A 56,667-nucleotide genomic window follows, 5' to 3' on the forward strand; every position below is an offset into this window, starting at 1 on the left:
ATGCGGATTAATCGCTTATTGCCATCAACCTAAGAAACCCAGCCTTCAGATGGAGTGGCTTTTATCTCAACCTGCTTAACCCGAACTCAGGTTATGTATATTCAAATAGCTGTAGTTGCGATCGCAGTCATCTTAATAGCTGGAGAAAATCTAAAGGCCGTTGCAGATTCGCAATCTTCTACTGAAGATAGCCCTAGTAGTATTGTGGCAACATCGATATTAGAGATAGAGAAAGGATATGCAAAATATGGTGATTATATCGGATTAACTCCAGTAGATAGCCAGTCTGTAGAGTTTTCCCAAATTTCTCAAAGAATTGTCAAAGATATCCAGATTCGTTTTGTTAATAACAAAAATCAATTACTCGATGAAAAAGGTCAGCCGATTAAAGGACGAACTCGAAAAGATTTCATCATTGGTCTGTTGAAACTTAAACCTGGTCAGGTATTCCGTGAAGATTTACTAGCAGCAGATTTACAACGATTGCGGAGATTAGAATCATTTAATGAAGTCAATGTTTATCGACAAGAAGATGCCAATAGCGTTAATCTGATTTATGAAATCAAAGAGCGTCACTTCCCTTCTCTAATTTTCGGAGGCGGTAATAATGACGATGTTGGATTATACGGTCGGGTGGGTTATAAAGATGAAAATATCAGCGGTCTTAACGATAAATTAGATACAACTGTACAAATCAGCGGTAAAGATGTTCAATTTAATGGTCAGTTCATTAGTCGTTATCGTCCTCAAGAACCAAACCGTTTAGGCTACAGTATCAGAGCTTTTCGTACTCGTAATACATCGGGAACTTTCAATGACGATATCAGATTGTCTGGTGGTGACAGAGTACGTGAGGGAAGGTTTGGCGCTTCTGTGGGAGTTTTAAAATCTTTTGATCAGTGGGATGCAGGTATAAGCTTGAATTATACCAGAATTAGCTTACGCGATCGCGAATATAACGTTGCACAGGTCGATAGATTAGGGAGTCCTTTATCTCTTAGCGGTACTGGCATTGATGATTTATACACAGTATTATTTTCTATATCTAGAGATCAACGCGATCGCCGAGAAAATCCAACTCAAGGATCAATTTTCACTCTCAGCACAGAACAAGCAATTCCCATTGGACTAGGTAATATTTATAGCAACCGCCTACGGGGAAATTATATTCAGTATTTACCAGTCAGTTGGATAGGTAATAGTAGACCAACTAACAATCCAGAAATGTTGGCAATTAATTTACAAATTGGTACGATTCTGGGAGACTTTCCACCAGCTGATGCTTTTAATATTGGTGGACTAAATTCTGTCAGGGGTTACGGTTATGGGAAAGTCGCCAGTGGTCGAAGTTATGGTTTAGTTTCTGTGGAATATCGTTTCCCAATTTTTTACTCACTGGGAGGAGTTGTTTTTACTGATTTCGCCTCAGATTTCGGGTCTAGCGGAACCGTGCTAGGAGAACCAGGAGTGCTACGAGATAAACCTGGAAGTGGCTTTGGTTATGGCTTAGGATTGCGCTTCAATTCATCCTTTGGGCTGATTCGAGGTGACTTCGGAATTAGCGATCAAGGAGAACTTAGATTTGAAGTTACTACAGGTCAGCGATTTTAACGGGTGGCAAAAAAGCCTTAAAAAAGTACTGAAGATTGCTGAATAACACACTCAGGGCGATTTCATTCTCAAAAGCTGCTTGAGTGTGTCTAGTCCAAAAGGACATAATCAAGATATTGGAAGTTACTTACACATTTGTAACGTGCGGCGATCGCTAGCAGCGATCGAATTTAACCGATAAAAGTCTTGCAGAGCCAGGGAGTAAGCATAAGAATTTGACTCATCTTCAGCAACCTTGGGCAGTCTATTGCTTGTAGCTACCTGATTCGATTGTTCAGAACTGGCTTCATTTGACGAAGTATTAACCGTCATTGCCAACTCTCCTGATGGGTTGATTGTACCCTGAAAACAATTCAACTCTGATTGGGGCATATACAACGCACCCCTTACCTTGTCCTGCTGCTTTTGAAATATGATATAACCTTGACCAAGCTGGTTTGGTTTTGGGGATTGACCATATAGGTAAATCCCATCTTTTACAGGAAAATTTGTTTTTGGTAAAACTCTGGCGCTTTTTGTAGTTCCCTGATCGCCTGGAACCAATGCTGTGACTATAGGTGCTGTGTTTGTGCCTCCAGAAGCCGCATTAAGTTGACTTCTTTGTTCTCGAACTTTTCTAAGCTGCGACAAAAGAGAGTTTTCGGAGGTTTTGTGAATCTGAGCCGATGAGAATCGAGAATCTGTAAATGATGTTACTTGAGTCTGCTTGGCTATCAAGCCCAAACCGAGAAGCAAGCCTAAGCCCGCGAGGGGAATTCCCCACTTCTGGGGAGATAATAACTGATGAAGGTTGTTAAGCACCCTACTTCTCCTGTTAAAAAACTAACTAAGTTTTCTAGAACTTACTTAAATCATAACCAAGTCTTAATTGTCAAAGACTTTATCCACGACTTATATTACTATTGTCCAAAAAAGAAAACTGTCAAAAACAAAAGTTTTTATCAAAATTTGGTTCTACAATCTTAGATTAACATCAGTTAGAGTCTTTATAACAAAAGGCAGGAGGCAGGGACCAGAAGGCAGGAGTCAGATCGCGCAGCGTGTCGTAGACAAGGCACGAGTAACTCACCTTTAAAAGCATGAGATTAAAGTAAAAAAAATCCCCGTGCGAATTATTTTTAAGGTTGTGGCTGTGGCACTTGAGATTGCTCACCAGCAGCAGGCTGTTGTAAAAAGTAACCAAGTGTTATTTGTTCAGTCGGGGGAGTGTTAAATTGACTGTTTGCGCCAACTGCGTTTTTTGAGCTTTGTTTGCCAAGACTCCATGTAGGTGTAGAAAACAGGCGTCAAATAAAGTGTGAGAAACTGCGAGAACACTAACCCACCAACGACTGCTAAACCAAGGGGACGGCGTGTATCTGCTCCAGCTCCCAAACCAAGGGCAATGGGTAGCGTACCCATGAGTGCTGCCATTGTCGTCATCATAATTGGACGGAACCTCACCAAGCAGGCTTCATAAATAGCATCATAAGGGGTTTTGCCGTTTTGACGGGCAACGATCGCAAAGTCAACCATCATGATCCCGTTTTTCTTCACAATACCAACCAGCAGGATAATGCCCACAAAGGCGTAAATATTCAAGTCAACTTGAAACAGCAACAGGGTCAGTATTGCCCCAAATCCAGCAGAAGGTAAGCTAGAAAGGATTGTTAGTGGGTGAATGAAGTTCTCGTAGAGAATCCCCAGCACGATATAAATCACCAAGATGGCAACCAGCAGTAGCAATCCTAACCCCTGAATTGAAGATTGAAATGCCTGCGCTGAACCTTGGAAAGCTGTACTAATAGTAGGTGGCAGGGTTTGACGGGCGAGTTCCTCAATTTTGCCGGTGACGTTACCGAGTGATACTCCTGGCTTGAGGTTAAAAGAGAAGGTAACAGATGCCAGCTGCCCTTTGTGGTTAATAGTCAGCGGTCCTACATCTTTGCTCAAGGTTGCTATAGCGTTAAGAGGTACAAGCTGTCCACTGGGAGCACGAACTGAGAGTAAATCTAAGGCATTGGCATTTTGTTGATATTTTGGTTCCACGCCCATAATTACTTGATACTGGCTATCAGGGGCGTAGATGGTAGAAACTTGGCGAGTACCATAAGCATTACTCAGAGCAGTTTCGATCTGATTGGCAGTCAAACCTAGAGCCGAAGCGTAGTCGCGGTTGATGTCTACTTTTACTTGGGGATTCTTGATTTGCAAATCGCTGTTGACATCTTGTAAATCTGAGAGCGATCGCAATTTCTCTTCTAAAGCTGGAGCGTACTGGTAAAGTTCCTGAATATTGGGAGTTTGCAAAGTAAATTGATACTGCGCTTTTGTCTGTTGTCCACCGACATTGATGGCTGGGGGATTTTGTAAGAAAACCTTAATTCCAGGCACAGCTGACAACTTCGGTCGGAGTTCTTGCACAACTTCATCAGCACTGAGATGGCGATCGTGGCGGGGCTTGAGTTCGATTAAAATTCGTCCAGCGTTGGCAGAAGCATTTGGCCCGCCAGCCCCGACACTAGAGTTGATAGAATCGACATTCGGATCGCGGTAAGCGATCGCAGCTACTGCCTGTTGATGTTTTACCATCTCATCAAAGGATATATCTTCTGATGCTTGAGTAGTTGCCGTAATTTGTCCGACATCTGCGTTGGGAACAAACCCTTTAGGCACAATTATAAATAAATACACCGTTGCTACAAGAATCGCTCCCGAAATCACCATCGTTGTGCGGTGATACTTGAGTGATTTCTTCAAACTCCAATCGTATCCGCTTAATATCACATTAAAAATGTTTTCTGAAAAGTTGTAGAGACGACGATTGAAATTTTGGATTTTGGATTTTGAATTTTGAATTTTGAATTTTGAATTGATTTCTTCCTCATCTCCCACACTATGGGAAGCTAAAGCTACATCTCCTTCAGTTTCTTTATTCAATTTTGAATTTTGAATTTTGAATTTTGAATTGATTTCCTCCTCACTCTCTTGCTCATGATGAGGTGGACTCAAGAATCTGGAACACAGCATGGGCGTTAAGCTGAGGGAAATTACACCAGATACCAAGATTGCAACGCTGATAGTAACGGCAAACTCACGGAATAATCGCCCCAGAATGCCTTCCATGAACAGTATCGGGATAAATACTGCTACTAAAGAAATGGTCATAGATAAAATTGTGAAACCAATTTCTTTAGAACCATTTAGGGCTGCTTCCATGCGGCTTTCACCCATTTCCATGTGGCGGACAATGTTCTCCAGCATGACTACAGCATCATCAACCACGAAACCTACTGAAAGGGTCAATGCCATCAGCGATAGGTTATCCAAGGAGAAGCCTAGCAACACCATAACCCCAAAAGTCGCTACGATCGAAAGTGGTACTGCCAAACTGGGAATGACTGTTGCCGAGATATTGCGGAGAAACAGAAAGATTACCAGCACTACCAGAGCGATGGTGAGTAACAGCGTGAATTGTACATCATCCACCGACTCGCGAATTGACTGAGAGCGATCATAGAGAATATCCATGTTCACAGCTGCCGGAATCTGTGTCCGAAAGGTGGGTAGCAGTTTCTTGATTGCATCCACTACTTGAACAGTATTAGTTCCCGGTTGGCGCTGAATTGCCAAAACGATCGCCCGCACACCAGAATTTTGAATTTTAGATTGGGACTTTTCCCCTGCTCCCCTGCTCCCCTGCTTCTCTGCTGCCCTGCTTTCCTTCTTGACAGGAAAATACCAACTTGCAATCTTATCATTTTCCACGCTGTCTAGGACTTGACCTAGTTCCCCTAACTGCACTGGTGCACCGTTTTGATAAGCCACATTTAGAGAGCGATAGCTGGCGGCATCGTTGAGTTGACCGTTTGCTTGAATTGTAGAATTCTGCTGCTTACCGTAAAGTGTCCCAGTAGGCAGATTGACATTTCCGTTAGCGATCGCATCAGCTACTTCATCAATTCCTATTCCTTTTACACTCAGCGATTCGGGATCGAGCTGGATTCGTACCGCATACTTTTGGGAGCCGTAAACCTGCACTTGCGCCACCCCATCCACCATTGACAGGCGTTGTGCCAGCAATGTCTCAGCATACTTGTCTACAGTTGACAGGGGCAGAATAGACGAATTCAGGGAGATATAAAGAACTGGCTGATCTGCCGGATTTACCTTTCGGTAAGACGGCGGATTAGGCATATTCGTGGGCAACTGCCTCGCTGCCTTAGAAATGGCAGACTGCACATCTTGTGCTGCCCCGTCTATATCCCGATTTAGGTCAAATTGCAGCGTAATCTGTGCACTACCTAAAGAACTAGTAGAGTTCATCGAACTCACTCCCGCGATGCTAGAAAACTGCTGCTCTAAGGGGGTTGCAACTGAGGCAGCCATCGTTTCAGGACTAGCTCCGGGCAAATTAGCTGTTACCTGGAGTGTTGGATAATCTACATTGGGTAAGTCACTAACGGGTAGCTGTTGGTAAGCGATCAGCCCAAATATCAAAATGCCAACCATAACTAGAGTCGTCATGATTGGACGCCGGATAAATAGCTCGGAAATGTTCATCTTAGTAGTGAGTCATTTGTCATTTGTCATTGGTCATTGGTCATTTGTAATTTGTCGTTTTTTCCATCACCTCTGCCCCCCTGCCCCTCTGTTTCCTACTTCCGGTTTTACTTGGACTATGGCACCAGGTACGAGGTTGAATTGTCCATCAGTAACTACTTGCTCACCTGGTTTCAAGCCTTGCTTAATTACCGTTTCATTCCCAACGGTGTCGCCGACGGTAATTAAACGCATTTCTGCTATTTTGTCAGGTTTGACTACATACACAAACTGTCCCTGTTGTCCACTCTGTACCGCCTGAGAAGGCACAGTAATAGCATTTGGTTCTTCGCTTAGTTTGAGTACTACATTGACAAACTGCCCCGGAAATAGGCGCTCATCAGCATTGGCAAAAGTACCCTTAAGTTGAATTGTGCCTGTTTGGGTATTGACTCCACTATCAACAAAGGTGAGTTCGCCCCGTACTGGATGCCCTGCATCTTTAGGAGGTAAAGCATCAACTTTTAACTTGCCGTTATTTGCACTGTATTTTTTGATATCTGGGAGCAGTCGCTGGGGAATAGAAAAGTTGACGTAAATCGGGCGAATTTGGCTGATTGTAATTAGCGAATCCTCAGCATTTGCAGCATTTGCCTTGACTAAGTTGCCTTGAGTTAGCTTCAAGCTACCCGTGCGTCCAGCAATTGGTGCGTAGATGGAACTATAAGAAAGCTGAACTTTGGCATTGTCGATCGCAGCTTCATCTGATGCTACTCCTGCCTCAGCATTTTGGACATCTGCTTGGGCTGCCGCTACTGCTGCTTGAGCATTTGCCACACCACCTCGATCTGCGTTCACTGTCGCCTGTTGAGCATCAGCACTGGTTTGATACTGTTCGGCCTGTTCTTTACTAATTGCCCCTTGCTTGAGCAAACTACTATAACGTTGCGCTTGTGCATCTGCATTTGTTGCCTGGGCTTTATCCTTGACTACATTCGCTTTTGCCTGGTTCACTTGAGCGATCGCTTTGAGGACATTTGCCTGTGCTTGTTTCACCTGGGCTAAATCTTTAGCTTTGGCAGCATTAGCTTGCATCAGCGCAGCTTGTAAAGAACGAGAATCAATTTTAAATAACAAGTCTCCTTTTTTAACGTTCTGCCCTTGCTGAAAATAGACACCCGTAAGTTGACCGCCTATCTGAGACTTGACAGATACTGTAGAATATGCCTCCACCGTTCCCGTTGCTGATAGCTGTATTGGAATCGTTTTTTGAGTCGTAGTAGCAACCACCACTGGCACAGCTCGTTTTTTTCCTGCTTCTTTGCCACTTGATTGGGCTTCGGAAGCATTACAGGCACTACACAAGTAGGCTAAACTTAATACAAGTAGCCAGAACCGCCCTCTTTGAAGAATAATGCTCTGAAAACGAGGAACAGTTTCAGCAGCCAAAGACGAAGGCTTTATCGTCTGAACAAGAGCTAAACAGCGCATATCAACAATCTGGGGGAAAGGGGAAGCACAGACACATTACTAGCTTGTCTTTAGACATCGCATTCTCCGCAAAATGGTTGATTGCGATTAATTCTAATTAGATAAGCGCAATATTAGTTAAACTAAACATTAGTGTACTAATAATTTCTTTTTTAGCCTACCCCTTTTGGAAAGAAATTGTCTTTAAACCGTTGCGATCTGTGACTTTATTTATCTTTGATCTATGTGCCTCAGAGCGGAAGCTTACTGACGGCGAAGCAAGCTAATTTTGGTAAACTAATTCCTGCCCTGCGGCATTTTTTTGTTTTTCATAAATAAATTTAGTTGCTCTGGGACCCTTTTGGCTATAAGGAGAATGATTTTCTAAAACCTTCTGCTCCCGTGTCCCTTGCCCCCTGCTCCTCGGTCACTGAGCGTAGCCAAAGTGCTGCTCCCCTGCTTTTTTAACTCTTCCTCTTTTCTTGCCGTTCTTTGAGTTTCAGCATAATTTCAGCGTGCATCTCGCGGGTAATTGGGTAAAAATACGTTAAAATTAAGCCAAAAATCAAACAAACTGTCGGTATGGGCCCAACAGCAACGCGAATAGCAAATAGTGCCGATTCCGGCTGTATCGGTAGTGGACTTCCGGCTACAGATTCTTTGAAACCGGCTACTTGCAAAGCATTTCCTACCAAAAATAGCCCCAAAGCCAAACCAAATTTTTGCAGCAAAACCATGAACCCATAAAAAATGCCTTCTCTGCGTTGTCCGGTTTGGAGTTCATCTAATTCAATCACATCTGGAATCATCGACCAGGGAATTAGATAAGCTGTAGAGACACCAATACCAGCCATGACAGCCATCACATACATCAAAACTATTTGACCAGGCTGTAAGAAAAATAGTCCGGCAGCTGCTATGATCCACAAACTCATTCCCAGAAAATAAACAACTTTTTTTCCGATTTTTTTACTCAGCGCCCCCCAGACAAATAGCATCAATAAAGCAGTTCCTTGGACTGCAATCAGCACTGGGGGTACCTCTGATTCTTTTAGACCCATATAATTGACTACAAAATAGGGAATAATACTGGCTGTAATCTGCACACCTAGCCAAGAACAAAGATATATACCAATGACAAATAAAAAAGGTCGGTTGCTGAAGACAATTTTTAACTGTTCAAAGAAGGGCAGAGATGCAGGTTCTTCAGTTTGGATGCGTTTGGCCTCAAAAGCCAAGATGCGATCGCGGACTCCAAAAACGCACCAATATAATCCTAAAATTGAAATTACAGTACAAACTGCTGCTAAAACAAGATATCGTTGTTGGCGATCGGCAATCAGTGAAAAAACAATTTGCGTTAAAATCAACGACAGAATACTGCCACCAATGGAAAATGTAAAACGGTAGCTGTTAAGACTAGTGCGTTCGTCGTAATCTTGAGTTAGTTCTGGAGTCATCGCTGTATAAGGCAAATTCACAACCGTATAAAAGGACTGAGATAGAATCCCAATCGCTACGTAATACCAGAACAGCGGCCAAATATTCTCACTCTGATTTGCACTAAATTGCGGTACAATCCACTGCAAGAAAAAGAAAACTCCAAAAGGGATTGCTCCATAAAACATCCAGGGAAGACGACGGCCCCAGCGACGAGATTTCGTTTTATCAGTCAGGAACCCCACAAGCGGATCGTTTATGCCATCCCAGATTTTCCCAATCATTAAAATAGTGCCAGCTAAACCCGCAGGGATACCAGCGACACTGGTAAAGAAAATCAGTAGATAAAAGACGGAGATATTTGCAGTAATTGCTGGGCCTAAATCTCCTGCACCGTAAGCCAGTTTTGTTTTTAAGTCGAGTTTTTCACTCTTAGGATCTCGTTGGGCATCGCCATCAGCAGCAGAATCGTTCATAATAACTTGCATTCATACTAAAATAAAAAGTTTGCATAGGCGTAACCCGCACTTCTCTACGAGACACTCTTGCTAGCTTGCTTCCACGTTCGCGTAGCGTGCCGTAGGCAAGCTCAGTGACCATCGTAGACATCGCCTTCAATACTAGCTATCTACAACTCCCGTTAGACTTATGCCAGACCTTTATGTTTCTTGGTCAGATTATCACCAAAAAATTGAACAACTGGCTATTCAGATTTATGAATCCGGTTGGGAATTCAACCAAATAATCTGTCTTGCCAGAGGAGGACTACGAGTTGGAGATATTCTTTCCCGTATATACCAGCAGCCACTGGCAATTTTAGCAACCTCATCTTACAGTGGCACTGGTAAGCAAGAAAGAAATAATTTAATTTTCTCCCGCCACTTGACAATGACTACCGAAAAGTTAGGTTCGCGCATTCTCCTAGTGGATGACTTAGTAGATTCTGGGATCACCCTCCAACAGACTATATCTTGGCTCAAGCAAAATAATAATTCCCCGATTGAGGAAATTCGCACTACTGTTCTTTGGTATAAAGCTTGTTCGGTTATAGCACCTGATTATTATATCGATTACTTGGCTGACAACCCCTGGATTCACCAACCCTTTGAACACTACGAGCAGATGAACATCGCAGAACTTGCGCGTCAGGTAAATAAAGTCACGAGTTAGAAGTGATGAGTGAGAAGTTATTAATTCTTAACTCCTAACTCCCCAAACTTAGGACTCCACCACCCTTTTTGCGTACTGAAATAAGCCACATCTTTATGTTTAGTATCCTTACGGGATTGTGAGTCAGAACATCGCAACATTATCTTACTCTGCCCTTCTTTGATATAACTGTACTCTTCTAGAGGTTTCTTACATACCGGGCAGGGATATGCAGTCATCTTCATGGGAGGCTTTTGTTGATTCTCAGTCTGGACTACTTTAGTTTGTGGTGGCTGCCAAGTTTTGTTAAAGTCGCTCCAAAATAGGACGACATCACAGCCTTTTGTGCATTTGAGGAAATATTTCTTTTTGACCTTACTACTTGGAATTTTGGCGAGAAAATTTTTGCATTCAGAACATCGAGTCTTAGAAGTTTCATATTTCCGTTCGCTGATCACATTAGCTTTACCTGTTGAGGAACTCACAACTACAGTTTTAGCTTTGGAGAGCGCTGGTATAAAGTAATTTTGATTCCAACTAGTTAAATAATGTTGCCAAGAATTCTTTCCTTCAGAAATGGCATCAAGGGCATCTTCCATTTTTGCTGTAAATTCCGCCTCTAGTAAATCAGGCAGTGCTTTGAGCAAAAACGCATCAACTTCTAACCCTAACGCTGTCGGTTGCAGATGGTCTTTTTTCAACTCGACATAGTTTCGTTTTTTTAAGGTAGCAACAGTAGGAGCATAAGTACTTGGGCGACCAATTCCTTTACGTTCCATCAATTGCACTAATTTGGGTTCGCTATAACGAGGTGGTGGTTGCGTTTGCTTCTTTTCATGTCCAGCATTCTCCAGTTTCAATGCTTGTCCCTGTTGTAATGAAGGTAAAACACTATCCTTGCTGAGATTGTTCCAGTAGCGGGCATAACCGTAAAATTCAATCACTTGCCCTCTGGCTGACCACAGTAAAGAACCAGACTGAGTAATCACCAAAGTTTTACGCAATTGAGCAGCACGACACTGAGAGGCAATTGACCGTTTCCAGATCATCACATACAGATTAAACTGATCATCAGGAAGTTCAGAGCGCAATTGAACTGAGGGGCGAAACACATCCGTGGGACGAATCGCTTCATGTGCTTCTTGAGCCGATTTGCTACTGCGATGCTTGGCGACTTGCAGCGGTACATTCGGCGGATCGTTTTGCTCTAACCATTTACGGGCGCTGGCACAAAATTCTGGACTCAGCATTACTGAGTCTGTTCGCATATATGTGATAAGCCCTGCTTCATACAGCTTTTGGGCAACAACCATAGTTTTATCAGGAGTAAACCTCAACTTTGAACCAGCTGCTTGCTGAAGGCTGGAGGTTGTAAATGGTGGAGGTGGCTGGCGACTAACGATTTTTCCTTCAAAATGAATTACCTTATGAGGATGTCGCTGTGCTTCTTCAACTAAACGTGTAGCCTCTGCTTCAGAAAGAACACGTTTAGATTCCGGTGTTTCTGGACTATTACCTACCTTCGCATCATCATGAGTTTCTGTTTCTTGTTCTGCTGTATCTTTTGCAGAATCGACCGTACCTTTGTAAAAAGCTCGAAATCCTTCAGCATAATCTACCCAGACACTCCAGTAATCTTGGGGTACAAAAGTCAGAATTTCGTTTTCTCGCTGACAAATCAGGTGCAAAGTCGCGCTTTGGACTCTACCAACACTCTTAGCGCCGTTATTTAATGCCCAAACTAAAGGACTACCTTTATAACCTACCAACTTATCTAGGCAATCTCGGCACAACCCAGCACCGATTAAGTTTTGGTCTAGCTTTCTAGGATTAGCGATCGCACTCTGCACCGCCGATGCTGTAATCTCAGTATAAATTACTCGTTTCGGTTCCCTTAAACCCAGCGTTTCTTTCAGATGCCAAGCGATCGTCTCGCCTTCCCGGTCTGGGTCAGTTGCTAAGACAACTTCATCAACCTGCCTCACCGCAGACTTGAGCTTCTGGATTGTTTCTTTCGCTCGTTGGTCACGCGGGACGTAATTGCACCGAACATTACTACCATCCATGACGAAGCCCAAAGAATCGTCCCCTTCATTGCTGAGTTCTCGGATATGACCACAACTTGCGAGAACTTTCCAATCTGAACCCAGAATTTGACTGAGTTTTTTAACTTTTCCGGGAGACTCGACCACAAGCAGGCGTTTGATCATAGCAACTGCATTCTTGATTCTGAGCAATAAACTGGCAATTGCTTTTGAGCGATGGCTGCGCCAACGCCAAAGGCGATCGCCTATTCTCGTTATATGGATTTTCTAAAATACTGTACCAAAAAGCTTGGGAAATTGCTCAAATCAGTTTAGAGGTAAATCATTTCAGCGCAATGACCACGCCATTAGATAGCGGCAATGAATTCATTAACTGTAAGTCCAGCAGTACGGATGAGACTACGTAATGTTCCTTTTGCCACCTCGCGATGATCTGGAACAGATAAGGTTACTGTTTCGCCTTTCTTAACCAGGATAATGTGACTAGCACTTTGACGTGCAAACTCCCAACCAAACGATTCAAACACATGGACGACTTCACGTCCACTTAGAACCGGAAGGGCAGATGCCATGATTAAGCTGTAACCTCTACTTGATCAGTTTCCACAGTGAGCGGTAAACCAAGTTCAGCACGAACTTGAAGACAAGCTGCGATCGCGTCTTTGATATTTTCCAGGGCTTCTTCTCTTGACTGACCTTGACTAACACAACCAGGTATACTGGGGCACTCGACAATCCAAACCCCATCTTCATCACGATCAAGTATTACATTGAACTTCATACACTGTTTTTAGCAAAATAGTTGTAGTTATTTATTATTGTAACCTGCAAACATTTAACCAAAAAATTAGCCAACCCGTCATACCTTGTTGGCAAAATAGAAGGTGCTCGTACTATAACTTGTTCTAGCAATATAAAAAACTTTGGACAATCTTTTCGGCGGATTCTCCATTTAAGAAAGCTTAAGCTTTTATGGCAGCCTAATCAATAGTTGTGTGAAAGCAGTTGTCTTTTATCTTAAACAATACAATTTAAACTTAATTTTTCATTACAGTCTCTCTACATCTTTGTCAAATACTTATAACTTATGATTTACTATGTAGTAATATACTAATTATTAATGAAAATGGAATAGTAATAATAGAACATATTAGATGCCATAAAGCTATTCTGAAAAGTATCAACTTTATTGATGTAATTTCTGAGTTAATAATTATTTGGTTTGCTATATCTAAATCTTCTTTTCTATATGGTATTTGTACTTGATTATCAAAATATAACCTATTCATTGAGTTTAGCAAAGTATCAGGTTGATATTTCTTAAGATCGTTGAAAAAATAAAAATTATCAGTATCTTTTAGTATAAATTTAGATTTTTTAGATGGTTTTGATTTTAACCAAACAAAATGCTCAATATCAATTTTAGGAAGAAAAGATAAAAAACAAATTAATAAGCTAATAAATAATAGAGACACTACAATTATTAATCCTATGTAAATTGACATTGATATATTTGCAGTAGTTTTAATATATGTACTAACAATAGTAATTATAATACCAGATAAACTAAGAATAATTACATTTTTAGCTTCTGCAAATTTTAGCCAATTATTTACTAGTTCAAAAATTGAAATAAGCTTTGATGTAAACATAAAGATTTATCCTAAAAAATAAGCCTAATTTTCAGTGTCTAGCTTTACTAAATTTGAGCAAAAAGACTTACCATGTCTTTCACACCAATTACTACCAAGACTGTAAGCATTATCAAAGTCAAATCTACTGTCTTTAGATACATCTTCCTTTTTCCAAAGCTCCACCTTAACACCATTTGGACATCCACAAGAATATATAGCCTGCTCATCTTTGAGATTATAGAAAAATCTATCTGATACCCAAAGCCTATTATTTGTAGATAAACTAGCTAGTTTTGCTGCCATATTTATGGGTTTTCCAGCCCAGACCTCATTCTGCCTATCTGTCCTATTTTGATAACTCTTCAAACCAAATCTACGAACTAAGACAGTTTTCTGATCAATTCCAAAATGACCGCCAACATTCTGTTCAGTTAGTTTTTGAACTTTAGGCGTAAAATGTTCATAAACAAATGTTTTAAATGATACAGTTGCAGCAAGTGCTGTATAAGATTGGCTCTTGTTGAATAGGCTAAAAACTCCGTCTCCTTTAATATCAATATATGCAGCTCCAAATTGATGAAAAATTCTGATAGCTGTTTCTGTGAAAAATCGATACGCTTTTGCTGTTGTTTTGTCATGTAGTCCGGCACTAAGTTTTGTAGATCCTTCCATATCTACAAAGCAGCAGATGACATCTGGAATCTTTAACCAAGTTGTAGGATTCTGAATCGGTATTTGAGGTGTGTCTGGAATCTGATTTTGGTTAGTAATAGATACTGATTGATTAAAATATCCTAATTCTGTTTCAATTATTTGCTCAATAGCAAGCGGCAACTTCCCTTCTGTCCTAGAATCTTCTCTAAGAAAGAGAGCATTTTTTGGATTATCAAATACACTGTCAAATAAGCTCATAAAATACTCAAAAAGTCGCAATTGTCTGTCTCACAAGGTTGTCTACCTGTGAAATTCAAGTTAAAGTTCTGTATAAATTAGCATTGCTATGGAAGATTTGCCTTGGTGTAATAATACATCTGTAGTGTGGATTACCGAACTTAAAGAGATAGTTACACAAAATGTAGCGTTTGATTTGACTTTGCACTTCCTGTTTCTCTACCAGGTTGACTTACAGCAGTAATTAGTGAGAACTAATATTATCCGCGCCAAGCGATTTTCATAGAGACGGTTTGCGATGTCTACGACGGGCTACACCTACACATTACAAAGTTAAGTTAATCTGCTGGCTAGCATTGTTACTGGGCATGAAGAGTAAAAAACCCGGCTTCTCATCAAAACCGGGTTTTTAAGTAATTGTTAATTTATTTCTGAGCAGTACAACAGGGCAATAAAGGCTTGTTTACAATTTCTTTTATCCCTACTGAATTCAACAAATCTTCCCAATATTTCTCAACTTCGGGATCATTAGGACGCTGGCGGCGTAAATTAGCTAAAGTTCTTAGAGAATCCTCCCAAAATCCAGCGGTTGCAAATAAAACTGCCCGATCTAAGTCTGTGTTTGGTTGATTTAGCTGAAGAGACAAGTTTTCATCTTGCGATCGCACAATTGTACCTTCTACATAAGAGTCTTTATCGCGATTATTAGGATCGCAAATCATCGAAAAAGTCCAATTATATTCTTTACCGATTTGTAGAGATGGCTGATCAACAGGTACATTTACGCTAACAATACCATTTTGCCCAACAGGTTTGAAAGTTCCCTTATATAATGGGTCAATGCTATCACCATCCTGCAAAACAAATTCTAGTGCTTGCACTGTTGTAGAGGTTTGAGGAACGTAGAAAAAGAATGTGGGACGTTCTGCTGTGGTTCGTTGAGCTTCTTTATCTGTTGGTGTCAGGGGAATAAGGTATTGTCCAGTTTGAAAGCAACTTCCCCGCGTTCCTGCCGACCTTACTCTACCAGGTCTACCTGGGACAAAGGCAATACGATTTCTATTGCTACCGCGTTGAATATAACCAGTGACATTTCTAATTGCAACAGTAGCATACCTATCTCCAGGACGTAGCCGCTCTGCTTGCTGAAAATTCAATAAAGCTTTTCTATAGTTTCTCCGTTTGGTTTCATTATAACCAAGCTGCATATATTGGGTATAAGCAGATTTTGCTTGTGCCAGTTGGTAAACTGACTCTATTGCCAAAACCTGAGTAATGCTTACAGGCTCGAAGGGCAGAAATGCTAAAGCAGCAAGCAAATAACTTGCCCAAAATCTATATTTCATGATGTTTATGTTTACTTGTAGTACATTGTTTGGCTATATATAATACAATAGCTTAAGCGTTTACAGTAACAAGACTTTATGTATGCTACTTTCTGGTAAGGCTGAGGTAGTATTGTAGTTTTTTTACAACAAAATTCCCAACTTTTTTAATAAGTCGGGAATCTTAACCTTTGGATTTTCAATAGTCTAAAGTTGATAGACTATTAGCTTTTGCCTATTCCTTACTATTCCTTAATAGACATCTGGTGAAATTAAAGATGCGTTATCCAGAACCGTTGTAGAGAAGTAGCACTGCTACGTCTCTACATTATTTTTCACTCATATTTTTAATGAGGTACAGCCAATTGTTCATCGGCTACCTGAACATGATCGTCAACAATTTTGCGGAATACATCACCTTCAATTGTTTCCTGTTCTGCTAGCAAATCTACTAAACGCTCCAAAACTACACGGTTTTCTTCCAACAGTTCTTTGGCCTTAATGTAGGAATTGCTAACAATTTCGCGCACTTGTGAATCAATTTTGGCAGCAATTTCCTCAGAATAGTCTGATTTATTCATCCAGTCGCGCCCTAAAAATACCTCTCCACTCTGATTTTCTAAGGACAATGGGCCTAATTCTGACATCCCAAAGCGCGTTACCATCTGCCGCGCCATCCCTGTGACGTGTTGCAAGTCATTACTTGCACCTGTGGTCACTTCTGGCTTACCAAAAACGATTTCCTCGGCAGCGCGACCACCCAAAGTAGCAGTAATCCGGGATTTGAGTTGAGAACGCGAAATTAATCCCTGTTCTTCGTTAGGAGTAAACCAAGTTAATCCTAGTGCTTGTCCCCGTGGAATTAATGTAACTTTCTGTACAGGGTCATGGTCTTTGAGCAATGTACCTACTAAAGCGTGTCCAACTTCATGATAGGCAATCAAGCGCTTGCTCTTGCTGTCTACTAAGGCGGTACCTTCCATACCTGCAACAACTCGATCTACAGCAGCATCAATTTCTAAAAGGGTGACAGCTTCTTTGCGTCTCCTGGCGGTGAGAATGGCGGCTTCGTTGAGTAAGTTGGCTAAGTCTGCGCCAGTAAAACCAGGAGTGCGGCGAGCGATCGCTTCTAATGATACGCTAGAATCAATTTTCTTATTTCGCGCGTGGACTTTCAAAATTTCCAGTCGCCCTTTAAGATCGGGTGGGTCGACCATCACTTGTCTGTCAAAACGTCCCGGTCTGAGCAATGCTGTATCTAAAACATCTGGGCGGTTCGTGGCTGCAATAATAATTATGCCTGTGTTACCTTCAAAACCATCCATTTCGGTGAGCAGTTGGTTGAGGGTTTGTTCGCGCTCGTCGTTACCACCACCAATCCCAGCACCTCTTTGTCTACCTACTGCGTCAATTTCATCGATAAATATTAAACAAGGGGCATTATCTTTGGCTTTCTTGAAGAGGTCGCGCACGCGAGATGCACCCACGCCTACGAACATTTCCACAAATTCCGAACCGGAAATACTAAAGAATGGTACACCAGCTTCACCCGCGATCGCTTTTGCTAGTAAAGTTTTACCAGTACCAGGGGGGCCGATTAACAGCACACCTTTGGGAATACGTGCGCCTACAGCAGTAAATCTTTCCGGCTGTTTCAAGAAAGTCACAACTTCTTCAAGTTCTTCTTTAGCTTCTTCAACCCCGGCGACATCTTCAAATTTCACTCCAGTTTTTGCCTCCATTTGGAAGCGAGCTTTGGATTTGCCGAAATTCATTGCTTGGCTAGAAGCATTAGTAGAGCGCCGGAGGAACAATAGCATTAAAGCCCCCAATGGCAAAATCCACATCAAATTGATCAACAGCCCAACAGCCGCTCGACTGTTAGCAGAGGAAACTTCGCCAAAATCAACATTCTTCTCTTTGAGAATGTTGACTAACTCAGTGTTTTGTGACAAAAGTCTTACTTGTTGCGGTGGTGTATTATCTTTTTGCCCCTTGAGATAAACTTTTGCTAGCTGTTCGGTTTCGTCAAGCTCTACTTTCTGGACTTCTCCGGCTTTCACTTTCTCGATCAAGTCACCATAATTTAGGGAGGTGGTTTCTGCTTTTTGTGCCATCACAGGAGTACTTCCGAAAATTCCTGGCAACATAATCAGACTAGCAGCGATGCCTACGGCGGGCTGCGTCAACGCACCAAACCAAGCAACGCGCTTTGAGGACTGCCTTTTTATCAATGCTTTTTTTCCTAAATTTGTCATAATAATTACCCTTTGTCTGCTGGCACAAGTTAAGCGCTGGTTTTATGCCTATTCTTCTATCAAAAATTGTAATAACTGGAAATTACACTTTTCTTATCTAGTCTAACTTCCACACAAAAGCATTCCCAAGTTTCTTCAGGCTATTACATAAAGTTGAGCGAGGGTTATCTAGATTTATGCAGCTGTTAAGACTGGGCATTGGGCACAAGAGGCAGAAGGGAAAAACTTACTCCAACTTCTCCTCTGCTCCCCTGCTCCCCTGCTTCCCCAATTGCCAGTAGATATTAATTTGACACATTCCAGCATAAATCGCTAAGATAAACATAGTCATAACGATTCCGCTTTTTAAGAAATCTGATAATAGTAGCTAGTTAGTAGTTTGTGGGTTAATTATGGTGAAAATTATTGGCATTGGTGGTAGTTTAAGGCCCAATTCTTATACCCAGGTTGCTTTAGAAGTCGCAGCGCAAAGGGTTGAAGCTATAGGTGCAGAGGTAGAAATTCTCGATTTACGGCAGTTGCAGCTACCATTTTGCACTGGTGCAAAGGAGTATCCAGAGTATCCAGATGTTCAGCGGTTGCAAGATACAGTTAGTCAGGCTGATGGGTTAATTTTAGCGACACCTGAGTATCATGGTGGCGTTAGTGGTGTCCTGAAAAATGCCCTGGATTTAATGAGTTTTGAGCAACTGTCTGATAAAGTCACAGGATTAATTAGTGTCTTGGGTGGTCAGTCTAATAGCAACGCCTTAAATGACCTACGGCTAATTGTACGATGGGTACACGGTTGGGTGATTCCCGAACAAATTGCGATCGGACAAGCTTGGGGTGCTTTCAGTCCTGAAGGCAAGCTAGTAGATGAGAAACTTTCTCAAAGATTCGATCAATTTGCTCAGAGTTTAGTTGATAATACTCGCAAGCTGCGGGGTGTAAATTAGTTTATAGGGTGGTCAATGCTTTGCCCACCCTAATAAAAAAACTTTACTTAATGATGATGATGGTGATGATGGTGATCTCCAGCTAGTTGGGGATTAACTGCTAAAACTTCCTCTGACAACAACTGGGCAATATGATCGTTAGCCCATTGCGCCGCCATTGCCAAAAATTCTGGATGGTCATTGACACAAGCCATTTGTACGTAGTTCGTACCAGGATTGTGTTTTTCCAAAGCATGGATGATATGGTGTACATCCAATAGAGTTTCATGATTTTCTGTGGCAAAGCCAATTGGCATAAAGATCACTACTTTTGCACCCAATTGAATCAGGTTATTTGCAGCTTGCTCTGCATTTGGCTGTGTCCAATCAATTAAGGGTGTGTCATGATTGAGCCAACCCACTGAGATTAAGGGATAGCGATTAATCAACTTATCCCGAACTAGATCGTACATTGCTTCACTTTCAGCAATCCCAGAAGTAAAGCCTTTAGCTTTATGAGGACAGCCGTGATTCATTAGCACAATGCCGATTTGAGAAGGTAGATAAGCTGCGGCTAACTCAGCAATTTTCTCTTCAACCAGATGAGCCATTAAATCGATGTAGGCTGGTTCGTTGAAGAAAGAAGGAATGTAGCGCTGTGCTTTAACCCAGTGTTCTTCACCATCAGTCAACTCAACCAGAGCATTGTTAACTTGTTCGATCGCAATACCACTAGTAAAGATAGAATCAACAACCAGCAGTGGGTAAATTAGCAGCTTCTCGAAGCCTTGGTTTTTGATTTCTGCCAAGACTTGATTGGGTAGAAAAGGAGCGCAGAAGTTGAAAGCCTTGAAAACTTGAACCTTATCGCCCCATTTTTCTTGTAAATTCTTCTCGATACCAACCCGTTGCTGTTCAAAGATGGCATTGTGTGGGGAGATAAAATCGTGGTGTGTGTGTCCCCACTCGTGGCGGTCAAATAACGCCAAAAGTTTTGCCAGAGGGGGATAAATCCAGGTTGGTACTGGTGCGAATTTTGCTGTCAGGAGATTTAAAGCCTGTTCGTTATAGTTGGCGAAATCTTCGTAGCTTTCGACTTCGCCGTAGCCCATAAGCAGTACGGCTACACGGTCTTTACCTGATAGATGCTCGTGGGTGTGTTGTACTTTTTCCGGCGTGGCAACCACAATTAGTTCCTCAATATAACCATGAGTGCAGAGAAATATAAAGTCAGGGAATAGTTTGTACATTTCCCCACTAGTAACTTATTATCCCATCCTGGGGGATAGGATAGGTGGGAAAATCAAGATAATACATCAAAAGACATACAAGACTTGCATTTAGGGATAACCCCGATGAACGCTGTTTTTATAGATACGCTCAATGCTCCCTCTTGAGTTAACTTCTTCTGCACTTCAACAGTTTTCTTTTCTAGCCAATATTCCAACTTTGTGACGTTGCAGGGCTATTTGCTGGGGTTGCAAAAAGTGGACTCTATTAATTTTTTCCTCTTGCAATTGGTTATGGCTTTCTTCTAACTTGTTATTTATTTCTTGTAATAGATGAATATAATTATTTGCCCTGGAATTCATGAGCCAGCGTTAACTGAAAGCTTTAGAGTAGGATTGTTAGATTTAATCGGTACTAGCGCGATCGCAGACAATCCCGCAAAAAATATACTGGTTTATCCAGGTAAAGATGTTTTGGTTTTATCAGCATTGCATATCTTGCAGTTTTTGCGCATTAGCGTAGCTCACCGCAGGTATCGCTTAACTGATTCTCTAGAATCACCAATTATATTCATTAGCTTTAGTGCTGGCGTAGTTGGGGCAATAAGAGCAGCACATTTGTGGCAACTCTTGGGTGGTCGTGTGAAAGCGTTTATTGCTATAGATGGATGGGGAGTACCACTACAGGGAAATTTTCCTATTCATCGGATGAGTCATGATTATTTTACCCATTGGAGTTCATGTTTGCTAGGTAGTGGGCAAAATAACTTTTATGCAGAGCCAGCAGTGGATCATTTGTCCATTTGGAAATCTCCTCAAACTGTACAAGGCTGTTGGGTAGATTCGTCCATTGAGATTATTCCACCCAAAGGTCGTCTGACAGCAGCTGAATTTTTGCTTATGCTGTTAAAACGCTATGAAGCAAATTAATCCGGACAATGGAGTAAGTAAACGGGAGTTAAAAGTGAGGAGTTAGGAGTGATGAAGGCAAAAGGTTACAGGTGACAGGAGATAGTCAAGAAAAATTATCCCCCATGCCCCATGCCCCATGCCCTATGCCCCATGCCCCATACCCCATACCCCATACCCCATCTACCTAAAGAAAGTATCTAATGTTTCCAACTGAACCTGCCGCTGTTAATAACGGCTTTGGCGCACTACTAAAAAACCGTGGTTTTATGCTCCTGTGGATTGGGCAACTGCTGTCCCAGTTAGCAGATAAGGTCTTCTTCGTTTTGCTGATTGCTCTGCTGGAGAACTACCCACCGCTTCCAGGATTGGCACGAAACTCGATGTACTCAACCTTGATGCTGTCATTTACAATCCCAGCAATTTTGTTCGGCTCTGCTGGTGGTATCTTTGTTGACCGCTTGCCAAAAAAGCTGATTATGGTTGGCTCAGATATTGTACGGGGAATATTGACGCTGTGTCTTCCCTTATTGCCACGACAGTTCCTGATTTTGTTAATCCTGACTTTTGCCATTTCCACAGTAACGCAGTTTTTTGCACCAGCGGAGCAAGCAGCCATTCCCTTATTGGTGAAGCGAGAGAATTTGTTGGCAGCCAATGCGCTGTTTAGCAGCACGATGATGGGAGCTTTAATTGTTGGCTTTGCAGTAGGAGAGCCGATTTTAAGTTTGGCAAAAAGCTTTATGGGAGAAGAATACGGCCAAGAGTTTGTGGTTGGTGGACTATATATATTATCAGCTGCAATTATGCAGCCAATAAAGTTTAAAGAACCCAAACAACCAAAAGAACATCGGGTATCAAATCACCTTTGGGCTGAATTCACCGAGAGCCTGCGCTATCTCAAGAAAAATCCTTTGATATTGAACGCTATGCTGCAACTGACAACTTTATATTGTGTGTTTGCAGCCTTAACGGTGCTGACAATTCGATTAGCCGAAGAGTTTGGTCTAAAAGAAAAACAGTTTGGCTTTTTCTTGGCAGCAGCAGGGGTGGGTATGGTATTTGGTGCGGCAATTTTAGGTAACTGGGGTGAGAAATTGCATCGCAAGCCCCTACCTTTAATTGGATTTTTGATGATGGCACTAGTTTTAGGGGTGTTCACTTTTACGCACAACTTATTGCTGGCGCTAGGACTCTGTGCATTTTTGGGTGTAGGTGCTGCTTTAATTGGTGTCCCGATGCAAACTTTAATTCAACAGCAAACACCACCTACCATGCACGGTAAAGTATTTGGCTTTCAAAATCATGCTGTCAACATCGCTTTGGCATTACCTCTGGCCATTACTGGGCCCTTAACTGATGCTCTCGGCTTGCGAATTGTGCTGGTAGCAATGAGTGTTGTTGTCGTAGTTGTTGGTGTTTGGGCTTGGCAAAATACCCGCAAAGTCTTGCAAGACGTAATTTAATTAATGTAGGCTAATAATCTAGCTTTATATTTAATATATAAAATTTCTGAAATTTAATTGAACTTTTCAATTAAAATGAAATCTTAACTACAGAATTCAGCATTAATTTTAGCTATAGTCTGAGGTTTGGCCGTGCGTTCACTAAGTGTCTCCGTAGGAGAATCGCTTTCCCAAATTAGTCTCCCACAAACCGAGAATCATAAACAGTCTCGTACTTCTAGCTTGCCAGTCGTACCCAAACGTGCATCTGGCGGTTTTGCTCTACTTGACAGCCTTCATCGCCACGGTGTTGATTATATTTTTGGTTATCCTGGTGGGGCAATTCTACCAATTTACGATGACCTGTATAAGGTGGAAGCAACTGGTGCTATGAAGCACATTCTCGTGAGACACGAGCAAGGCGCAGCCCACGCCGCTGATGGATATGCCCGTGCTACAGGTAAAGTAGGAGTATGCTTTGGCACTTCTGGGCCAGGAGCAACTAACTTGGTGACAGGCATCGCCACAGCCTACATGGATTCAATCCCGATGATTGTGGTTACAGGACAGGTAGCACGTCAGTCAATTGGTACAGATGCGTTTCAGGAAACTGATATTTACGGGATTACCCTACCAATCGTCAAGCACTCTTATGTGGTGCGTGATCCCAAAGATATGGCGCGAATTGTCGCCGAAGCCTTCCATATCGCTAGCACTGGGCGTCCGGGGCCAGTTTTGATTGATGTCCCCAAAGATGTAGCTTTAGAAGAATTTGACTATGTACCTGTAAAACCAGGTTCAGTCAAGTTACGCGGTTATCGTCCCACGCTGAAAGGAAATCCTCGGCAAATTCATGCCGCGATCCAGTTAATTACTGAAAGTCGCCGTCCGCTATTGTATGTAGGTGGTGGTGCGATCGCAGCTGGTGCCCATGAAGAAATCAAACAACTAGCTGAATTATTCGATATCCCTGTCACCACAACCTTAATGGGGATTGGTGCCTTTGACGAACATCATCCCCTCGCTTTGGGAATGTTGGGAATGCACGGCACTGCTTACGCTAACTTCGCCGTTAGTGATTGTGACTTGCTAATTTGCGTCGGCGCTAGATTTGATGATCGCGTTACAGGTAAGTTAGACGAATTCGCCTCCCGCGCCAAAGTAATTCACATCGACATCGATCCGGCAGAAGTCGGCAAAAACCGCATTCCCGAAGTGCCCATCGTCGGCGATGTGCGAAACGTCTTAGTAGACTTGTTGCGTCGCTGCAAAGAAGCAGGGATTAAGGCTACACCGAATCAAAACCAAGAGTGGCTGAATTTAGTTAACCGTTGGCGCGATGAGTATCCTCTGATAGTGCCGCAGCATCCCGACAGCATTTCACCCCAAGAAGTAATTGTAGAAGTCAATAGCCAAGCACCCCACGCTTTCTACACCACAGATGTCGGACAACATCAAATGTGGGCAGCACAATTCCTGAAGAATGGCCCAAGGCGCTGGATTTCTAGCGCTGGTTTGGGAACAATGGGTTTTGGCTTACCTGCGGCAATCGGCGCGAAAGTGGCGTTTCCTGATGAAGAAGTCATCTGTATTAGTGGTGATGCTAGTTTCCAAATGTGTTTGCAGGAACTAGGAACAGCTGCACAGTATGGAATAAATGTCAAGACAATAATTATCAACAACGGCTGGCAAGGGATGGTGCGCCAGTGGCAGCAAGCCTTCTATGGTGAGCGTTACTCATGCTCCGACATGGAAGTAGGGATGCCAGACGTAGAATTATTGGCAAAAGCCTATGGCATTAAGGGCATGATAATCAGTGATCGCAGTCAATTGAAAGATGCGATCGCCGAAATGCTGGCACACAAAGGGCCAGTAATTTTAAATGTCCACGTCACCAGAGATGAAAACTGCTATCCTATGGTAGCCCCTGGTAAGAGCAACGCTCAAATGGTCGGCTTGCAGAAGCAAGCACCGAAAGCGGCAGCCGAGCCAGTGTATTGTAGCCATTGCAATGCTAAGAATGCTCCTACTCACAATTTTTGTGCTGAGTGTGGGACGAAGCTCTAACGCTTTTTGATAATTCAGACTAGAGAGGTAGGGGAGCAAGAAGAAGAGGAGAAAGATGCTGGAATTCTCCCTAATTCCTGCCCCCTTTCCTGTTGCGTAGGCATCGCTTAATCTCCCTGATTAAGTTGAAGTAAAAAGATATCTCCTAAATAGGGCTTGCTGAAAAAGTAATAAAAAGCCAGAGGAGGATCATCTGTGAGAGGTTAAAATAAAGCGCATTTTGTCAATCAGTTAAAATACCCAAAATAGTCTTATTGAAAATGATAATCGTGCGTGGGGGAGGGTAAAAGGAGGCCAGCGACGCTCGCCTCCTTTCCGTGGAATTACTTTAACCTCTCACTGAGGTCTTAGGTCTGATTGTCCATAGAGCATCACCTTTGTACACTTTCTCCGCAAGCCCTAACTACCTTACGATATCCTCACAAAACATCCCTGATAATTACTGGTTTCAAAAATTACTTCGTAAAGGAAGCTAGAGGGAATAAGTTTTTTGTGCATTTATGAAATTAATCCAAATACAAAAACTAGTCGTAATTCCGGTTTTGACTGTATTGAGCTTTGTGTCTACATCAAATAAAGTACTAGCTGACTATTTAAATAGTCAGGGGTCAGGAGGTAATTACCGTTATGAATTGTGGTCTACAGATGATAATAGTAATTACTATTTAAAAATTTGGCTATATGAAGCAAGTCCAACAAGTAGCCCATATAGAACAACTCCAGGATTCGCTTCTACTAGGGAAGCTTTAATTTATTTTGATTGCAATTACGCTGAGAAAAATTTACCAGAATGTTCTCAATGAGAATTTAGAACCTTCTCAACATAATTCGTAATTCGTAATTAAATAATTCAATTACGAATTACAAATTACGAATTAAACTTCAGCTGGTTGATATTCTTGTTGTCTTTCCACAAACGACTGAACACGGGTGCGGTAGTTTCTCATAGTCTCATCTACCCATTCGCGATCATTGCTATTTGCATACAAATGCACCAGTGGTTCGCTGGCATCTGGTAAAACTAACAGCCAACTGTCATCGTAGGGTTGACAAATTTTCACTCCATCAATGAGTTCTAGGTTTTGGGCTGGGTGAGTTTCGACTAAGTAACGCATCAAAGCACCCTTGGCTGTCCACGGGCAACGGACTGTATAAGTTTTGTGAATTACACGAGGCAATTCTGATCGCGCAGCAGCAAGTGATCGCTCCTGGATAGTCAACATCTCAATTATCTTTGCAATGCAGAACATGGCATCAAATCCCGGATGCAGTTGCGGGAAAATAAAACCAGTCTCTCCACTACCTCCAATCACCACATTCGGGTTTTTCTGACAAGCCTCCATTAAAGCTGTAGGGTTGGCTTTAGTGCGAATCACTCTGCCATCATGGCGACGGGCAACTTGTTCAATAGCACTGGAAGCATGAACTGGTACAACTACTGTTCCTCTGGGGTTAGCAGTTAACATCATGTCTACCATCAGTGCTGTTAGCATTTCCCCACGAATTGGGTAGCCTGATTCATCAACTAAAATTAGCTGTTCCCCATTAGCAGATACTTGCACGCCAAAGTTAGCTTTCAATGCCTCTACTACATGACCTAACTGAGTCAGCAATCCTTCGCGCTCGGCTACGGACATCGCCGTTTTATTGACACTGGCATTCAGTACAACTGCATCAGCGCCAAATTTATCTAACATTTGGGGTAAAACTGCCCCTGATACTGCATAAACATAGTCAATCACCACTTTTGCGCGGCTGTTGCGGAGTGTATGAACATGCAACAGTTTCTCAAAAGCAGTACAGTAGCGATCCATGACTTGGCTAGGATAAGACACATCCCCAATTTCATGAATTAGCGCCCGCCGCATATCCTCCTTAAAGTAAGCCCCTTCAATTTTCTTTTCTTGGGCTTTGGAGATATTAATGCCCTTTGCATCCATGAATTCAATCAAAATATAGTCAGGGCGGTCAGGGTGTACCCGGACGTGGATACCACCAGCTACCGACATTGTGGGTATAACTGTACGGGCGATGGGGATAGCTGTAGCATCGAGGTTTTGAATGTCAACACCTACTGACATTAAACCAGCAATCAGCGATCGCGTCACCATCCGAGAAATATTACGCTGGTCGCGGGAAACCGTTACTTTAGAACCAGGTTTTAAAGTAGAACCGTAAGCAGATCCCAATTTCACAGCGAATTCTGGGGTGATGTCGATATTAGCTAATCCTTGGACACCGCGTTGCCCAAATAAATTGCGTTGAGCGATGTTTCCCCAAATCAAGTTAATGTTTAAAACTGCCCCTGACTCAATCTTTTTACTGGGCCAAACACGCACGCCTGGGCTAATTTGGGCTTCTTCTCCCACCGTAGAAAGCGAACCTACAACCGCAGCTTCTAATACTTGAGCGCGGCGATCTACACGAGCGCCACGGCAAATCACACAGGCAGAAAGAGCTGCTTCGTCGCCAATGAATGCCCCATTCCAGACTATGGGACGTTTAAGATTAGCATCAGCGCCAATAGTGACATTATCTCCAATTACGGTTCCTGCCTCAATTTGTACTCTTGCCCCGATACGGCAATTATCACCAATCACTACAGGAGTTTCAATCATAGCCGTATGATCGATGTAAGTATTTTGGCCTACCCATAAATCATGAGAAACTTCTTTGTAGGCATAATCTAGTTGTACTTTTCGATCTAACGCGTCATACTGAGCCTCGCGATAAGCATCTAAGTGACCAACATCACACCAGTAACCTTGAGCAATGTAACCATACATTGGCTCATCTTTTTCTAGTAGTAAGGGGAATAAGTCTTTGGAAAAGTCAGATTCAACGTTTGCTGACAGATATTCCAAAACTTCTGGTTCGAGAATATAAGTACCAGTGTTAACGGTATCAGAAAAAATTTCACTACTAGAGGGTTTTTCTAAAAATCGCCGAATCCGTGTCTCCTCATCGGTAATCACCACTCCAAATTCAATCGGATTGGGAACCCTGGTTAAAATTAAAGTAGCTTTTGACTGTTTTTGTTTGTGATATGCGATCGCTGCTGTCAGGTCAAAATCTGTTATGCTATCACCGCTAATAACTAAAAAAGTTTCATCAAGAAGTTCTGCAATGTTTTTCACACAGCCAGCTGTACCCAAAGGCTGATCTTCTTCGACAGCATAGGTCATCTGGACGCCAAAATCGCTGCCATCTTGAAAATAGTCTCGCAACACATCAGGTAAATAATGCAATGTCGCAATAACTTCTGTAATTTGATGCCGTTTGAGGAGATTGATAATATGTTCGGCAATTGGCCGATTTAAAATCGGTACCATTGGTTTCGGCAGATCGCAAGTCAACGGGCGAAGCCGCGTTCCTGAACCCCCTGCCATCAATACTGCACGCATAAACCCTCCTTATAACTAGTTATAGCTTTCGCCACTTGAAAACGTGTCAGATATCTTTTGTTCTTCTTTCTCTAGTCTGCTATGGATATTGATATTTGAGGAACTTCCACAAGATGCATTACCGCTAGGCAAAAGTCAAAAGTTAAAAGTCAAAAGTCAAAAGTTTTGTACAAGGCTTTTACAGGGCATTGGGAAGATGACTTGGGGACAAGGAAAATTGGGGACAAGGAGAAGGGAAAGACTTGTTGCAAGTTCTAAGTTCTAACTTTTGTCTTTTTGTCCCCTTGCTTTCCTGCTCCCCCAGTCCCCAACTTATTGACAATGATAAAGTTCATATTCGTAGCCGTCTACGGTTGGCAAAGATTGAGTATTAGACATCACACATGTTTTCACAGCTTCTGCTACGGGTGCGTGAAAGTTTACTAGCCACAAGTCAAAAGGTCGTAGTAGTTTTTTTAAAGTATTTTCCAGAGCAATGGTGGAAGCATTCGGATCTCGATCTTGATGAGCAAGGAGAAACAGAGGATTTTGGAGTGAATTTGCAAGTTTAATCTCCCTTGCAACTCCCATCATTTCCCCAGTGTGTACATAAGTTTTGTGGGTGGTAGCAATCAGTACTGGTGTTGGGGATGTTTGTTGAATTAGTTGCACAAACAAGTCAGGACGATAATATTTTTGATAGCCGAGATTGCAAATTACTGTAACTGCACTGAAAAATCCCATTAACCAAATTAATATTACGGCTTTTTTCCCGTTTATTTCCCATTTACCTATGCTTGTTATCCCATTTTTCCCTGGCTCTGTTTCCATCCATTCCTGGGGAGGATGCCAACAAACTGCTAGACTTGCGCCTAGTAAAACAACGATCGCGGGAAAGTAAACAAAGTTATATCTAGCACCCCTGGTGAGGTCAATACCCAAAAAGTACGTAAAGATAAAGAATAAAGCGATCGCACTGATAACTACTCCAGTAAACACCTGAATCATAATCCGGTTTTCTAGGTGCTGTAGTTGAATTTTAATCCCACGCAGCAAAATTGGCACTGCCCAAATAAAGAAAGTCAACATCACCAATCCAGAAGGAATCACAACCAAAGCTTGAGAAGATTCAACTGGTAATAAGGAAATCATTGCAATTAATGTTCCTAAAGCTTGAAAAATTGGGCTTAACCAATCTAGTCCAACGCGCGAACCTCGAATCCACTCGGTCAAACTATCACGATTTTTATTCTCTAACAAGGTTGGTATCCAAATTAAACCTGCCACACAAGTACCTATAGCAACGGCATAGATGCGCTGCCAGGGAGGAGAGAAGAGGAGAGAAAATTTGCTACTATTTTGGAATTGAAGCCAAGCAAGAAAAATCAAAACTACGACTTCTGTGCAAAGGGTGAGAGTGAAAAAATAATGAGTAGCAATACCTAAGGCATTAATTCCTACCCATAAAAGTGTTACCCATATAGGTAAAGGTGTGCGGTTTTGAATATGACGTGTGACAATTACTAAGCAGGTGAGGGAACCAATTACCCATAAGACTGCCAAAGTGTAATGACGCGCTTCTTGTGCTAAAAATACGCCGTAGGGTGATACTGCCATCATCGCAGCAGTCAAGTGTCCTACTAATGGCGAACGAAAAGCTACTCTACCTAATACGTAAACACACGGAATGGAGGCAGCGCCGATTATCGCTGGTAGCAATCGCGCACCAAACAGCGATACTAATCCTCCGTCGCTGGGAAATAATTTCATCCACAGATAAGCCAGCACAAAATACAGTGGTGGATGATTATCTTGTGTAGCTAAGTTATGAATGACATCACCAATAGTCGCCGCTAGGTTTAGTTGCAGTGGTTGTAATAAGATATCAGGTGCGATCGCTCGGTCTAGGGGAACTGATAAAAAAGTATTCCCCAAGCTAAACACCAAGGTGGCAAACTCATCAGTCCAAGGAGGCTTTGCAGTCAAGTTGACTAGGCGCAAGCTGATGCCGACGATCAACCACATTAAGATCGGCAAGAGATGAACCCAGGAAGGAGGAAGGCGAGTCTGCCAATTATGCCAATGCTTGCGTTGTGAGCTGGAGTTTTTATCTGCCAGAGGCAGGAAATGTATAGCAGATGCAGGTAGCAACGAGATAGTTTGTTTGTAAAAATAAAATGCACCTTGGAAAAGAAGAGACATTGCTGGGCCTCACACTCATGGATTTGTAGATTTGACGTTTGAGATTTAAGTTCAGAGTAACTGAAAGTTTAGGTTTTAAAACCCTTCATTTGCATGAAGGGTTAAGAGCATCAGGTCAGAGGAATTATTTTACATAATTCCTGGAACAGTAGATTTACTACTTTACTCATCAGCTTTCCCTGAATATGCTTACCATTTAGCAACTTTTCACCTTGTTCGGTGACGTTAGCTTTGAGTGAGTCGCGGTAGTCAATTAACTCCTTGGTCAGTTCGTTCTAAGGTCGTTTACAGATTGGGATCCCCATACAAATGCACGTCACCAGCTTTTATCTAAACTGTAACTTGTATAGACAAACACTTCAGTTCTCTACTCACTTATTTCACTACTTATGGGACACTGGTAGCCTGAAACACCCTTCATCGGCTTTCAACGGCTATTGCATAAAGTGCTAATTTTCCCGGATTTGGTATTTGTTACTGAGATGAGACACTACGGAAACCGACAACGGAACTGCCCCCAGACAGCTGACATTGTTCGCAGTGGAGTCAGTTGCAACGGCTCCCCCCTCCCCCCTAGTTACGATTCTTACTGGGATGAAATAACCAATGGCGATCGCGAGTCAGCCCATGTTCTGGAACAAGACACAGACTCAAGTCAATTAATCAGTAGTCAAAGGTCGGAAGGAAGAAGTGGAGATTACGATCGCTTCGGGACAGCCGCCGATGGAGATTGAGAGTTTGATTAAATCATGGAGAGTAACTAATGCCTAAACCAAGAAATTTCTTTCATCTGGGCTTGAATGAATTAGAGAATATTGTCAAGTTGACTATTCGTGCCTCATCTGCGGAAATGGCAGTAAAAATCTACGAATTATTGGAATTATCCCTCTTTTGTCACTTTCCGGGAGGGCGATCGCGCTTAAGCCTCATGAGACAATCAATACAAGCTATACTATTAGAAAAAAATGGCTCTTGTATTTGTTCTTAGAAAAGAATCGCGTGATTGCTTGCTATACAACAGCTCTAGAATTTAGAAATGGCAAATGTTTTCCGAGAGTGACAGATGAGGATTATAGGACTCCTATTTGATTTTTGAAAAAGAGTACGAGATAATACAGATGAGTGTAGAAGTGTAAAAGCAGACTATGATAAACCAGCATCTACAAACTGCAACACTAAAGACGGAAGTGGCAAACTCTAGAAAGTACTGCCGTAATTCACTCTCACTTTAAAATACTTTAATTATCAACGCACAGGTTTCAAGATATCGTAAAGTAGATTGTAGCGGTTAAACCCTGCTTCATACAAAGAATTTGCCTGTGGCTGTACTACATTACTATTCTGCGGTAAAATCTTGAGTGCAGTTTCTAAATTGGGGTAAACACCAATCCCCACCATTGCCAAAATAGCTGCTCCGTAAGCAGCTCCTTCTTCGGCTTTGGGAGCAATAAGTTTTGTTTGCAAAACATCTGCCAAAATTCTTAACCAGATGTGAGAACGTGCGCCTCCACCCGTTGCTAAGAGTTGATCGATGGGAGCGATCGCACTGATGACTTCCAACACTGAACGCAAGCTAAATGCAACCCCCTCTAGGACAGCACGAGTTATATCTGCCTGGGTATGGGCTAATGAAAAATTCACCAAAGCACCGCGAGTATCTGGATCGAGGTAAGGACTGCGTTCTCCTGCGAGGTGGGGTAGAAATAGAACACCACGCGCACCAGGCTGCGATCGCTCTGCCATATCCATCAGATCGGTGTAGGATATATGTGGGGCAAATGTATCTCGATACCAACGCAGAGAACCACCAGCCGCCAGCGTTACTCCCAGCAGATGATAGCCACCATCCACATGGCAGAACAAATGTACCCGACCTTCTGGATCGGGAATTGGGCGATTGCACGGTGCAAAGATCACTCCTGATGTCCCAATACTCAAACCACCTCGGTTCATATTGCTTGATGAGATGCCCAAACCAATGGCTGCTGCGGCATTATCACCTCCACCTGCGACCACAGGTAATCCCACAGGTAATCCCACACGGGCGGCTATTTCTGATTTTAGCCGTCCAGTGATCGTGGTAGATTCGATTACCGGAGGAAACAACGCTGGATTGATATCAAGAGCATGGAGAATATCTGTATCCCATTGCCGATTCGTCAGATTCAGACAGCCGACACCAGAAGCGTCAGATGGTTCCGTTACTGCTTCGCCTGTTAATACATATCCCAGATAATCTTTGGGCAAAAGAATCTGCCATAACCGAGTGTATGTTTGTGGTTCTTCAGTCCGCAACCATAGAAGCTTCGGTAGTTGAAACCCTGTGATTGCCGGATTTCCAGTGCGCTGGATCAACTCGTGACGGGGAATAGCAGCTTCAATCTCAACAACAGCTTTACCTGTGCGCTGGTCATTCCACAAAATCGCCGGTCTGATTGCTTTGCCATCTGCGTTGAGAGGAACCATACCATGCATTTGTCCAGACAAACTGAGGGCGAGCGGTCGATGTTTGTTTAGCTGTTGAGTAACATCGAAAAGAGCATCCAAACTGGCTTCAACCCAATCCGATGAGTTCTGTTCCGTCCAACCGAGTTGTGGAGTTAACAGGGGATAGCTTCTGGTTGCCTGAGCGATAATTTGCCCTTGTAGATCAACTGCGATCGTGCGTACTCCTCCTGTACCCAAGTCTAAGCCAACTACGATATCAGTCAATTGCCCCTCCAAATTCTTAAGAACAGAAGGCGGAAATGAAACTTCCGCCTTCAAAGGTCGCAGCTTTCATCTGGTTAAGTTTTCTGCAAGAATCGGACTAATGTTTCTTTAGCTCCAAACTCATACAATTTGCGTAAATGGTTCGCAACTGCATCGGCAAAAGGCGACTGCGATAAATCACCAAAAATCTCAGTCAGGTTGAGCAATGGTTTGGCATCGGAACCACTAGAATGAGCTAGTTGAGTCAAAGTACCTGCTATTGGGTCATCAATGGGAATGGCGTTACCTTGGTCATCAAGTCCATTCAGGTAACGGAACCAAGCAGCAACCGTTAAGCTCATGTAATCAATCGCCGCACGTTTGCGTAGCGCGTCACGGACTGAGCCTAAAACAAATTTTGGCATTTTGGCGGAGCTATTGAGGCACAGACGCGGCAGTTGATCACGAATCTTAGGATTGGCAAAGCGTTCAATTAAGGTCTTTTTATAATCGTCTAAATCAATTCCTGGCACAGATTGTAGTGTTGGCGTAACTTCTGTCATCAAATTATCGACGGCTTGCCGAATTAATGGATCGGCCATCACCTCATGAACGTAGGTGTAACCTGCCAAGGAGCCAAGATAGCCAATTAACAAGTGACTGGCGTTGAGCAGCCGGATTTTCATCATTTCGTAGGGATGAACATCGCTGGTCATCTGCACGCCAACTGATTCCCAATCGGGTCTACCTGCGCTGAAATTGTCTTCGACTACCCACTGAAGGAAGGGTTCGGCAACAACTGGAAAAGCATCATCGATATTAAACTGTTCCGCCACCATTTTGATATCTGCTGGGGTTGTAGCGGGGGTAATGCGATCGACCATGCAGTTAGGAAAGGCTACTTGTTCGGCAATCCAACTTCCCAATTCCGGGTTCTGCATTTGGGCAAATGCGGTTAACATTTTGCGGGCAATGTTACCGTTACCTTGGAGATTGTCGCAGGACAACACGGTAAACGGTGCTATTCCTTGTTGACGGCGACGATCAAGGGCTGCTGTCAAAAAGCCATATACTCCAATTGGCTGATCGGGATGCTGCAAATCGTACTGGATAGTTTGGTGATTCGCATCAAATTCACTGCTACCTTCAATATAGTAATAGCCTCCTTCGGTAATGGTGAGGGTAACGATGCGGCATTTGGGATCTGCTAAGGTGTCAATCACTGCTTGACGGTTATCTGGGGCAAACAGATATTTTGTAATTGCTCCTATCACACGAGCGCGATCGCCTGATGGTGATCTTTCCACTAACGTATACAAACAATCTTGTGATTTCAGTGCATCCCGCATTCGTTTGTCGAATTCTAGTAGCCCAACCCCGCAGATTCCCCATTCACTACCGGGATTTTGATGAAAGTAATTATCTAGGTACAATGCCTGATGTGCGCGATGGAACCCGCCCACACCGATATGGACAATACCGTTTGTGATTTGATGGCGATCGTAATTGGGTACGCGAACGTTATTTCCTAAATGGGACAGAGATGTTTCATTCAGCTTGATTGCTGAGTCTGTGCTGATATTGCTGTTCATGGGATTCATTTTGGGTTAGGTGGTGACGATGAACTTTGGGAATGGCTTCACCGTCGCGATCAAACAGATGGCAAAGCTCACCGTTAATGTAAATCGGAACGTAATCATGCATTTTAGCTGGATTATCTCCGTCTGTTTGCACAACTATGGTTTCGCCACCTGCAATCTTGATGTAGAAATAAGTTTCTCCGCCTAATCGTTCTACAACTAATACTTCACCATTCACGCTTGGGTTAGTTTGATCTAGCAGCAGATGTTCGGGACGAATCCCTAATGTTGCTCTATCCCCAACTGATAGGGTTTTGGGTTTCACCGGAATCATTACAGTTGCGTCACCAGGAAGTCTGACTGTTGCCCCAGAGTCATTGATAGCTGAAACTGTCACTGAGATAAAGTTCATTTTCGGTGAACCAATAAATCCGGCGACAAATAGATTGCGGGGATGATGGTAAAGTTCCAAAGGAGAACCCACTTGTTCGATAATGCCTCCCTGCAACACCACAATTTTGTCGGCAAGGGTCATTGCCTCAACTTGATCGTGGGTAACATAAATCATCGTGGCTTGTAAACTGTCATGTAAACTGGCAAGCTCAATCCGCATTTGCACGCGCAAAGCAGCATCCAGGTTAGATAGTGGCTCATCAAACAAAAATACTTTGGGATTACGTACCAAAGCACGACCGATCGCTACCCGTTGGCGTTGTCCTCCTGATAGTTCTTTGGGCTTGCGGTTTAAAAGCGGCTCTAGTTGCAGGATACGAGCAACTTCACGCGCCCTTTCATACCGCTGGGCTTTCGGCATACCTGCAAGCCGGAGGCTAAACGCCATATTCTCTGCCACAGTCATGTGGGGATATAAGGCGTAGGTTTGAAACACCATTGCTAAACCGCGTTTATCGGGTGGTATGTCATTAACTTTCTGCCCATCAATGAGCAAATCGCCGGAGGAGATTTCTTCTAATCCAGCAATCATACGGAGTAAGGTTGATTTTCCACAACCGGAGGGGCCAACAAAGACGACAAACTCGCGATCGCCCACGTCGAGATCGATGCCTTTGATGATCTCTGTGTCAGCGTAGGTTTTATAGATATTTCTTAAGGCAACTGTTGACATAAAATGCTTCCATTAATGGGTTGAATTTTTATTTCGCGCAAAGAAGAACGCAAGAGTATGTTCCAATTCCTTCTGTCTTCTACTTCACTGCACCAAAAGTCAGACCTCGGACTAATTGCCGTTGACTCAGCCAACCAAAGATGAGAATGGGTGCGATCGCCAGTGTTGATGCTGCCGAAAGTTTTGCCCAGAATAATCCTTGAGGGCTGGAAAAGGAAGCAATAAAGGCTGTAAGGGGCGCAGCATCTGCGGTTGTCAAGTTCAAGCTCCAAAATGCTTCGTTCCATGACAAAATAATCGAGAGTAATGCAGTGGATGCAATTCCGGGCAGTGCCAATGGCAGCAATACATGAATAAGTTCTTGCTGTGTGGTTGCTCCATCCATGCGATCAGCTTCGAGAATTTCTTTCGGAACTTCTTTAAAAAAGCTATAAATCATCCAAACAACGATTGGTAAATTAATCAGGGTATAAATGATAATCAAACCGATGTGAGTATCCAATAACCCGGCGTTGCGACACAAAATGTAGATCGGCACCAGTACACCAACAGGTGGCAGCATTTTGGTGGACAGCATCCAGAGTAAAGTGCCTTTGGTGCGTTTCGTTGGAAAGAACGCCATTGCATAAGCGGCAGGTACGGCAAGCAGCAGTGCGACTATAGTCGATCCCAGGGAAATCGCTACGCTGTTAAACGCATAATTGAAATAATTTGCCCGATCTTGGATGGCAATATAGTTCTCGAATGTCGGGCGGAAAAACAACTGAGGGGGAGTTGAAACTGCCGCTACTTCAGTTTTGAAACTGGTGAGAAACATCCAGAAAATTGGGAAAAACAAGATGCAAGCGGCAAGCCAGCCAAGCAATGTCCATAGCCAAATCTTCGGGGTTTTACGTGCCATGTTAGGTATCCAAATTACGAGCAACACTACGCATCAAAAAGATTGCCACGATGTTGGCAAGGATTACGGCAATTAATCCACCAGCTGAAGCACCGCCGACATCAAATTCCAGCAAGGCTTTTAAGAAGATGTAATAGGCCAGGTTAGTGGTTGCAAGTCCCGGCCCGCCGCCTGTGGTAACAAAGATTTCTGCAAAGATGGTGAGGAAGAAAATTGTCTCAATCATGGCAACCACAGAAATGGCGCGGCTCAGATGAGGTAGCATGACGAAACGAAATAGAGCGATCGCATTTGCACCATCCATCCGCGCTGCTTCTAACTGATCGCGATCGAGTGACTGAATAGCTGTCAATAAAATCAGCAACGCAAAGGGCAGCCATTCCCAGGAAACAATAATAATGATCGCAAGCAAAGGAACGCTGGCAAACCAATCGATCGCTCCCAAACCCAAACCTCTGGTGATTTGAGCAAACAGCCCATTTACTGGATGCATCAGCATATTTTTCCAGATTAGGGCGCTAACTGTAGGCATCACGAAAAATGGTGATATTGCCAGCACCCGCGCTACTCCACGACCATAAAAGTCTTGGTCAAATAGCACTGCTAGTAATGTCCCTAGACCAATTGTGATTGCTAAAACAGAAACAACCAAAACTATTGTGATGGCGATCGATGTCCATAAAGCTGAGTCACTGAGGATGAACGTGAAATTTTCAATCCCGATGAATTTGCGTGCATCTGGATTCAACAAGTTATATCGCTGAAAGGAAAACCATACAGTCATCACCAGAGGCACAATCATCCACAGCAGCAAGACAACGACTGAAGGCGCAACCAGAGGTAAGGTTGACACTTGCCGCGTAGTCCGTTGCTTAGTGGGTGGTGGCGTTTTGTGTTGAGGTTTTACCGCTAATGAAGAAGACATAAGCAATTCAAAATTCAAAATTCAAAATGAAAAACCCAAAATTAATAGGTATCCTCGCTGCTGACTGTATGCAAGTTAGATGTGGAACGGCTGAGGATTACTCGATATAGCCTGTGTGTTTCATAAAGCGTTCAGTTGATTTCTGCGATCGCTGCAACGCTTGGTCTACCGAAGTTCGATTGGTCAATGCCGCCGCTAAAGTTTGCCCAACTGAAGTACCGATCGCCTGAAATTCTGGAATATCAACGTATTGAACTCCCTTATACGGAGTTGGTTGTGCAGATGGACGGGTAACATCAGCAGATTGGATCGCTCCCAGCACGATTTGGGCAAAGGGTGCGGCTTTTTGATAGTTGGGATTTTGATATGTGGAAGTCCGAGTCCCTGGTGGTACAGCAACCCAGCCATTTTCCTTAGCAACTAGTTGAATGTATTCTTTTGATGTTGCCCAAGCGACAAACTTTTGCGCGGCTTCTGGCGATTTGGAGGTTTTTGGAACTGCTAGCGCCCAAGCCCAAAGCCAATTTGAGCCGTTGGGATATTTTTCAATTGGCGCACGAGCAAAGCCAACTTTGTCATAAACTTGGGATTCTTTGGGATTGGATAACAACCCTGCGGCAACGGTTGCATCTACCCACATCCCGCATTTACCTGTGGAGAATAATGCTAGATTTTCATTAAATCCATTGGAACTAGCTCCTGGAGGCCCATATTTGTTGAGCAGATCGACATAAAAGGCGATCGCTTCTTTCCAAGGTGGAGTATTGATCGTTGGTTGCCATTTCATATCAAACCACTGTCCACCATAGGTGTTGACCAATGTGGAAACAAACGCCATGTTTTCACCCCAACCGGGTTTCCCACGCAGGCAAACCCCATAAACTCCATGTGCTGGGTCGTGGATTTTGCTTGCCCATTCTTTCATCTGGGGATAAGTTGGCTGTTGAGGAACCGCAATCCCGGCTTTTTGAAACAAATCTTTGCGGTAGTACAGCATGGAACTTTCCCCATAGAATGGCACGGCATAGAGTTTGCCGTTATTGGAAAGTCCTTCTCGTATGGGTTTGAGTAGATCGTTTACGTCATAGTTTGCATCTAAATCTAAAGGCTTCAACCAATCCCGTCTAGCCCAGATTGGTGTTTCATAGGAACCAATGGTCATGACATCAAACTGTCCACCTTGGCTTGCAACATCTGTAGTTGTGCGTTGGCGTAACACATTTTCTTCCAGCACAACCCACCGAAGTTGAATATCAGGATTAGCTGACTCAAATTTCCGAGAAAGCCCTTGCATCACCACCATGTCGCCATTATTAACTGTGGCGATCGTTAGTCTAGTTTTCTGGGCGGCTTGGGAGCGCGGTGAGCAAGCATATAGCAGTTGCGCCAGCATCACTCCAGCCAGAAATGCAGCTATCACTTTAGCGAAGCGGCGAATACGCATCGCATAACTCCTTTAAAGTAAAAAACCGAACAAAATAAATTTTTGATTTTATGCTCTAATTTTGGGCAAAAGCTCAATAATAGAAATCATATCAATCTGATTTCGATCACGACCATTTGCAACAATTCTTCAATAAGAGGTTGAATCTATGACGGCAAAAGCAACTTATCAGTTTGCAGGTAAGACGATCCTAATTACTGGCGGTGCGGGAGATATTGGCAAGGCAACTGCACACCGTTTTGCTGCTAATGGTGCAGGAATAGCTTTGCTAGATTTGAATGAACCGAAAATGGCAGATGTGGCTGGGGAACTAAAAGAGTACAACGTTCCAGTTGGCACGTTTCGCTGTGATGTTACAGCTAGTGATGATGTTGCCAAAGCTTTTACTGATGCTGTAAAGCAGCTTGGGCAAATTGACTATGTATTTAATAATGCAGGTTATCAAGGAGTGTTTACCAAAACTGACGAATATCCTGAAGACGACTTTCAAAAAGTGATCGACATTAATGTTGTCGGCGTTTTCCACATTCTCAAGGTGGCTGCACAACACTTGCGTGATATAGGTGGAGGTGCGATCGTCAACATGGCGAGTTATGCAGGGGTGGTTGGGCCGCCAAATATGTTGGCTTATGCCGCTTCTAAGTTTGCGGTGATTGGAATTACTCAGACAGCAGCAAAAGACTTGGCTCCCTACGGTATCCGAGTAAATGCACTCTCCCCAGCGTTGATCGGCCCTGGTTTTATGTGGACGCGGCAAACTGAATTGCAAGCGGCAGTAGGGTCACAATACTTTGATGCTGATCCCAAGGTGGTTGAGCAACAGATGATTAATTCAGTGCCAATGCGGCGTTTAGGAACTTTGTCAGAAGTGGCGAATGGGGTAGCGTTTTTGATGAGCGAAGAGGCAAGCTACATTACCGGCTTTAACTTGGAGGTTACTGGGGGATAATAAAAATTTAAAAATAATTGAGCAATCATTATATCTTTGGGCATATTATCTAAAAAATGCAATCATGCCTTTGACAGATAGATGGTTTTTGCAGGTAGTATATGGGACAACCTTTTTTGGAGCGGCGCGATGCCAGCAAAGCTGGCTTGCCCTTTCGGTCTCGCAAATTAGACCTAGCTGCTCATGCTGCTTGGCTCTATTACATCGCTGGCAATACGCAAGAAGAAATTGCCGCCAAGCTCAATGTGTCCCGGCAAGCTGCACAACGCTTAGTGGCACTGGCAGTCAGTGAAAAATTGATTAAATTTCGACTCGATCATCCCCTGAGTGAATGCATTGCTCTGGCTGAATCGTTACGCGATCGCTTTGCTCTGTCACTTTGTGAAGTAGTACCAACTGACGCAGGTAGTGGCGATACATTATACGGAATTGGTGTCTGTGCTGCCACTCACCTAGAGGCTTATCTGATGGCTAAAACCCCAACTATACTGGCGTTGTCATCAGGTCGCACATTGCGAACAATGGTGGAGCAGATACCCTCAATGAACCAACCCCAGCATAAGATTGTGTCAATTATTGGCAATATGTCCCACTCTGGGCGTGCAGGTCGTCACGAAGTGGTTATGCATTTATCCGATCGCGTCGGTTCCCAAGCTTACCCAGTGCCGACTCCGGTTGTTGCCACTAGCATTGAAGAACGAGAACTATTGCAGACTCAGCGATCGTTTATCGCTGTCAAAACTCTTGCAGAGCAAGCCAAAGCAACCTTTGTCGGAATTAGTCACATTGCCTGGAATGCTCCGTTACATCAAGACGGCTTCATCAATGACGATGAGGTAGCTGAATTGATTGAACTGGGAGCAGTAGGAGAAATTGCAGGTTGGGCTTACAGCGATCGTGGAATATTACTACAGCAAGGGACAAACAGTCGGGTTGCCAGTGTCGCTCTTGAACAACCGGCTCATCGACTGATTATTGGTGTGGCAGGCGGTGTGAGAAAAGCAGAAGCGATTTTGGCTGCTCTGCATGGCAAGTTAATTACAGGATTGATTACTGACGAAGCTGCCGCCCAAGCGATTCTTGCTAAAATTTAGTACCAACTTGCTTTCAAAAATGTCTTTTCTCGAATAGCTTATGCTCAAGGCTTCTCACTTATGGGCAATCGCTTGACAGAAAAGATTTTAGATTAGTAACAAGAGCGATCGCTGAAAATTTACATTTCACTGAAAAATGGTTAGAAGATTAATTTAAATGAATAAAGCTAAAAAGAAGCAGCACTTCGTACCTCAATGCTATTTAAGAAATTTTGTTGGTGAAGACAAAAAATTATTAGTTTTGGATAAGATAAAAAAATCTATTTATCCTGCTGATGTGAAAGATGTTGCCCAAGATAGGTATTTTAATGACTTTCCTGATCCATTTTTACCTGAAGAACTAAGGGATAAAACAAAATCTCAGTTTATTGAAGATGATCTGTCTAAAGTAGAATCAAGCTTTGGAGAGTTTCTAAAGCGGATAATAAATTGTCTTGAAGAAATAGAAAAAAAAACTTATTTGATTCTCTTGGAGTTCTAGACGAAAAGGCAAAGAAAAAATTCTCTGCCTTTTTAACACTTCAGTTAGTCAGGACAACTACGCTTAGATGGCAAATTAGAGAAATGTTTCAATCTTTGAACGCTCTTAAGGAAAGAATGGATCAGGCAATAATCAAGAATAATATAGATATTCAAAAGTTTAGCTTTCCTTTTCCAAAAACTTCAAGTAATTCAATTTATTTTCATGATTTTTTAAAGGTAGGGATAGAAGAAGACTCAATAGCACAACATTAGCACAACATTTATTTTATATCTCTAATATTCTTGATCAAGGTTCTGATTCAGAAATATCAAAAATATTATCAAGTCATATTTGGTTATTTGGTGTGAACTCAACTTCCATTTAACTATGGACTTCAGATAATCCAATAGCAATCAAACCCCACGAAGATTTTGGAACTGGTTTGTCCTCATTTGGTGTCCAAGTAGCTTATCCAATCAGTTCTAAACATCTTCTAATTATGTTTGAACCAAGTTTTTGGAATAAGCTCAAAAATTTGGACGGAATGAGTATTATCCTTTCAAAAAATGATGTAAAATCATGTAACAAGCTACAAGCGATTCAATGTTATAGACAAACTTACTCCAGCAAGAAAAATTTTGAGCTTTTGCTAACCAGAATTTTAATGCGATCGTATCCCTCCGCTAGGGTGCGTTGCGAGTAACACGACCAAATCTCAACTAACTAATGACGGCTGATTTGCCAGACATCATAATAATCTCTAATTCCTGACAGAAGGCAGAGCCAAAGACGCTCCGCCTCTTGGACTTTATGTATGTTTATTTAATGTTCTTGTCCTGTTGGTCGGATGAGGATTTCGTTGACATTAACACGCGGTGGTTGCGTAAGAGCGTAAACGATCGCAGCTGCAATATCTTCGCTTTGCAGAGGTTGAATTGAATTGCGTCGTTCTTGAATCCGTTGTTTGGCAACGGGATCGGTAATTTGGTTGTCAATTTCCGTATCCACCAAACCAGGTTCGATTATCGTGACACGGATGTTATCTTTGTGGACTTCTTGGCGCAATGCTTCCGAGAGGGCATTAACACCCCATTTGGTAGCATTGTAAACACCAACGCCTGCCCGCGCTGTCCGGCCTGCCACTGAGGAGATATTGACTATATGCCCGGATTTTTGCGCCTTCAACAGAGGCAAAACAGCATGAGTAGCATATAAAAGTCCCAATACGTTGATGTCAAATGATCGCCGCCAGTCTGAGCTATTTCCAGCTTCAATAGTTCCTAGTAAGGCAATCCCGGCATTATTCACAAGGATATCGACTCTTCCCAATTCTGCATTGGCCTTTGCCACCAAGTTATTTACCTGAGTTTCATCAGTCACATCAGTGACAATAGGCAATGCTTTGCCACCACTAGCTTCGATGCGTTCTGCTAATACCTGAATGCGATCGCTACGCCTAGCAGCAAGTACTACTGTTGCTTTTTCTGCTGCTAAAGCGATCGCAGTTGCTTCTCCAATTCCCGCTGATGCACCAGTAATAATTGCTACTTTTCCTTCTAATTTACCTGTCATTTATTTAACTCCTTAGTGATTGAATATTGAGCATTGGGCATTGAGAAGAGACAAGGGAGAGATTTATTCAATAATTCCCCCTTATCTCCCTTATCCCCTGCTCCCCTACTCCCCTGCCCCCAGCCTCTTACCGATCCTCAAAACGGATGCAACAGCTGCCCCACACAGTATTAGGGCTGCAAAACGAAAAGTTCCTTGGAACCCTGCAACGATCGCATCAGGAGGGGCAACAGAGACATCTGCACCCGCAGACATACTAGCAATTAAGGCTCCAAATACTGCCCCAATTAGAGAAACTCCTACGGTGTTCCCTGAGGTACGTGACAAAGACAACAGCCCAGAAGCAATCCCTAGCCGCTCTCTCGGTACCGAGCCCATAACAGTGCTGTTGTTGGGCGATTGGAATAAACCCAGACCAATACCGTAAATAAAATAGCGCGATATATAGCCTGGCTCAGTAATTTGAGCGTCAAAGGTACTAATCCCCAAACAGCCCCCAATCATCAACCCCAGCCCAATTGAACTGATTAGTCGAGCGCCAAAGCGGTCTGAAAGTATTCCAGCCAGTGGGGCAATTAACCCACTCAGTACAGGCGATACGGCTAGTAATAGCCCTACTTTTACCGTCGGATAATGCTTGACGCTCTCTAGAAAGAAAGGGACGATCAGTAGCGAACCGCCAATAACAATGAATGCTAACCAGCCACTTAGCAAACCCATACTCAACTGAAGATTGCGAAACAGCTTTAGCTCTAGTAGTGGCTGCTTTAGAATCGCTTCAACTACCAAAAAAGTCGTGAAACTCACAGCGGCGATCGCTAATAATACCAATGCATTGGTACTGCCAAAGCCCTGGCTTTGCCCTAGCGTCATACCTAAACCAAAACTACCCAGAGTCAATAAAGCTAATATGGCTCCCAAAAAGTCAAATTTCTGTTTACCCTCAATGCGTGCAGAAGGTGGCACCACGCGAGCTATTAAGAAACTAGCGATAATCCCTAAGGGTACATTGATGAAGAATATACTATGCCAGCCTGACCAGCTTAAGAGCAATCCGCCAGCAGAAGGGCCAAAAGCAATTCCCAGTGACACTACACTACCGATGACGCCAACAGCCCGACCTCGTTCGGAAGAGGGAAAAACTTCTGTGATAATTGCTAAACCAAGCCCAGAAATGAACACAGCACCTAGTCCTTGAAGTGCCCGAAAGGCGATCAACCACTCGATACTAGGTGCAAAACCACACAACAGCGAACTGAAAGTGAATAGAACAAGTCCTCCCTGGTATAAAGATTTCTTGCCCCACATATCCCCCAAGCGAGTTGCTCCCAAGACTAAACCGGAACTGACCAACTGGTAACTCAATACAGCCCATTGGGTAGTAGGAAAACTGGTGTTAAAGGCTTGCACCAATGTAGGCAAAGCAACATTAATGATGCCCACATCCAGGGTAGACATGAACACCCCAAGTCCGACACCGAGTAAGACCCAATTTTTTTGAGAGCCTGATAAACCCAGAGGTTCTGCTTGGAATTGTGCCAACGTTTAGCCTCCGCCTTTGACTTTACGGTTGTGAATAGTTTGCATACGTATATTCATTGTAGGGTGCTATCCTTGCTACCAAGTTCAGGAAACTAAGTTGGAGATTTTGTTAAGTGCGATCGCAGCAGGCGCTTGGTCGATCAAAAATGCTCTGGATGAATGAAAAATTCAGGTTTATGTCGGGTATCTACTTCTGAATCGGCAAGATTGGCTTTTCCACTTGTCATATATTTGCTAAAGTACTTAAGTACTCTTAACTCTGCACTCCTTCGGCTATATCAGCGATAGTGTTCAATAAAGTACGGTAGTTTGATTGAGTTACTGTACTTGAGACTAGTTAGCAAACTATCATAGACAACTCTCAGAAGCAAGCTCTAGAGACATCGGGAATAGGGAATGGGAAATGTCAATTATTAAAGTCACATCTGCAACTGCAAATAAGTACCTTTTTGTATAATTAATGACTCAAAAAGCTGGCTTATCTCGATTTGCATTCGGATTTATTGCAGGCTTTGTGTCTGTTTTGCTATTTCACCAAAGTATGTTGGCGCTGCTATATGCAGTGAATTTTACACCTCGCGCCCCTTATTCAACTGCACCAACACAACCATTAGGAATCCCGCAAATTTGGTCAAATGCTTTCTGGGGAGGCATTTGGGGACTGACTTGGGTAGTAATTGCCCCTTATTTTCGACATAATAAAAACTATTGGTTAGCAGCCTTAGTATTTGGTGCAATTGCGCCGACGCTAGTGGCTTGGTTTGTGGTTGCACCACTCAAGGGTCAACCCATCGCTGACGGTTGGAAACTTGTGGGAATAGTCATTAGGGTGTGGGAACCGCCGGGTTGCTGAGATTATTCTCTAAGAAGCAATTGTTTAATAGCTAGGTTTTAGGCACTTCTAAGTAGGTGGGTAATGTTTAGTATCATCCAAACTAACCAAAATAGCCTGCTCCTTATTTACAGCATAAAGTTGAAAATGTGTATATTATTATTTGAGAATAGTCGGTCAAAAAATAGCGATCGTATTATTCGCGTTATACCAATTCTGTATAAAGATGTGTAGAAGAAATAACTCCACTACCTGCGGCGCTTCCCGCGAGTCCGGAAGGTTAGGAGGGATGGAAATGATGTGCAGCTTCACAAAGAATTGGCTTTACTCAGTAAATCAAAGATCAAAATAATTTATTACAATGGATAATTTTGGGATTTACACACTTGCTAATGACGTGGTATTTGACCAACTAGTAGCTTTGCTAAATAGTATTGAAGTGAATGTTAGTCCAGATATTCCGATTTGTATTATTCCCTATGATGATCGCTTAAAACAAGTTAAGCAGGAGATACGTTCTCGACCTAATGTCACTCTGTTTGACGATAAAAGCTCGCTCAAAAAATGGGAGGATTTTGCCATTCAAGTTTGGAACGCTTATCCAAGAAATAGCCGAAAAAAGAAAAATTCTATCGAATGGAACAAAAAAAATAATTTAATCAGAAAAATGTCTGCTTTTGATGGAAAGTTTGAAAGATTTGTATTTTATGATGCTGATAGTTTGGCAATGAATAAGCTAGACAAGGTTTTAGAAAAACTAGACCAATACGACTTTGTGTTTGATGACTGGGAACACGCAAAACAAACTTCAGTTGCAGCTTTCGACTTGCCAAAGTTAGAACAAAAAATGTCTTTGCCTGAATCTGAAATCAGACGAGAAATACACTGTTCTAGTTTTTTTGGTTCAAAAAAGGGTATTTTAGGCGTTAAAGAATTAAAAACACTCAAAAAGCGATTGATAGAAGATAAAGAAGTCGAATGGCTTAACGAAATCGCTTGGTGGTGTGACGCAGATTTATTTAGTTACATGACCTTCAGAATTGCTCGACCACTATTTAACTTTACACTCAGTCCCGATGGTGAAGATAGAACTGGCAACTGTGCTAATGCAAATACATTTGTGAACATTGATAATATTCTTTATAACCAACAGGGATTAAAATCAATTCACCGCCTTCACTATATGGGCTATTCTGCTATTGGATTTGCCCGCTTATGTCAAGGTGAAGATGTTGATATTCGTTACAAAAATGAATTTTTACACTATCGCTTTCTGAAGCAGCCAGAGCAAAAACCGAAGCAATTAAAGCCACCCACCTTAACGGCTAGAAGCAATCGATTTATCAAAAAACTTTGGAATAAAATTAATCAAACTATTTCATACACTTAGTTTTTGCCCAGCCTTGCTCATTATGCATTTAGTTTGTAAGCAATGTCCACTCTCATATTGCAAAAATGCCTAAAGTTAGTGTTTCCATTCCCACTTTTAATCGAGTTAATTTACTACCTTTCGCAATTGACAGTGTACTCAATCAGTCTGAGCAAGACTTTGAGCTAATTATTTGTGATGACGGTTCTAGCGATCGCACACCTGAGTTGATGTCACAGTACACAGACAACCGGATTAAATATATCCGTCATCAGCAAAATATTGGTAAAAGTAATAATATGCGCTCTGGCTTTGATGCTGCCAGTGGTGAATATTTTATTAAATTTGATGATGACGATCGGCTTACACCCGATTTTCTCGCAAGTACAGCAGCTATTCTTGCTCAAGACTCTAGTATTGATTTTGTTGGTACAGACCATTGGATAATTGATATTAACAATGTGCGGGATGAAGCAAAAACTCAAGAAAATTCTCAGCGCTGGGGTAGGAAGAATTTACCCGCAGGTGTTGTAAATAATTTGTTGGAAGTTGTATTTATTCAGCAAAGCTTTCAAGTTGGGGCGACATTATTTCGCCGTAAAACCTTGCAAGAATTAGGATATATGCAGCCAAATCTGCAAAATTGTGAGGATAATGATTTATTTGTACGTTTAGCTTTGGCTGGAAAAAAGGGCTATTACTTACCAGAATTATTGATGGAATATCGCTATCATACAGAGCAGCAAGGTATCAATCGAGCCATTCCTTATTTATTTGATAAAATTCAGTATTTAGAAAGTTATAAGTTTGAGTCTGAGAAATTAGAGAAAGTTAGAGAAAATCGTCTAACTGAAACACAATTATTATTAGGTTTACGTTTAATTGAAAAGGGTGAAACCCAAAAAGGTAGAGAGCTAGTTTTAGCGGGACAGTCTTTTTCGACTGCTAAAGCTTGGACTGGTTTAGGTTTATCGTTGTTACCAGTTGAGTGGCGAGGTAAGGCGTTTAATGCACTGCGACAGATGCAGGGTTAGAAATTAACATATTGTGCAATTTACTTTTCACGTAATCTAGAAAAGCTATATAAGTTAGGTTGAGCAACAAAACCCAACATTGAGCGTTAATTGTTGGGTTTCACTTCGTTCAACCCAACCTACAATTATCTATCCATATTAGCCCCGAATTATTTTTGCAACTCAGATGTAACTAAATTTTAAATAAACAAAAGCCGTGCCCAGCTATCAACAATATCTACCATTTTCTCGCCACTGATACCTTTAATCTGTTTTTTACCATTGGCAATTTTTACTCTTGCTAATACATCTTTCAAAGATTCAAATTTTTTCTTTTTACGTTCTTTTTCAACACTTTCAGCAACCTGAACAGCTTTTTTATCAGTAAAACCAGCAGTTCTTAATCTGAAGGTCAACTCTAGTAAACTTAGACTATTAAATGCATCTAATGGTGTAATTTGTTTTGGTATCTGACTTTCAATTAACTTGAGAGTATCGTATAGTTTCTGTCTTTCTTGTCTCTCTTGTGCTAGTTCTGATCTTAAATCATTAATTTGCTTTTCTAAAAAATTAAAATTATTGTTTTTTGAAATCGATTCAGAATTATTTGTTTGAATTGGAATTTTAACTTCTGGTTTATCATCAGAATCCAATCCCCTAAATATAGCTATTTGCTTCAAGATTTTCTCTTCATTTTTAGGGGAAATTACAAAAGCATTAACCATTTCACCTTGACGAGGATTTTTTTCTCGTGCTTTAACAGCAGCGTAGTATTCAAGATGCCCATCAACAACCATATAAGTCTCAGTATCTGTAGCTTTCAAAACTAATGGTCTGATAATTCCTCCACTCTCTAGGATCATATCTGCGAGGTTTTCTAAATCAGTCTCAGCAAAATTTGTACGAGGAATATCAGAAGTAATATCTTTGACATCTACAAGGTAAAACTTAGTCATTAATTAATCCCCATTTTTTGTAAAACTTCATCTGCTAAAATATCAAATTCCATAGCCGATTGTTGAGCAGTAGATTTAGCTTGTTCTGCGTATTTAACAACAGATTTAGGATCAGGATACTCTAAGTCTCCAACTGTTATCGTCTGATTCATACATTCTGATAGCGCTGTTCTATCATAAATTACTGCTTCCATAAGAGGCAGATTATAGCGTTCTGAAATTACATCTCTCTGTTTTGGAAATGTATATTGTAAAAATTTAGCATTTGTTGAAATTTTAGAAGCGATAACACCCATTATATTGATAGGTAATTTGCCTATGTCTTCCCTAGATTCATTAATTTGTTTAATAAAATTTATAACTGTTGGTAAACCTTGATTAGCGAATGGTTTTAAATCTGAGGGAATAATTAAGTAATCAGCAGCAATCAAGGCAATTTCAGCATAATAATCTCTTGATGGAGGAGTATCAATGATTACAATATCATAATTATTTTCTACTAAATTTATTTTTTTTACTAATCTACGTCTAGTCGCTAAAATTTTATTAAGTGTGTCTTGATGTTGAATCAAAGTAATGTGTGAAGGAATAACATCAATTTCAGGATTATTGAAGTAGTGAGATTGGCGAACAATATCTGGAATAAAGTTAAAGTCACCTGATTCTATTAAATGGTAAACATTTCTATCTTTTAAATCATCTTCTTCATCAAATTGAAACTTTATTAATCCTGTAGCAAAAGTAGTATTTGCCTGGGAATCTATATCAATTAACAGTACCCTTTTACCTTTTTTACTCAAGGCTGCTGCAAGATTGACTGCAACAGTAGTCTTCCCAACACCGCCTTTATTGTGGTAGATTGCAATCGTTTTCATTAAATATTGCCTCTTGATTTCAAAAATTAAATTATTTTCAGTTATTTGAACTTCTGGCTTATCTACCAGCTGTTCTTCTTTCAGACTCTCTCTACCAATTAAACTTTTAATTTTCTCTAACTTTATCTCAACTTCCTTTCCAGAACATTGAAATACTAGTTGAATATCATATTGCAATTTTTGATAAATTCTAATTTCTTTGCCATTAGTCAACAATCCATACCTGACATGCAAGCTGGTTAAATAATGCCTGAGTCGGGGGACATGATTATTTAAGTTTTGTTTGGGATGCTTTGCCTCCATGACGACACTCAGGGGTGAGTTGGCATCTAAGACAAAGGGAATCACTTGTGCGGCAAATGCTAAAAAATCTAAGCGGATGCTACCAACCGCAACTTCTTGATACCAAGTGTCAGGAGTATAACCTAGCTGTGGTAGCAAATATTGCACTATGAGTTTGCTTTCAACTTCGCTTTCGTTACGGCACAGCTCGGGATTAAAAGGCAATATTTTTTTACCTCTAAATAATTATTGGACTTGAGACAAAACCTAATATTTGCTAGATTATGGCATAGCCTTAATTATATTGAGTGATATAAATCACTTATAAAATTTAAAAAATTATCGTAAAATTAGCACTTTTGCTGATAAAGTAACCAATTTTGAAAGCTAGCCATATTTAAAATTAATAGGCTACGTATGATAGTTGGCTTAGGCTTTTCTTTGGGTAAGCTAGCTTTGGAGTTTAGTGGTGAGAACCCCTGTTATGAACTGCACTCAGATTGGTCAAAAGCTAGTTAGTTTTTTGAGCGTTTATAGCTCTTTATTAGCCATTTTGGTTTCCTGCTGGGATAGGCAACAAAAGATACTGATTGCATCTTGGGAGTGCGATCGCGTGAGTCTGTAAACTGGAGGATAAAGCGTCACTTTTAGTACATTGATGATATGCTTCATTCTACAAACAGATGGTATTGCATTGAAACAAGTAATTTAACTAAGTGCTTAATCGTACTCATCTGACTGCTGAAACACTCTTAGTATAAAGGAGCGAATATGAGACGTGTTGCTGTCAAGAGCGATCGCAGTCATCTAATATACCAAGGTTGTGATGCCTGGGTATATTAGATGTAGCAACCAACATCAGTTTTTGTCGCAAAATGGAATCCATCCACAGGCTAATATTTTAATCAGCGATCGATGCTTTCGCTGTGCAGAACGTTTTTAAATTCTCTCTTTTAGCAGTCGGAATCTAAATCCAAATTAGGTCTACTGATAAGAATAAAGCCAAAGGAGGAATTTTCAATGCCTCAGACTCAAAACCAAGGAAAACCAACAGATAGTCAGCTGACCTCAACGATCCACAGCGTACATTGAGTGCAATGTATTAATCCAGAGATTTTTTAAAGATGAGTTTGTTTGGGTAAAGCCGCGCTTCAGATGAAAGATGAATTTAATGATAAACAAAATAATTAGACAGAGAAAAAATTTCCGGCGGCAAAGTTAGAGTTCTTAGGCTTTCTTAATCCCTTGGATTGAGAAGGAAAAATTATGCAGCACATACATTTAGCTAATCAACATTTTGTTTGATGCGAAAAGGTGATCGTCTACTTAAATACTTAAACTATTTACTCACAAATCCAGTATTAGTTATCGTACTAATGCTCACAGCATTGACGAGTGGTTGTCAAAAAAACGATCCGGCAGCGAATGCTCAAGGACCGCCACCATTGCCGGTGAAACTTCAGAAAATTGACGCAGGCACAATCGAAGAAAGTTCTGTGTTTGTCGGATCGTTGGAAGCGCAGCAAAAAGTCACGCTACAGCCTCAAACTCAGGGACGAATCGAATCGATTCTAGTATCGAGTGGTCAGCGAGTGCAGCAAGGTACACAGATCGCATCCTTGAGTTTAGATCAGACTCAGGCTAATGTCGCCAGTTCGATCGCTGCGGCGAGTTCAGCGCAAGCAGCATTGGGAACGGCTCAAGCAGAACTTCAACAAGCCGAAGCCCAGCGAACTAAAGCAGCCGCCAATGTTCAGCTGCAACGGACACAATTCAATCGTAACCAACAGTTAGTCAACGAAGGAGCCATAGCCAGACAAGAGTTAGACATTGCCAGAAATAATTTGCAAGCGGCGATCGCAGACTTGCAAGCCACAAATAAACAAGTTGCTGCATCAGGTGCAGCTATTCGGCAAGCACAGGCAAATGTGCGCCAAGCCCAAGCCAGCACGGCTGCCTCACAAGTCAACCTTAATTTCAAACGAGTGGTAGCACCGATTACTGGCGTAGTCGGTTATTTTCCAGTCAAGATTGGAGATTATGTCAACACTGGACAAACAATTACCACAATCACGCAAAACGATTCGCTAGATATTAATCTTTCTGTACCCTCAAATCGATTGAATCAACTGCGAACCGGATTGCCCGTTGAGTTGATCGATCCCACCACGCAGAAATTGATTGGCAACGGCGCGATCAACTCCATTTCTCCCTCAGTCAGTTCCGATCAGCAGTCAATTTTGAGCAAGGCACGCTTTGCAAATTTACAAGGACGACTGCGTGATGGGCAATACGTTCGAGCTCGGGTGATTTGGAATCAACAACCAGGTATCTTAATTCCCACCGCCGCAATTTCTCGCGTTGCCGGACAAAATTTTGTGTTTGTCACGGAAAACAAAACCGTAAACGGCAAACAGCAGCAAATTGTGCATCAGCGTTTAGTGCGCCTTGGTGACATTCAAGGCACAAACTATCAAGTCCTTTCAGGACTTAAATCCGGCGAAACGATCGTGACTGCTGGCATTCTCAAACTTAGAGAAGGCGCACCAATTCAACCGCAATCCTAAATCCAGGACATCTGATAATGTCGATCGCCAACACCTTCATCAAACGCCCGGTATTAGCTACCGTTTGTACCTTAGTGATTCTGATTTTGGGGGGAGTGTGTATTCCGCTACTGCCGCTCAATTACTTACCAGATATTGCGCCGATTCGTGTTCAAGTCTCAGCCACCTATACTGGGGCGGATGTGGAAACCGTAGAAACTGCGGTGACAACGACGTTGGAGCGACAGATTAACGGCGTTGAGGGAATGCAGTACATGACCTCGAACAGTTCCGCAGGTAGTAGCCAAATTTCAGTGTATTTCGGGTCACAGACGGATAAAAATATTGACTAAGTGAACGTGCAGAATCGGATTGCCCGTGCCACACCTCGCTTGCCAACGACCGTGCAACAATTCGGTGTGACAGCGCAAACGTCTTCAACCAGCATTTTATTAGTGTATGCGCTTTATCCCCAAAATAATGAGTATGACGCGCTGTTTATTAGTAACTATATTGACCTCAATTTGCGAGATCAGCTGCTGAGAACACCGGGAGTTGGCGATATCACAATTTTTGGTGAAAAAGAGTATGCGATGCGCTTGTGGCTCGATCCAAATGCACTGGCGAGTCGGCAATTAACCGTGACAGATGTGGCAACAGCACTGCGATCGCAAAACATTCTCGCCGGAGCCGGAACGTTGGGTCAACAGCCTGTGCCTCCAGGTCAAAGTTATGAAATTCCGCTGCGAGTCAATGGTCAATTCAAAGATGCATCAGGATTTGAGAATCTCGTCATTAAAGCCGGGAGTAATGGCGACTTAATTAAACTCAAAGATGTCGGTCATGCCGAACTCGGCTCGGAGACTTACGCTAGTAATGCGAACAATAATGGCAAGCCGGCGATCGGCATCGCAATTTATCAGTTACCAGGTAGTAATGCGCTGGATGTGGCGAAAAACGTTGAAGCGCAAATGAATGACCTGATGAAAGAGTTTCCGCCTGGATTACAAGCCAAGATTGTTTACGATACCGTTGGGTTTGTGCAAGCATCACTCGAAGAAGTGGTGAAAACGCTTGTGGAAGCGATCGCGCTGGTGGTACTCGTGATTTTTCTGTTTCTCCAAGACTGGCGAGCCACAATTATTCCGATTATTGCGATTCCGGTTTCGCTGATTGGCGCATTAGCATTTGCTTACGTGTTTGGATTCTCGTTAAACAATTTGACCTTATTTGGTTTAATCTTGGCAACAGGATTAGTCGTCGATGATGCAATTATCGTCGTTGAGGCAGTCGCCCGCAAAATTGAACAGGGAGTGCGACCGTTTCAAGCGTCAATCGAGGCAATGGACGAACTTACTGGAGCAGTGCTGGCAACGTCGCTGGTGTTGATGGCGGTATTTATTCCGGTGGCGTTTTTTCCGGGTTCGACTGGGAGAATGTATCAGCAGTTCGCCTTAGTAATTGCCTTTTCAATCGCAATTTCAGCGTTTAATGCGCTTTCATTCAGTCCCAGTATGTCTGCGATTTTGCTGCGTCCGCCAGAACCCAAACGCGGCGCACTTGGCTGGTTTTTTAACAAATTTAATCAAATTTTGGCATGGATAATTCAACGATATCTTGCGATTGTTAATTTTCTGATTCGCGTTCGTTACGTTGTGATTGGATTGTTTGTGGTCGGTTTAGCTGCAACTTATTTTATGTTCACCCATGTTCCGACTGGGTTTGTTCCGAGTGAAGACCAGGGCATTTTGTTAGGCATTATTCAAGCCCCGGATGGAGTTGCTCTTGGCTATACCGATCAAGTACTCGAAAAAGTTGAACAAATTCTCCAAAAAGAACCAGAAATTAATAATATTTTTGCGACTTCAGGATTTGGCTTTGCAGGCAGTGGGTCAAATCGCGGCGTGTTCTTTGCTCAACTCAAGCCGTGGGAAGATCGCAGCAAATCCGATCAAAGTGCGTCTGCAATTTTGACCCGAATTAATGGCGGATTTCAAAGGATTCCCGAAGCCGTAATCACCGCAGTCAGTCCCCCACCGATTCAAGGCTTTAGTACGTTAGGTGGATTTGAGTTGCAGCTTGAAGACCGCACCAACGGGCGACTGACAATTGATGATTTTTTCGCCAATGCCCAAGCAGTTATCGCACAAGCGAATCAACAACCAGCCCTCAAAGGCGCTGTGTTTACGCAGTTCACCGCCAATACTCCACAGTTTCAAATCGACTTTGATCGCGATCGCCTCGAAGCACTCAACGTCAATTTTCAGGATGCTGTTACCACACTTGGAACCGCCATTGGTTCGCAGTATGTCAACGATTTTATCCTTGGACAGCAGAGCTATCGCGTTTATGTTCAGGCAGACGGCAACTATCGGCGATCGCCAAATGATATTCGTCAGCTTTATGTGCGATCGACAAATAACCAAATGGTGCGATTGAGCGAGGTTGCAACACTCACACCAATTACAGGCCCATCTGTAATCAATCACTACAATGGCTTCCGCGCCATCGATTTGCAAGGCAGAGAAGCATCGGGTTACAGCAGTGGACAAGCAATCCAAGCAATGCAGCAAGCGGTGAGCCAAGTAGCAACACCGGGGGTTGGTAGTGACTGGATCGGAACTGCCCGCGAAGAATTAAGTGCAGGTAACTTAGGCATTCTAATTTTTGGCTTCGGGATCATTATGGTGTTTCTCACACTTGCCGCTCAGTATGAAAGTTATATCGATCCCACGATTATTTTGTTGACCGTACCGTTAGCGTTGTTAGGTGCGTTGAGTGCGCTGGCGTTGCGCGGTTTGGTAAACGATGTCTACGCGAACGTGGCGTTGGTAATGCTGATCGGACTCGCCTCAAAAAACGCCATTTTGATCGTTGAATTTGCTAACCAAGCCTATGAAGGGGGCATGACAATTCGAGAGGCAGCCTTGACCGCAGCCGAAGAACGGTTTCGACCAATTGTCATGACTTCGAGTGCGGCATTGCTGGGATTTTTCCCTCTGGTAATCGCCACCGGAGCGGGTTCTGCCTCGCGCTGGTCGTTAGGAACGGCTTTATTTGGCGGGTTACTTGTGGCGACGATTTTAAGTTTGCTTTTTGTTCCAGTGCTGTATGTAATCATTAAGACTTTGGAAGATCGCTTCTTGAAACATAAACCTGCTAATCGCTCTCAACCACCATCTCCAGATGGAAACGAGGATGGACAATCAAAAGCGATGCCTTCTCCTGTTGGAGAGGCTTCTCCTGACGGAGACGCTTCGCGAACGCGAACGGCAACGTCTTCTCCTTCTCCTATCGGAGACGCTGCGCGAACGACGAACGCTCATCAACATTCATCTGTGATTATCAAGCAAAACACTGATGAGAACAGACCTAATGATTCGAGTGATTGAAAAAGGAAATAGGGAATAGGGAGTTGAGGATTAAGGGACTTCCAACAAATAAATTACTACTACTTGTGGGGTGGACATCTTGTCTGCCCTTGGCTACGGCGAGACACTATTAGTGTCAAGTTAAAATGAAATCACTGGGGTCAACTAGTATAGCTGGGGACTGGCTAAAAAGTCTTTTTGTGTTTAAGTTTTATCCGACTCAAATTAAAATTGAACAAAAATAATAAACGGTCGCCCGAATTCAATAAACGGCCGCCCGAATTCGATGAACGACACCCCGAATTCAATAAACGACACCCCGAATTCAATAAACGACACCCCGAATTCAATAAACGACCGCCCGAATTCAATAAACGACTGCCCGAATTCAATAAACGACTGCCCGAATTCAATAAACGACCGCCCGAATTCAATAAACGACTGCCTGAATTCAATAAACGACACCTTGAATTCAATGAACATACCTTTGACATTTGGGCTTCTGCCTGAACTTGACACCAATGGCGAGACGCCCACCCCACAAAAAGTATAGCAACCGCCAGGTTGGTTAGGACACTAAACTCAGAACATACTCCATTGCCGCTCGCAAGGTAGGGAAGTACTCCAGTTGCTTGCGGAT

42 protein-coding genes and 3 pseudogenes are annotated in these 56,667 nt (G+C 42.5%); 20 read left to right on the top strand and 25 right to left on the bottom strand.

From position 1 onward, the window contains the following. The first annotated feature begins 93 nt into the window (after positions 1-93). Positions 94-1,611 carry a BamA/TamA family outer membrane protein gene (locus tag V7K89_RS07720; protein WP_335185875.1) on the top strand — a complete coding sequence of 506 codons (1,518 nt, stop codon included), beginning with the start codon at positions 94-96 and terminating at the stop codon, positions 1,609-1,611. 123 nt (positions 1,612-1,734) lie between these two features. Here V7K89_RS07720 and V7K89_RS07725 read toward each other — a convergent pair whose 3' ends face one another. The 4 genes from V7K89_RS07725 to V7K89_RS07740 all read right to left on the bottom strand — a co-directional run bounded on the left by V7K89_RS07725 (position 1,735) and on the right by V7K89_RS07740 (position 9,518). After that, positions 1,735-2,412: a hypothetical protein gene (locus tag V7K89_RS07725; RefSeq protein WP_335185877.1), complete on the bottom strand. Its 678-nt coding sequence runs from the start codon at positions 2,410-2,412 to the stop codon at positions 1,735-1,737. A 408-nt stretch (positions 2,413-2,820) separates the two neighbouring features. Then, the gene (locus V7K89_RS07730; protein WP_335185879.1) at positions 2,821-6,153 is read right to left on the bottom strand and encodes an efflux RND transporter permease subunit; all 3,333 of its coding nucleotides are present in this window, start codon (positions 6,151-6,153) and stop codon (positions 2,821-2,823) included. Between the two features lie 66 nt (positions 6,154-6,219). Beyond that, positions 6,220-7,623 (bottom strand): efflux RND transporter periplasmic adaptor subunit, encoded by a 1,404-nt coding sequence (locus V7K89_RS07735; RefSeq protein ID WP_335185881.1) that lies wholly within the window; start codon positions 7,621-7,623, stop codon positions 6,220-6,222. 443 nt (positions 7,624-8,066) lie between these two features. Then, positions 8,067-9,518, bottom strand: a complete 1,452-nt coding sequence (locus tag V7K89_RS07740) for an MFS transporter (RefSeq protein ID WP_335185883.1) — start codon at positions 9,516-9,518, stop codon at positions 8,067-8,069. Positions 9,519-9,690: 172 nt separating this feature from the next. On the opposite strand from V7K89_RS07740, the gene V7K89_RS07745 reads away from it, so the two are divergent. Then, positions 9,691-10,212 carry a phosphoribosyltransferase gene (locus V7K89_RS07745; protein WP_335185885.1) on the top strand — a complete coding sequence of 174 codons (522 nt, stop codon included), beginning with the start codon at positions 9,691-9,693 and terminating at the stop codon, positions 10,210-10,212. A gap of 20 nt (positions 10,213-10,232) precedes the next feature. Here V7K89_RS07745 and topA read toward each other — a convergent pair whose 3' ends face one another. From topA to V7K89_RS07770, 5 genes are all read right to left on the bottom strand, one after another. Further along, positions 10,233-12,401, bottom strand: a complete 2,169-nt coding sequence (topA, locus tag V7K89_RS07750) for a type I DNA topoisomerase (RefSeq protein WP_335185887.1) — start codon at positions 12,399-12,401, stop codon at positions 10,233-10,235. Positions 12,402-12,583: 182 nt separating this feature from the next. Next, entirely contained in the window at positions 12,584-12,808 is a 225-nt protein-coding gene (locus V7K89_RS07755) for a type II toxin-antitoxin system HicA family toxin (protein ID WP_335185889.1), read from the bottom strand. 2 nt (positions 12,809-12,810) lie between these two features. After that, positions 12,811-13,017 carry a type II toxin-antitoxin system HicB family antitoxin gene (locus tag V7K89_RS07760; RefSeq protein ID WP_335185891.1) on the bottom strand — a complete coding sequence of 69 codons (207 nt, stop codon included), beginning with the start codon at positions 13,015-13,017 and terminating at the stop codon, positions 12,811-12,813. 304 nt (positions 13,018-13,321) lie between these two features. Further along, a complete protein-coding gene (locus tag V7K89_RS07765; protein ID WP_335185892.1) occupies positions 13,322-13,888 on the bottom strand; it encodes a hypothetical protein in 567 nt (188 codons plus the stop codon). Positions 13,889-13,912: 24 nt separating this feature from the next. After that, on the bottom strand, positions 13,913-14,782 hold the full coding sequence (locus tag V7K89_RS07770; protein ID WP_335185895.1) for a hypothetical protein: 870 nt from the start codon (positions 14,780-14,782) through the stop codon (positions 13,913-13,915). A gap of 88 nt (positions 14,783-14,870) precedes the next feature. On the opposite strand from V7K89_RS07770, the gene V7K89_RS07775 reads away from it, so the two are divergent. Continuing rightward, positions 14,871-15,005 carry a hypothetical protein gene (locus V7K89_RS07775; RefSeq protein WP_335185897.1) on the top strand — a complete coding sequence of 45 codons (135 nt, stop codon included), beginning with the start codon at positions 14,871-14,873 and terminating at the stop codon, positions 15,003-15,005. A gap of 181 nt (positions 15,006-15,186) precedes the next feature. Here V7K89_RS07775 and V7K89_RS07780 read toward each other — a convergent pair whose 3' ends face one another. Together V7K89_RS07780 and ftsH are read right to left on the bottom strand one after the other, a co-directional pair. After that, positions 15,187-16,107, bottom strand: coding sequence for a DUF928 domain-containing protein (locus V7K89_RS07780; protein WP_335185899.1), 921 nt, complete (start codon positions 16,105-16,107; stop codon positions 15,187-15,189). A gap of 326 nt (positions 16,108-16,433) precedes the next feature. Next, positions 16,434-18,344, bottom strand: a complete 1,911-nt coding sequence (gene ftsH / locus V7K89_RS07785; RefSeq protein ID WP_335185901.1) for an ATP-dependent zinc metalloprotease FtsH — start codon at positions 18,342-18,344, stop codon at positions 16,434-16,436. 392 nt (positions 18,345-18,736) lie between these two features. Here ftsH and V7K89_RS07790 point away from each other — a divergent pair, with 392 nt between their 5' ends. Beyond that, positions 18,737-19,282, top strand: coding sequence for an NADPH-dependent FMN reductase (locus V7K89_RS07790; protein WP_335185903.1), 546 nt, complete (start codon positions 18,737-18,739; stop codon positions 19,280-19,282). Positions 19,283-19,329: 47 nt separating this feature from the next. On the opposite strand, the gene V7K89_RS07795 is transcribed toward V7K89_RS07790, so the two are convergent. After that, a complete protein-coding gene (locus V7K89_RS07795) occupies positions 19,330-20,448 on the bottom strand; it encodes a ferrochelatase (protein ID WP_335185952.1) in 1,119 nt (372 codons plus the stop codon). A gap of 375 nt (positions 20,449-20,823) precedes the next feature. Here V7K89_RS07795 and V7K89_RS07800 point away from each other — a divergent pair, with 375 nt between their 5' ends. From V7K89_RS07800 to V7K89_RS07815, 4 genes are all read left to right on the top strand, one after another. Then, positions 20,824-21,420: a hypothetical protein gene (locus V7K89_RS07800; RefSeq protein WP_335185905.1), complete on the top strand. Its 597-nt coding sequence runs from the start codon at positions 20,824-20,826 to the stop codon at positions 21,418-21,420. Between the two features lie 182 nt (positions 21,421-21,602). After that, the gene (locus V7K89_RS07805; RefSeq protein ID WP_335185907.1) at positions 21,603-22,865 is read left to right on the top strand and encodes an MFS transporter; all 1,263 of its coding nucleotides are present in this window, start codon (positions 21,603-21,605) and stop codon (positions 22,863-22,865) included. Between the two features lie 132 nt (positions 22,866-22,997). Then, the gene (gene ilvB, locus V7K89_RS07810; RefSeq protein ID WP_335185909.1) at positions 22,998-24,911 is read left to right on the top strand and encodes a biosynthetic-type acetolactate synthase large subunit; all 1,914 of its coding nucleotides are present in this window, start codon (positions 22,998-23,000) and stop codon (positions 24,909-24,911) included. 500 nt (positions 24,912-25,411) lie between these two features. Further along, a complete protein-coding gene (locus tag V7K89_RS07815; RefSeq protein ID WP_335185911.1) occupies positions 25,412-25,714 on the top strand; it encodes a hypothetical protein in 303 nt (100 codons plus the stop codon). A 72-nt stretch (positions 25,715-25,786) separates the two neighbouring features. Here V7K89_RS07815 and V7K89_RS07820 read toward each other — a convergent pair whose 3' ends face one another. The 3 genes and pseudogenes from V7K89_RS07820 to V7K89_RS35790 all read right to left on the bottom strand — a co-directional run. Beyond that, positions 25,787-28,315, bottom strand: a complete 2,529-nt coding sequence (locus tag V7K89_RS07820; RefSeq protein ID WP_335185913.1) for a mannose-1-phosphate guanyltransferase — start codon at positions 28,313-28,315, stop codon at positions 25,787-25,789. A 312-nt stretch (positions 28,316-28,627) separates the two neighbouring features. Continuing rightward, positions 28,628-30,496 carry a glycosyltransferase family 39 protein gene (locus V7K89_RS07825; RefSeq protein ID WP_442941608.1) on the bottom strand — a complete coding sequence of 623 codons (1,869 nt, stop codon included), beginning with the start codon at positions 30,494-30,496 and terminating at the stop codon, positions 28,628-28,630. Positions 30,497-30,606: 110 nt separating this feature from the next. Next, positions 30,607-30,771 (bottom strand): annotated as a pseudogene (locus tag V7K89_RS35790) (IS110 family transposase); the annotation flags it as partial. Positions 30,772-30,978: 207 nt separating this feature from the next. Here V7K89_RS35790 and V7K89_RS07830 point away from each other — a divergent pair. After that, complete coding sequence (locus V7K89_RS07830; RefSeq protein WP_335185915.1) at positions 30,979-31,230, top strand: hypothetical protein; 252 nt, start codon at positions 30,979-30,981, stop codon at positions 31,228-31,230. A gap of 29 nt (positions 31,231-31,259) precedes the next feature. After that, positions 31,260-31,484 (top strand): hypothetical protein, encoded by a 225-nt coding sequence (locus V7K89_RS07835; protein ID WP_335185916.1) that lies wholly within the window; start codon positions 31,260-31,262, stop codon positions 31,482-31,484. 257 nt (positions 31,485-31,741) lie between these two features. Here V7K89_RS07835 and xylB read toward each other — a convergent pair whose 3' ends face one another. The 6 genes from xylB to V7K89_RS07865 all read right to left on the bottom strand — a co-directional run bounded on the left by xylB (position 31,742) and on the right by V7K89_RS07865 (position 39,163). Next, positions 31,742-33,208, bottom strand: coding sequence for a xylulokinase (gene xylB, locus V7K89_RS07840; RefSeq protein WP_335185917.1), 1,467 nt, complete (start codon positions 33,206-33,208; stop codon positions 31,742-31,744). A 74-nt stretch (positions 33,209-33,282) separates the two neighbouring features. After that, positions 33,283-34,779: a mannitol dehydrogenase family protein gene (locus V7K89_RS07845; RefSeq protein ID WP_335185918.1), complete on the bottom strand. Its 1,497-nt coding sequence runs from the start codon at positions 34,777-34,779 to the stop codon at positions 33,283-33,285. After that, complete coding sequence (locus tag V7K89_RS07850; protein WP_335185919.1) at positions 34,736-35,893, bottom strand: ABC transporter ATP-binding protein; 1,158 nt, start codon at positions 35,891-35,893, stop codon at positions 34,736-34,738. The genes V7K89_RS07845 and V7K89_RS07850 overlap by 44 nt, the downstream gene beginning before the upstream one ends. 79 nt (positions 35,894-35,972) lie before the next feature. Next, positions 35,973-36,794, bottom strand: a complete 822-nt coding sequence (locus V7K89_RS07855; protein WP_335185921.1) for a carbohydrate ABC transporter permease — start codon at positions 36,792-36,794, stop codon at positions 35,973-35,975. A 1-nt stretch (position 36,795) separates the two neighbouring features. After that, on the bottom strand, positions 36,796-37,719 hold the full coding sequence (locus V7K89_RS07860; protein ID WP_335185923.1) for a carbohydrate ABC transporter permease: 924 nt from the start codon (positions 37,717-37,719) through the stop codon (positions 36,796-36,798). A gap of 97 nt (positions 37,720-37,816) precedes the next feature. Further along, on the bottom strand, positions 37,817-39,163 hold the full coding sequence (locus V7K89_RS07865; protein ID WP_335185925.1) for an ABC transporter substrate-binding protein: 1,347 nt from the start codon (positions 39,161-39,163) through the stop codon (positions 37,817-37,819). Between the two features lie 148 nt (positions 39,164-39,311). On the opposite strand from V7K89_RS07865, the gene V7K89_RS07870 reads away from it, so the two are divergent. The 4 genes and pseudogenes from V7K89_RS07870 to V7K89_RS35795 form a co-directional block, all read left to right on the top strand. After that, the gene (locus tag V7K89_RS07870; protein ID WP_335185927.1) at positions 39,312-40,112 is read left to right on the top strand and encodes an SDR family NAD(P)-dependent oxidoreductase; all 801 of its coding nucleotides are present in this window, start codon (positions 39,312-39,314) and stop codon (positions 40,110-40,112) included. Positions 40,113-40,213: 101 nt separating this feature from the next. After that, complete coding sequence (locus V7K89_RS07875; RefSeq protein WP_335185929.1) at positions 40,214-41,206, top strand: sugar-binding transcriptional regulator; 993 nt, start codon at positions 40,214-40,216, stop codon at positions 41,204-41,206. 157 nt (positions 41,207-41,363) lie between these two features. After that, positions 41,364-41,687: a DUF4238 domain-containing protein gene (locus tag V7K89_RS07880; RefSeq protein ID WP_335185931.1), complete on the top strand. Its 324-nt coding sequence runs from the start codon at positions 41,364-41,366 to the stop codon at positions 41,685-41,687. Positions 41,688-42,069: 382 nt separating this feature from the next. Then, positions 42,070-42,372: pseudogene (locus V7K89_RS35795) on the top strand (DUF4238 domain-containing protein); the annotation flags it as partial. A 119-nt stretch (positions 42,373-42,491) separates the two neighbouring features. Here V7K89_RS35795 and V7K89_RS07885 read toward each other — a convergent pair. Together V7K89_RS07885 and V7K89_RS07890 are read right to left on the bottom strand one after the other, a co-directional pair. After that, the gene (locus tag V7K89_RS07885) at positions 42,492-43,241 is read right to left on the bottom strand and encodes an SDR family NAD(P)-dependent oxidoreductase (RefSeq protein WP_335185933.1); all 750 of its coding nucleotides are present in this window, start codon (positions 43,239-43,241) and stop codon (positions 42,492-42,494) included. 105 nt (positions 43,242-43,346) lie between these two features. Beyond that, entirely contained in the window at positions 43,347-44,783 is a 1,437-nt protein-coding gene (locus V7K89_RS07890) for a DHA2 family efflux MFS transporter permease subunit (RefSeq protein WP_335185935.1), read from the bottom strand. Positions 44,784-45,243: 460 nt separating this feature from the next. On the opposite strand from V7K89_RS07890, the gene V7K89_RS07895 reads away from it, so the two are divergent. The 3 genes from V7K89_RS07895 (at position 45,244) to V7K89_RS07905 (ending at position 48,018) form a co-directional block, all read left to right on the top strand. Then, positions 45,244-45,636, top strand: a complete 393-nt coding sequence (locus V7K89_RS07895) for a hypothetical protein (RefSeq protein WP_335185937.1) — start codon at positions 45,244-45,246, stop codon at positions 45,634-45,636. Positions 45,637-45,976: 340 nt separating this feature from the next. Continuing rightward, entirely contained in the window at positions 45,977-47,005 is a 1,029-nt protein-coding gene (locus V7K89_RS07900; protein WP_335185940.1) for an Npun_R2821/Npun_R2822 family protein, read from the top strand. Positions 47,006-47,070: 65 nt separating this feature from the next. After that, a complete protein-coding gene (locus V7K89_RS07905; RefSeq protein ID WP_335185942.1) occupies positions 47,071-48,018 on the top strand; it encodes a glycosyltransferase family 2 protein in 948 nt (315 codons plus the stop codon). 179 nt (positions 48,019-48,197) lie between these two features. On the opposite strand, the gene V7K89_RS07910 is transcribed toward V7K89_RS07905, so the two are convergent. Beyond that, complete coding sequence (locus V7K89_RS07910; protein WP_335185944.1) at positions 48,198-48,953, bottom strand: ParB/Srx family N-terminal domain-containing protein; 756 nt, start codon at positions 48,951-48,953, stop codon at positions 48,198-48,200. Next, complete coding sequence (locus V7K89_RS07915) at positions 48,953-50,335, bottom strand: AAA family ATPase (RefSeq protein ID WP_335185946.1); 1,383 nt, start codon at positions 50,333-50,335, stop codon at positions 48,953-48,955. Before V7K89_RS07915 ends, V7K89_RS07910 begins: the two co-directional genes overlap by 1 nt. Before the next feature lie 259 nt (positions 50,336-50,594). On the opposite strand from V7K89_RS07915, the gene V7K89_RS07920 reads away from it, so the two are divergent. The 3 genes and pseudogenes from V7K89_RS07920 (at position 50,595) to V7K89_RS07930 (ending at position 56,048) form a co-directional block, all read left to right on the top strand. Then, complete coding sequence (locus tag V7K89_RS07920; RefSeq protein ID WP_335185948.1) at positions 50,595-50,735, top strand: hypothetical protein; 141 nt, start codon at positions 50,595-50,597, stop codon at positions 50,733-50,735. 679 nt (positions 50,736-51,414) lie between these two features. Beyond that, positions 51,415-52,677 (top strand): efflux RND transporter periplasmic adaptor subunit, encoded by a 1,263-nt coding sequence (locus V7K89_RS07925; RefSeq protein WP_335185950.1) that lies wholly within the window; start codon positions 51,415-51,417, stop codon positions 52,675-52,677. Between the two features lie 17 nt (positions 52,678-52,694). Further along, positions 52,695-56,048 (top strand): annotated as a pseudogene (locus tag V7K89_RS07930) (efflux RND transporter permease subunit). Positions 56,049-56,667: the final 619 nt, after the last annotated feature.

Source organism: Nostoc sp. (genome assembly GCF_036917515.1).
Classification (GTDB): Bacteria; Cyanobacteriota; Cyanobacteriia; order Cyanobacteriales; family Nostocaceae; genus Nostoc.

Excerpts from the sequence above, each read along its gene's own strand:
- V7K89_RS07835 (WP_335185916.1), top strand. The coding sequence starts at position 31,260 with ATGCCTAAACCAAGAAATTTCTTTCATCTGGGCTTGAATGAATTAGAG.
- V7K89_RS07825 (WP_442941608.1), bottom strand. The coding sequence starts at position 30,496 with ATGTCTCTTCTTTTCCAAGGTGCATTTTATTTTTACAAACAAACTATC.
- V7K89_RS07740 (WP_335185883.1), bottom strand. The coding sequence starts at position 9,518 with ATGAACGATTCTGCTGCTGATGGCGATGCCCAACGAGATCCTAAGAGT.
- V7K89_RS07875 (WP_335185929.1), top strand. The coding sequence starts at position 40,214 with ATGGGACAACCTTTTTTGGAGCGGCGCGATGCCAGCAAAGCTGGCTTG.
- V7K89_RS07845 (WP_335185918.1), bottom strand. The coding sequence starts at position 34,779 with ATGAACAGCAATATCAGCACAGACTCAGCAATCAAGCTGAATGAAACA.
- V7K89_RS07860 (WP_335185923.1), bottom strand. The coding sequence starts at position 37,719 with ATGTCTTCTTCATTAGCGGTAAAACCTCAACACAAAACGCCACCACCC.
- V7K89_RS07745 (WP_335185885.1), top strand. The coding sequence starts at position 9,691 with ATGCCAGACCTTTATGTTTCTTGGTCAGATTATCACCAAAAAATTGAA.
- V7K89_RS07735 (WP_335185881.1), bottom strand. The coding sequence starts at position 7,623 with ATGCGCTGTTTAGCTCTTGTTCAGACGATAAAGCCTTCGTCTTTGGCT.
- V7K89_RS07770 (WP_335185895.1), bottom strand. The coding sequence starts at position 14,782 with ATGAGCTTATTTGACAGTGTATTTGATAATCCAAAAAATGCTCTCTTT.
- V7K89_RS07850 (WP_335185919.1), bottom strand. The coding sequence starts at position 35,893 with ATGTCAACAGTTGCCTTAAGAAATATCTATAAAACCTACGCTGACACA.
- V7K89_RS07820 (WP_335185913.1), bottom strand. The coding sequence starts at position 28,315 with ATGCGTGCAGTATTGATGGCAGGGGGTTCAGGAACGCGGCTTCGCCCG.
- V7K89_RS07790 (WP_335185903.1), top strand. The coding sequence starts at position 18,737 with ATGGTGAAAATTATTGGCATTGGTGGTAGTTTAAGGCCCAATTCTTAT.
- V7K89_RS07730 (WP_335185879.1), bottom strand. The coding sequence starts at position 6,153 with ATGAACATTTCCGAGCTATTTATCCGGCGTCCAATCATGACGACTCTA.
- V7K89_RS07855 (WP_335185921.1), bottom strand. The coding sequence starts at position 36,794 with ATGGCACGTAAAACCCCGAAGATTTGGCTATGGACATTGCTTGGCTGG.
- V7K89_RS07805 (WP_335185907.1), top strand. The coding sequence starts at position 21,603 with ATGTTTCCAACTGAACCTGCCGCTGTTAATAACGGCTTTGGCGCACTA.
- V7K89_RS07780 (WP_335185899.1), bottom strand. The coding sequence starts at position 16,107 with ATGAAATATAGATTTTGGGCAAGTTATTTGCTTGCTGCTTTAGCATTT.
- V7K89_RS07885 (WP_335185933.1), bottom strand. The coding sequence starts at position 43,241 with ATGACAGGTAAATTAGAAGGAAAAGTAGCAATTATTACTGGTGCATCA.
- V7K89_RS07815 (WP_335185911.1), top strand. The coding sequence starts at position 25,412 with ATGAAATTAATCCAAATACAAAAACTAGTCGTAATTCCGGTTTTGACT.
- ftsH (WP_335185901.1), bottom strand. The coding sequence starts at position 18,344 with ATGACAAATTTAGGAAAAAAAGCATTGATAAAAAGGCAGTCCTCAAAG.
- V7K89_RS07870 (WP_335185927.1), top strand. The coding sequence starts at position 39,312 with ATGACGGCAAAAGCAACTTATCAGTTTGCAGGTAAGACGATCCTAATT.
- V7K89_RS07905 (WP_335185942.1), top strand. The coding sequence starts at position 47,071 with ATGCCTAAAGTTAGTGTTTCCATTCCCACTTTTAATCGAGTTAATTTA.
- topA (WP_335185887.1), bottom strand. The coding sequence starts at position 12,401 with ATGATCAAACGCCTGCTTGTGGTCGAGTCTCCCGGAAAAGTTAAAAAA.
- V7K89_RS07925 (WP_335185950.1), top strand. The coding sequence starts at position 51,415 with ATGCGAAAAGGTGATCGTCTACTTAAATACTTAAACTATTTACTCACA.
- V7K89_RS07760 (WP_335185891.1), bottom strand. The coding sequence starts at position 13,017 with ATGAAGTTCAATGTAATACTTGATCGTGATGAAGATGGGGTTTGGATT.
- V7K89_RS07755 (WP_335185889.1), bottom strand. The coding sequence starts at position 12,808 with ATGGCATCTGCCCTTCCGGTTCTAAGTGGACGTGAAGTCGTCCATGTG.
- V7K89_RS07865 (WP_335185925.1), bottom strand. The coding sequence starts at position 39,163 with ATGCGTATTCGCCGCTTCGCTAAAGTGATAGCTGCATTTCTGGCTGGA.
- V7K89_RS07880 (WP_335185931.1), top strand. The coding sequence starts at position 41,364 with ATGAATAAAGCTAAAAAGAAGCAGCACTTCGTACCTCAATGCTATTTA.
- V7K89_RS07830 (WP_335185915.1), top strand. The coding sequence starts at position 30,979 with ATGAGACACTACGGAAACCGACAACGGAACTGCCCCCAGACAGCTGAC.
- V7K89_RS07765 (WP_335185892.1), bottom strand. The coding sequence starts at position 13,888 with ATGTTTACATCAAAGCTTATTTCAATTTTTGAACTAGTAAATAATTGG.
- V7K89_RS07900 (WP_335185940.1), top strand. The coding sequence starts at position 45,977 with ATGGATAATTTTGGGATTTACACACTTGCTAATGACGTGGTATTTGAC.
- V7K89_RS07775 (WP_335185897.1), top strand. The coding sequence starts at position 14,871 with ATGGAAGATTTGCCTTGGTGTAATAATACATCTGTAGTGTGGATTACC.
- V7K89_RS07720 (WP_335185875.1), top strand. The coding sequence starts at position 94 with ATGTATATTCAAATAGCTGTAGTTGCGATCGCAGTCATCTTAATAGCT.
- V7K89_RS07910 (WP_335185944.1), bottom strand. The coding sequence starts at position 48,953 with ATGACTAAGTTTTACCTTGTAGATGTCAAAGATATTACTTCTGATATT.
- V7K89_RS07895 (WP_335185937.1), top strand. The coding sequence starts at position 45,244 with ATGACTCAAAAAGCTGGCTTATCTCGATTTGCATTCGGATTTATTGCA.
- V7K89_RS07800 (WP_335185905.1), top strand. The coding sequence starts at position 20,824 with ATGAATATAATTATTTGCCCTGGAATTCATGAGCCAGCGTTAACTGAA.
- V7K89_RS07920 (WP_335185948.1), top strand. The coding sequence starts at position 50,595 with ATGAACTGCACTCAGATTGGTCAAAAGCTAGTTAGTTTTTTGAGCGTT.